The following is a 57671-nucleotide window of genomic DNA, read 5'->3' as shown; positions in this document are numbered from 1 at the left end:
CGATTTTCGGTCGACATGAAGGAAGCGAAGAAGCAAACGAAGGAGACGCCGTTTGAAGGAAGCTATACATCGCCGGACGGCATGACGATCCGCTTGAAACGATTGACTCAAATGGTTCAGGGCGTCCGGCTGGAGCTGGAGACGGAGTTAAGTGAGGAAGCGTTGTCCCGTTCTCCGGGTGAGATGTGGCAAAAACAAATGTTGAAATTCCATTTTGAGGATGCCGGCGGGAACGAAATCCATAGCGTCAATACGAGGAAATTCCCTCGTATGTACAGTTTAATGAGTCATTCGAAAATTCCGGGGAATAGGCCGGGTCTGATGCACTGGAGTTTCACCTTTAAATATTTGCCGTCCGATCAGCCATATTGGTTCGTCTTAGACGGCTATTCGATTGCGGAGAAGGATGGAACCTCTGTCGAATTCGAGCCGGCTAAGCTGTTAGATCAACCGGTTATGTTCCAATCGCTCGGGGATGAAATCGTCTTGAGGAAATTTACGGTCGAGTCGCCTCCCGACACGAACGGAAATGTAGCCGAAGGCGTTTTGCATGTAGACGGCCTTCTTCGCAACGAGAACAGTTTTAATGAATATATAGTGCTCGATGCAGAGGGCAAGGAGTACTCCATTACAAATATCGGTACTTGGAGCGGGACCGGATTAGGTTGGAAAGATAGTCAGATTACGTTATCCGACGGCCGGCTCCAATTCCGAATGGCTCAGCTGCAAACGATACCGGACAAGCTTATCTTGAAGCGCTCGGTCGTGGACAGGCTGTACAGCAATGTGGATTGGACGGTGCCCGGCCCGGTTCTGCGGAAATAGCGCTGCCGGTGTATGACGGATCGGAAATAAACCAAAAAGCTGCCGGTCCTTAAGGATCAGCGGCTTCTTGGTTGTACAGCCTCGTTCATTCACCCTTCGCAAGATTTGCGCGTAATTAAGGTCGACTCGAACATTTGGGTGACGGGGCCCGTTATTTTGTGCGACATCAGATCGACCATCAGGTTAACGCAAGCTTGAGCCATCTCTTCAACCGGCAGATGGATGGTGGACAGAGGCGGAATGCTGAAGCCGGAGACCGCATCGTCGTCATGCCCGACAATCTCCACCTGCTCCGGTACGGCCAGCTTCAGCTCATGCAGCGCGTACAAGGCGCCGACCGCCATCTGATCGCTGATGCAGAAGACGGCCGTCGGCCGGTCCTCTCCGCTGAAGACAGCCGTGGCGGTCTCGTAGCCGCCGAGCTCGGAGAAGCTGCCGTAGCGGACGTATTCGTCCTTGAGCTCGAGCCCGTGCTCGCGGCACGTGTCGACGAAGCCGCTCATCCGAAGCCGGATCGCGGTGGAGGAAATGTCGGGGACGAGCAGTCCGACCTTCCGGTGACCGCGCCTCGCGAACAGATTCGCCACCTTCTGGCCGCTCAAGTAGTTATCTACGTTGACGGAGCAATATTTGCCGGAGCCGCGCTGATACAGGACGAGCGGAAGCTGGATGTCGGCCTGCTCCAAGTACTGTTCATCGTCCTCGGTTGGAAGTGCGATAATGGCCCCATTGAACCTCGTTCCTGTGATGAGGCTTTTCTGGTCGTAAAGCTGCGAGCCGACATAGGGCTGAATCAATATTTCGTATTCGCGGTCCAACTGGTGGATCGCGTTCTGGATTCCTTTCAAGTAGCGGCCGATCAGCTGTGAACGCGGGTCCATCGTCCAGAACAAGGCGATGATCGGGGCGACGGTCTCCCCGCTGCTGCGCAGCCGCTTCGCCGATATGTTGGGCCGGTAATCGAGCTGGCGGGCCGCCTCGAATACCCGCTCCTGGGTAGACGGGGAGATCCGGTATTGCTCCCCTTTCCCGTTTAAGACTAAGGATGCGGTACCTGGCGATACTTTCGCGTATGCGGCAATTTCTTTAATGCTGGCCATCCGTACACCTCACTGCTCTCTGGATCAGGCTTTAGACCGGCGAACGCCGTGCCTCATCCTGTGCTGCTCCTAGTATAGCGCATGAGAACAGCCCGAAGTCAACCTGTATTAAAGCCCCGACGGTTCCCCGACGGTTGAAAGAGGTTTGCCCGCAAGAAGGGGGCTACTCCCGGAAGCGGATAATCCGGATGCGTAGAAAAGCGCGCCACAACCCCTTAGAAAATTTACCTCAATGTAATTTTTCTGCCAGTAACCATTGAGAAAAGGATACCGAACTCACAAAAAAATGGTTGATAAGCGGAAATAGATATGATTTAATAAAATCATTAAAACGATTTAGCAAAACGTTTTAGCAAAATGCAAGCATTGTGGGGGGGATCCGTTTTGGGTTTTGAAGTAAGATTGCAGGAGCACTTGTTTGAAGATGAAGTACCGTTCGAAAGCTGTCACGCGTCGACCTTGATCGTTCTGCCGAACGGCCACATTTTGGCCGCTTGGTTCGGGGGAACCCGCGAAGGAGCTGACGATGTGGCGATTTGGCTGTCGCGGCGGGACGAAGACGGCTGGAGGGAGCCGGTCAAGATTGCGGACGAAGCGTCCGAGCCGCATTGGAATCCGGTGCTGTTCCGGGACGGCGAGGGCAAAGTGTGGCTGTTCTACAAAGTGGGGAAGGAAATCCGAAGCTGGAGAACGATGTATCGGGTATCCGCAGACGACGGTTACACCTGGAGTGATACCGCCATTCTGGTCGCCGGAGATTCCGGCGGAAGAGGCCCCGTTAAGAACAAGCCGATCATCCTGCAGGACGGCACCTGGGTGGCTCCGGCTTCGATCGAGCTGGATACGTGGGAAGCGTTCGCCGATTTGTCGTACGATAACGGGATAACGTGGACGACCGGCAACAAAATTACGCTGCCTCAAGCACAAGCCGCTGCCGGAAGCGATGTGGTCCCCACGGTTACGGCTGCTGAAGCCGATACTCCCGTTCCGCCTGTGCCGGCCGCGTCATTTCAAGGGATTGGCGTCATCCAGCCGACAGTGTGGGAGTCCGAACCGGGCCAAGTCCATATGCTGCTGCGCAGCACGATCGGCCTGACGTGCCGCAGCGACTCCGAGGATAACGGGAAGACGTGGGCGGACGCTTATGCGACCGATCTGCCAAACAACAACAGCGGCCTCGATCTGGTCCGGCTGGACAGCGGCGTGCTGGCTGTCGTCTACAATCCGGTCGGGCAGAACTGGGGGAAACGGACGCCGATCGTCATCAGCTTGTCCCGAGACAACGGCTCGACCTGGGGAGAAACGTTCGTCCTGGAAGATGCCCCGGGCGAATATTCGTACCCGGCGATCGTTGCAGCGGGTGACGAGGTGTATGTGACCTATACGTGGAAAAGAAAGAGAATTGCGTTCTGGAGGCTGGCTGTAACAAGCTGAATTCCCTGAGGTTTCCACTATCGGAAGGTAAGCGCTTTGCCAGCAACAATGAAGGGATAAGGAAGGTGAGGTTTTTGGATAACGAACGCTCCATCCCATGGAAGCTGGAACAATTATATCTTTCCCCCCGGGTATATCCGTCCGGGAGGAATAGCCCGGAAGGCATTTATTCGATCCTTTATGAGGGACTGCCCTACAAGGGGAAGGCTACTCGAGTATTTGCCTGTTACGGATTGCCGGAGACGGACGGCAAAACGAAAATCCCGGCTGTCGTACTCGTCCATGGAGGAGGCGGCACCGCTTATGAAGAGTGGGTCGCCCTATGGACGAAGCGCGGTTATGCCGCCATCGCCATAGATCTGGAAGGACACGTCCCAGACGGGGTCCCCGGACTCCATAAGTGGTACAGCCATTCGCTGCCGGGCCCGGAGCGCGAAGGAATTTACTTGGATTGCGACTTGCCGGTTGAAGATCAATGGATGTACCACGCGGTTGCCGATGTGATATTGTCCCATTCGATGCTGCGCGACATTCCGCAGGTGGACCCGGAGCGGATCGGGATAACCGGCATATCGTGGGGCGGAATCGTCACCTCGCTGGTGGCCGGAATTGATAAACGGCTTGCGTTCGCCATCCCCGTATACGGCTGCGGTTTTCTATATGAACTCAACAATCTGTGGGGCCGCCGATTCGCAGAGATGGAGGAGGCGACCTTCGCAGCAGTGATCCGGCAAACCGAACCGTCGGCCTACTTCTCCGAGGTGAAAATCCCGATGCTGTGGGTGAACTGGCTGTACGATCCGTATTTTGATGTCCGCATCTTCGGAAAGTCTTATGTTCATGCCAAAAACGGTATCGAGCAATCCGGCTTATTGATGGTTCACGACCTCGGCCATTCGCATCCGTCCGGCTGGAAGTCCGCTGAGATCTATGCGTTTGCAGACTCTATCGTACGCGGAGGGGAGCCTCTGATTCGCTTGGGAGAAACAACCGCTGTGGATGAAAGTACCGTTAACGTTTCCTATCAAGGTGCGGAAGCATCGAAAGCGCTGTTGTACTATACGAACTATGAAGGAGACTGGCATGCCTGCAAATGGCAGACCGCCGAGTGCGAGCTCGATCACGCGAACCGGATCGTTATCGCCGAACTTCCGCAGCAAGCCAGCGCCTATTTCATTAACGTTTGTGATCATAACGGTTATCAAGCAAGTACCGTAGTGGAAGTCAGGTTGATTTCATAACAAAGTCATATAACGGCCTGGAAGTAAGCGCTTACTGGCGCTATAAACAATATCGAAAAGGGGAAGATCTCCATGATACAAGCAAAAATGGGGAAACGGACAGCAATAGCGGCCACCTCTCTCCTAACATCGATCGCGCTGCTCGCGGGCTGCGGCGCAAAGCAGCAGGCGGAGGAACAGGAGCCGAAGCAAGCCGAGAGCCCCAAACCGGTTACGATAACCGTATTTAATCCGAGCAACTACTCCGACTATTTATGGGGAAATTTGTGGGTGGAGCCGATCAAGAAGAAGTACCCGCATATAACGCTTGTGAATATGAAAAATGAAAAAGGAAACAGCCTGGCTGAACGAGTAATGGCGAACAACGTACCGGACATTATTCAGGGACAGGGAGTAAAAGCAACGTTTGAGTATAGCGAGCTGGGCCTTCTCGAAGATTTGACGCCTTTGATCCAAAAACACAAAATTGATCTGAATCAGGTTGAGCCCGCCTTTATGAACAGCTTGAAGAAGGACCCGAACGACAGTGCGGTGTACGGCTTGCCGGTAACCCAAAACAATGCTGCGCTGTTTTATAACAAATCGCTGTTCGATAAATTCGGCGTTCCGTATCCGAAGGACGGCATGACCTGGGACGAGATCTACGAGCTGGCCCGCAAAATGACGCGAACCGAAGCCGAAGTGAAGTACCGGGGGCTGGATTTTCATATGGAGTCCTTGTTCAACAACAATCAGATGTCGCTTCCGTTCATCGACAATAAGACGGATAAAGCGATTGTGCAGACGGACGGATGGAAAACGTTTTTTACATCGCTCAAGAAGTTTTACGACATCGAGGGCAACAACCCGGGGGCGCTGCCGAACGTATTTAACCCGTTCCTGAAAGATCAGACGGTTGCGATGTTCGTCGTATCCAACATTTTCAGTCCGTTGATCGAAGCGTCGCAAGCGGGTCTGAACTGGGATCTGGTAACGATGCCGACGTATTCCACCGGGGCCAAAACCGGAATACAACCGGCCGTCGTAGGCTTGTTCGTTTCGAGCAAAAGCCAGCACAAGGACGAAGCGCTCCAGGTCATCGCGCATTTGATGTCAAGCGAAGTGCAGACGCAGCGGTCGAAGATCGGAGAGCCTTCCGTCCTGAAAAATGCCGACATCCAGAAGACTTTCGGCTCGGAGATGCCTCATTCCAAAGGACGGAGCTTCGCCTCGTTCGTCTCGAGCACTCCCGCTCCGATGTCGAATTCGGTTACCAAGTACGACGCCGTCGCCATCACGGAGATGGTGCGCAAATTCAAGGAATTCGCCTTTAACGGGAAAGACGTCAATACGGCACTTAGGGAAGCGGAAGAAAACATCAATAAAGCGATTGACGCCCAGAAAAAGAAATAACACAGGTTAGCCGGAACAGGGAGTTGCGAGGAGTACCGGTCCGGATGAAGCAGGCTGGCTGATCGGAGACGGCGTGTTTTTGATCCGGCCGGTGTCGACATACAAGTAAACATTTCATTACTTGGAGGAGATCCTGTATGAACAACATCCGCTCAACCGTTGAAGAAAACGATTCGGTAACTCAGGGGGAAGAAACGGCGGGCCAGCCTGAGCATGTCCATGCCGCAGCAGCCAAAACCCTCAGCAGAAGAACGCTGCTGACGACACTCGGCGCGGCCGGTGCGGCGATCGTCTCGGGAGGGGTGCTCCATCAGATGAACGGAAGCTCCAGCGTTACGGCGGCCGTCTACGGGAGCGAAGAGACGGATGCGGATACTGTGGCGTACCGGTATGCGAGCGGCCAGCCGGCCCGGACTGTAGGCGTCAAATTGCGTGAATCCGTCAGCGTCAAAGACTTCGGAGCGGCCGGAGACGGCGTGACGGATGACACAGCGGCGTTTCAAGCGGCGGCGGGCAGCCTGGTGAAAGGCGGGATTTTGACGATCCCGCCAGGCACGTATTTGATCAGCGATACGGTGCAGTTTGCGCAAGGGGCGATTATACAGGGAGCCGGCTTACACAGCGTCGTCATCAACATGACCCATTCAACGAAGTTTGGGATCAATTTGTTTACGCCCACGACGAGACAGGAATATTTCCGGGTGAGCGGATTTACGCTGAATGCCAAGTACGGGATTACGAACAGATGGAGCGTGGGAGCCGATTATACGAATACGACGAATCCGTCGCGGTCCGTTCAGATCACCGATGTCAAATTTCTGGGGACGTACGATGCGGCGCTAGATCCCGCTGCGCAATCCGCCATTGTCCCGGCCAGGGACGAATTGGAGGCGCTCGGAGTCGGGCTGCATCTGGTCATGGTGTACGGGGCGGAGGTGAAGAGCTGCCTCTTCGAGCGGTGCGGCATCGCCTTCGAGAATATCGGCTGCACGTTGTCCAAGGCGGAGCGGAACCGGTTTTACCGGAACGCCAGACATATTCATGACGAGAGGGTGCCATGGTACAATTCCTCCTTCGGCATGGGAGCGGACAACGTCTACGAGCAAAACGACCTGCTCGATGCGACGCGGATCGGCGGAGTGACCTTGTGGCGCTCTTACGGGGCGGAGCTGCGGCACAATTACAGCGAGCATCTGGAGCGGGGCGGCGTGCTGGCGGCACCCGAGATGTATTATTGCTACAACCCCGACTCGTGCAAAATTCATCTGAATCACCTCAACGTCTCTCTCGCCGTAAGCAAGCAGCGTCCCGCGATCAAGATGCTGTTCGATGGAGAGACGATCGGCCGGGCCAGCGGCAACATAGTTCAGGGCAACGCTCCGACTCCATTCAACGGCGTGCTCGGCAATTGGCTGGAGATCGTGACGACGAAGTGGGACCGCCGTTATCCGTGGCACACGCAGTTGCACTACGAGGAGCTGTTCCCGGTCCGGCGCCAGCCGTATGTCTTATACGGCGCACAGCCGGAGTTAAACGTGCTGGCATTCGACAACGTGTTCCCGCATATGAACATTACCGGGACGCTTGCGGATAAGCCGCTGCCTTTCGTGGAAAATACGGGCTATAAGTCGTGGCATCTGGCGAGCGGGGAGAACAAAAACTTCCGTTTCCGGCTGTATGTCCCGAACAGCAAGCTGTCCGGCTCCTTCCAGCTTCAGATTACGGCGGAAGGCAACTCCGCCACCGACGGAGGGAACGGCAGGGCGTATGCGACCGTCAAGGATCAGGCGGGAGGAATTCTATTCAACGATTATGCGTTTACGAATGTAAGCGCTTTGACGACCAAGGAGATCGAGCTGACTGTGACGAATCCGGAGTCGCTGCAGCTGTTCGACATCGATTTGACGAATCTTTCTTTCAGTAAAATATACCGCGTCGCGATCGTAGCGTTGTAAGCGGACAGAGGGCATCCGCTGTATGCCAGAACGATCAAAGGCTGAGCCATAAGGGTCCGCCTGACAGGGGGACGTCCTCATATTCGAGCGAAAGGACCTCAAACTCCACGAAGTAACGCGGAGGCTGAGGTCCGTTTTTTTGAGGGGAAATTCGTTCAGCCGCTCGGCCAGCAGCACGGAGCGCGCTCACCGTCTCCCTCCGCCGCCCCCTTCCTGCAGAGCGAGACGGCGGAACTCGCCAGGCGTAAGCCCGCATATCCGCTTGAACATCCGGATAAACGAGTTGACGTTCTGGTAGCCGACCCGGCCGGCGATATCCTGGATGAGCGTGTCGGTTTCGCTTAGCATCTCCTTGGCTCGCTGCATGCGCAGCCCGTTTACATAATCGCTGAACGTCTGGCCCGTTTTCTCGTGGAAGTAGGTGGACAAGTAGCCGCGGGACAAGTTCAGCTTATCCGCCACCAGCTCCAGCGACAGATCCTCCCCGTAATGGCTGGCTACATAGTCCAGCACGAAGTCGCGGATCGGGTCGCGTTCCGCCTTGCGCCCCTGCACGAGAGCCGCCGCCTCTGACGTCAATCTCCGCACGAACGTTTCGTACTCCTCCCGGCTCCAGCACGACTTCAGATGGAGGAAGGGCGATTGCCCCCCGAACAGGCCGCTAATATCGTATTGATGCTCCAGCAGCGCCTTGAAGGTCGCCGCCACCGCTTCTTTGCCGAATTCGCCGTACCGTCTGGCGCTGGCGCCCGATGTATCCAGCTGGTCCAACACCTCGAGCAGCAGCTCGGCGGGTTTGTCTTCGCGTCCGGCCAGCAGCTGTGCGGAGTACTCCTGCTCCTTGGCAAAGGTCAGCAGGCTTGCCGGCTCGCCGAGCGCCGCCTCCGTTACGATCCGGGTGTCGCGGCCCAGCGGCCGGGAGGCGATCAACGATTGCGCTTCCTCATACGCGCCGGTCAGCTCCTCCGGGCTGTATACGGCCGGCCGGAACGCGATCGTGACGATGCAATATTCGTTGTCGCGGTCGAGCACCTGCTTCAGCAGCAGCAGCGTATCCATGACCGTCTGAGGCTCCTCCCGGGCGAACAGCAGGGAGATAACCTGCTCCTTTTCCATCTGCAGCGTCACCGAATCCGGAAACCGTTCGCCGAGCTGCAGGTTTACATATTCTTTCAGGCAATACGCCGTCTTCTCCTGATCGTCCCCGGACAGCCGTTCGAACCGCTCCGTGAACGAAAGCTGGAATACGAGGAAGTAATAAGGCTTGTCGGTTTCGATCAGGTCGCGCAGATCGGTCCAGCTGCGGATGTTTTTAATTTTGCTCATATACCCGTAACTTTTCAGCAGCTTGTTTTTCTTGGTGAGATCTTGCCGGAACCGTACGTTCGCATGCACGATATCCGCGATGCTGCGCCCGAGCCAGTCGAACTCGCGTATGCTGCTTGTGAGCTTGCTCGGCTGACCGGCTGTCTGCAGCAGACGGATCATCCCTTGAATCGGATTGTAAAACTTCATGCTGAGCAGGATGGAGATCAGCACGCTGAGCACGACGGCGGCCGCCATAATCGCCAGCAGCATCAGATTCAGCCGCTGCACCTGGGAAGCGATGCGCACGTTCGGGATGACATTCACGTAGGTCAGGCCGGAATCCGTCCCTTTTTTGTAAAAATAATAGTAGTCGTCCCGGGTTATATATCCTTCGGGGTCCGGAAAGGCGAGACCGTCCGGCAGCGAAGCAGCTAATCCCGTCCCGCCGGCCTCAGGGGCGCCTTCGGCTGCGGACCGAAACAGCAGGCCGCCCTGGCTGTCGAGTATATAAAACGAATCTTCCCCGTTGTAGTGAAGCGACCGGAACAAGCTGCGCGCGTCCAACAGGGCGGCTACGAGATATTCGCTGTTGAACTTGTTTTTCATCACGACGGGCATCAGCTCGCCCTTGAAGCTCTCGGACTTGTTGTATTTGTACTCCCGGAAGCCGGCGGCGGGGAAGACGCGGAACGTATACTCCTCGGAAAACTGTCTCTGCCAGAACACCGGGCCGTAAGGCTCGCTTACGTAAAACTTCGTGAACATATTGACCGTGTTCGTCGTGCTCTCCTTCTCGATCACGAAGGAGTGGTCGCGAAACAGCAGGAACATGTTCTCCAGATTCAGCATCGGATTCGCGAGCAGGGCGTTCATCTCCGTCTTCATCTCCGCGGCGGCGTAATAATTCGGCTGATCTCCCCCGTTCAGGCTCGAGTTGAACCGGTCGTTGAAGTAAAAGCGGAGCATCGCGCTTTCGACGAGTTGCAGCTGTTTCTCGTACCCGTTGACCGTATTTTTCATATTCAGCGTATTGTGGTCGATAATCTGCTTTTGAATATTGGTCTGAAAAAAAGTGAACGACAGCACGTTGAAGGAAAGCAGCAGCACGATGACAAGCAGAAAGCCGCCGAGCAGCTGAACGAACAGAGACTTCCGGTGTTCCGCAAATATTCGCCGTACCTTGTTCATTCGATCGTCCCCTCCGATCCTTCATCTACAATCGGTCCGCTTATCTACATTTCGTCAGATTCGATAATAGCGCTTACATAATGACGCATTGCGGATAGGCAAATATGGCTCCGACGCTGTAACGTCGAGATAAGCTCATTGTAGCAACGAGTACAACCACTAGGCAAGGAGCAATCCATACGCAAAGGAGGAAGGGGCGTGAACGCGAACCGGATGACGGGCAATTTGCCGCACGGTACGCCGGCATCGGCATCGGCTGCTCCGGCCAGTCGCGTGACATTGCGCAGGCGGTTTAGGGAAAGCCGGTTTTTGCTGCTGCTCGTGCTGCCGTGTATCGTTTACTTTATCATCTTTCATTATGTTCCCATGTTCGGCATCGCGATTTCGTTCCAGAAGTACAACTTATTTAAAGGGATTTGGCAAAGCGAGTGGGTCGGCTTTCATTATTACGAAATGTTTTTCAGCAATCCGGACTTTTTCAAGCTGCTACGCAATACGTTTTTGCTTGGGCTGTACCGGATCGTTTTCGGTTTCCCGGCGCCGATTCTGCTGGCGCTGCTGCTGAACGAGCTGAAAAACGCGGTATTCAAACGATTTGTCCAATCGGTCAGCTATTTGCCGCATTTTATCTCCAACGTCATTGTCGCGAGTATGATCGTCGTCTTTCTGTCGCCGTCCGGAGGGCTTGTCAACCGGCTGATCGAGCTGATCGGGTTCGAGCCGGTCAATTGGCTGATGTCCCCCGACTGGTTCCGGACGATATTCACGGCTTCCGGCATCTGGCAAGGCGTCGGCTGGGCGTCGATCATTTATTTGGCGGCGCTGACCTCGATCGATCCGCATCTGTACGAAGCGGCGGAGATGGACGGAGCCGGGCGTTTCGCCAAAATGGCGCACATCTCGCTGCCCGGCATGATGCAGACGGTGGCGATCCTGCTTATTTTGGAGATCGGGCATATTCTCGGGGTCGGATTCGAGAAAGTGTTCCTGCTGTACAATCCGGCCACGTACGAGACGGCGGATATTATCAGCACGTACGTGTACCGGGTCGGGCTCGTGCAGGGCAACTACAGCTACGCGGCGGCGATCGACGTATTTACCGGCGTGGTCAATCTCGTCTTTCTGGTGAGCGCCAACTACGCAAGCCGCAAATTAGGAGAGAACAGCCTTTGGTAGGAGCGTTGGTTCGATCCGTTAAGATGTGAGTATGAACCCAACATCCGATCCAACGATGCGATCCACCCCAGGCCAAAAAAAGGAGATCAGGCGGCATGAGAAGAAAGTTAACCGTATTTGACGCCGTCAACGTGCTGCTGATGCTGCTCGTGATGATCGTCACCGTATATCCGTTCGTGTATATGATCGCCGTCTCGTTCAGCGATCAAGTATCGGTCATGAAAGGAAGCGTCTATCTATGGCCGAAAGGGTTCAATACAGACATGTACCGGATCGTCCTGACCGACCCGCGCATATGGAACGGCTACCTCAACACCGTGCTGTATACCGTTGTCGGAACGACCGTATCGCTTTCACTGACCTCGATGGCGGCTTATGCGTTATCCAAAAAGAAGATGCTGTTTCACGGACCGATCACGGTGCTGATCGTCGTCACGATGTTTTTCGGCGGCGGGATGATTCCGACGTTTCTCGTCGTGAAGGCGGTTGGTCTGGTCGATACGTTCTGGGCGATGATCGTTCCGGGCGCGATCAGCGCGTGGTATCTGATCATGATGCGGACCTTTTTCGCCGGTCTGCCGCAGGAGCTGGAGGAAGCGGGCAAAATCGACGGGCTGAACGACGTCGGCTTGTTCGTCCGCATTGCGCTTCCGCTGTCCAAGGCGGTGCTCGCCACGATCGGCCTGTTTTATGCGGTCGGCATCTGGAACAACTTCTACACGGCGCTGATCTATTTGCGCAATCCGGATCTGGTGCCGCTGCAAGTCATTTTGCGCAATATCGTGCTGGCGGGACAGACGAATCTGGACGGATCGTTTACGCTAGGCAAAGATCAGCAGATCGTCGAGGAATCGCTGAAATACGCGACAATTTTGGTCGGCACGCTGCCGATTCTGCTTACGTACCCGTTTCTGCAAAAATATTTCGTCAAAGGCGTCACGGTAGGTTCTCTGAAAGGATAATCGAGGTAACCGAGGGGAGGATAGGCGCTGATCGCCCGGAAGTTGGCGGACGGCGGCGGCGCCGCTTAGGATGAAAAAGGGGATGGCAGCTTTTACGGTGACGACGATGCTTGCAGGGCTACTGGCCGCATGTGGGGGAGATGGAGGCGGCGCGGGAGGCGCGCAGACGGGAGAGGCTGCGGGCGAAGGCGGCGGCACGAGCAAGCCGGCGGCGAAGACGTCGCTGACGATGCTGGTCGGGGCCCAGTCGAACTGGACGTATGCCAAAGATAAGCCGATCTGGAAGGCGATCGAAGAGAAGACGAACGTCGAGATTACCGGCACGGTGCCTCCGGGCGACAACTACAACGAGGCGGTCAACTTGACGATCGCGACGGGCAATATGCCGGACCTGATGTTTATGAGCAGTTTTGTAACCGCTAACAAGTACGGACAGCAGGGAGCTTTGGCGAACATCATGGATTATGTCGACAGCATGCCGAATTTCAAAAGCTGGTTGGCGAAGTACCCGGAGCTGAAGGAGCGGTATACGTCCTCGGAAGGGAAAATGTTCATGTTCCCGAACGAAGGCTTCGGGCAGGGCGAGCGGATCAGCTGGATGTACCGCGACGATATTTTCAAAAAGCACAATCTGATCCTTCCGAACAGCTACGACGAGTTGTACGAGACGCTGAAAAAGCTGAAGCAGCTTTACCCGGACAGCTATCCGTTCGTGACACGGGGGGCGTTCGGCACGATTTCCCGGATGGCTCCGCAGTTTAATACGTACAACGACATCTATTACGATTTCGACAAGAAGGAGTGGAGGTACGGACCGGTCGAGGACAACTATAAGAAGCTCGTCGTATTCCTGAACCGGCTGTACAAGGAAGGGCTGATGCCGCCTGACTGGCTGACCGTCAAAGGCAAGCAGTTCGACGATTTTATCGCCAACAACAAGTCGTTCGTCTTCCTGGACTATATGGTGATGGACTATTACAATGTGCCGCTGCGTAAAGACAATCCGCAGTTCTCGATGCTGTTCATGCCGCCTCCCGCGGGTTTTGCCGGGGCGAACCGGCACAATATCAACATCAATACGGTTGATGCGGGCATGACGGTCGCCTCCACCTCGAAGAAGATCAAGGAAGCAATGAAGTATATGGATTTCTTCTACTCGGAGGCGGGACGCGAGCTGTCCAGCTGGGGGATCAAGGGCGTAACGTACGAGGAGGCAAACGGCAAGAAAAAATACCTCGACGCGTTCAAGACGATGTCCGACCTGCGTGAGAAGCCGGGGCTGCTCAACTACGGGACGTACACGTGGATCGACTATAGCGCCTTGCTAACGCTGACTTCCAAAGAAACAACCGACGCTTACGCGGCCATCGGCAAGTACGATTCGAAGCTGCAGCCGAAGCCGCCGTTCTCCGAGAAGGAGAACGACGTGCTGACGACGATCGGCCAATCGGTGCTGAAGCACCGGGAGGAGAACATCACGAAGTTTATTCTCGGAGACAAAGGAATGGACCAATGGGACGCCTACGTCGGCGAGGCGAAAAAGCTCGGTCTCGACCAGGTAATCAGGGTGTATAAGGATGCGTACGACCGGGTGTTGAAGGCAAAGTGATCCGGGAGTAGGCGCAAGAGCGTAAAGTGTGAGTAAAGCACGGCCTGGCCCGTCCCCGTAGGGGGCGGGTTATTGGCCTTGTGCCGCATGCTGCATGCTGTGTGTGAGCTAAGCTTAGCCGCGCAAGCCGTTGTAACGGCTATTGAAGCAAAGCGCCTGTGGCGCGAAGCCGCTGGAGGAGTAGAGTTGGTTGGCTCCGGAGCTGCTGGAGCTGTTGAGTTGCCTGTGCTTGGGGGATGTTGTTATAGAGTAGAGTTGTCTGATTTGCTTGAGTGGAAGGGGCGGTTGGTCTCCAGAGTTGTTTGAGCAGTAGAGTTGCCTGTGCAGTAGATTCGCTTGAGTGAAGGGCGATTTTCGAGAAAATAAGAGCTAGTAGAAGCTCTTAATCTGTCTGGCGAAGAGGAAAGTGCAAAAATAAGATGTGCAAATAGCTTTTATTTACTCAAATTCTCTCAGTACTTGCTCCAACCTGCTCCAACCTGCTTCAACCCTGCACCCAAGTGGAGACTCGTCTGCGGTTGAGGTACAATGGTGCTAGGATTAAAGGAGGATGGCACCATGATCAGACAAGCTACAGTGGAAGACGCAGCGCAAGTGATGCCGCTGCTGCACAACGCGATCGGGACGATTGCGAATACGCTCGCGGGAACGCCGGACGATGCCGAGGCGATGCAGATATTGACCGAGTTTTATAAGCAGCCGGGCAACCGGATCAGCTATGAAAATGTGATTGTAGAGGAACGGGACGGAAAGGTGGCGGGCATACTGGTCGCCTACGACGGTACCCGGGCCGAAGAGCTGGACCAGCCGCTGATCGACCGGATCGTCCGCGAGTCGGGCAGGACCGGTTACACGATAACGAAGGAAGCGCAGCCGAATGAATATTATTTGGATTCGCTGTCCGTGGACGAGTCGTTTCAAGGGATGGGGATCGGAAAGTCGCTCATCCGCGCCTTCGAGGACAAAGCGGCGAAAGACGGATACCCGCGGGTATCTTTGATCGTCGAGCAGGATAACGAGCGGGCTTATGCGTTGTACCGGAAAAGCGGCTATACCGAAGACGGCCGTCTTCAAGTAAGCGGCAAGCCGTTCATTCGTATGGTAAAACCGGTTTAGCTGTATAACCTGCAGCCCGCCGCCGGGAGAGCGAACCAGGGAGGAATGAGCTGCGTGAGAGGGAATAGCGGACAGTCCCGCAATGTGAAGGTCGTCTTGGACGTCGACGATCCGGCGGAAGCCGGGCGGTTTTATGAGGAAGTGCTCGGATGGGAGAGGGCGGGGACGAACCGGGAAGAAGGTGGGGGCGAGCTGCTGCGGATGCCTGGCGGTGAGCTAGCGCTGCTGCTGCAGCGGCCGGACGGAGCGAAGGGCGATAAAGTCGAAACGCTCGGTACGACGGCAGCGGCAAACTCTGGCCCGGCCCCGAATCGGCCAGCCCCCGGCGATCGTGTGTACGTTCTGGTGCCGGACGGTGCCGACATGCTGGACGCGGTCAAGTGCCGGGCGGAAGCTGCGGGAGCGCCCGTGAGGGACGAAACGGAGCCATTCTGCTGGCGGACGCTGACGGTGACGACGCCGGAAGGGTACCGGTTGGCGTTCTGGAAGGAGCTGGAGGCGGCGCCCGGCGATATTGCCGCTGCGTATGCGTCAGGGCCGGAGCGGCTGGAGGCGGCCTTGGCCGGGTTGGACGAGTCCGCCCTGGACTGGGCTTTGGCGGCGGGCAAGTGGAGCATCCGGCAGCAGGTGCTGCATCTCGTCGACCTGGAGCTGGCTTCCGTACATAAACTCAAATATATCGCGGGCAGCACGGAGCCGGACCGTGTCTATACGGGCAACCGATTCACCCAGGACGAGTGGGCTGAAGCGATGCGATATGCAGACAGGCCGGTCGTCGTCGAGATGGCGCTGTTCCGTCTGCTGCGAGAGCATGTGCTGCTGCTCTATCGTCACATTCCCGGGATCATGGAACGGAGTGTGCGGGTCGGCGGGGGAAGGCACGAGTCAGCGATCCGACTGATGAAGTCGATGGCCGGTCATGCCAATACGCATATACGCCGCATCCTGGAAATACGAGAGCTGTTTGGCCGGTAGTTTATTCGAGTCCCCGTCTGCTGGCCAGACGGGGGCTATTTTGCGCTTTGTTGCTCGAATTCATGAGCTAGCGATTCCATGTATTTCAGCAATTCCATAGATGATGCTTGGTAAGCATACCAAGTGTTCAGGCTTACGATTCATGCAAATAAGAATGACAGTTAAAAGTAAAGCGGCATTTGGATAATAGCATGTAAAAGAAAATACGAAAAGGATGATATGCTATTGTAAGCGCTGCCAGTTAGAGTATGAATTTGTCGACTGCAGGCAACGATGAGTAACCCTGAATTACAAAATGAAAAAAGGGACTTCGAGCAAGGTAATCAGAGGAGGAGATCATGTTGCAAAGACAAAAACGTTGGAAGGCGATTTCTTCGGCAACCGCAATTGCCATCTTGTTGGCCGGGTGCGGGGAGGCTAAGTGGGATGATACAGGTGCGTCCGTTTCGTCCGACATCACGAAAGAAAAGTTGGAATTGGTGTTCTTTTCGAATAGCCAGGATTCGGTGGAAAGCTTCGATGAACGATATGGAAATTCCATCCGTAAAAAATTTCCAAACTTCACGATCACATATTTACAAAAAAACAAGTCGAACTCGTTTCAAAACTTGATTGCCGCCGGGCAGCCTATCGACATTTACTGGGATTCAGTCGGTTTCTTCGTGGGGGGGATCCAGGAATCGGGTTTGCAATATGACATGACGGAATTGATCAAAAAAAACAAAGTCGATTTGAATCGTTTCGATGAAAACGATCTCAATGCGATGAAACAAATGTCCGGAGGCAAGCTTTACGGTTTGCCGGTCGTGACGAATACATTATCGTTTTTTTACAACAAAGACTTATTCGACAAATTCGGGGTTACTTATCCGAAGGACGGTATGATGTGGGATGAAGCTCTGGAATTGAACAAGAAGCTCACTCGATATGAGGGCCAAGTTCAGTATATGGGTCTTGCTGTCTCCTACGGTCACATTATTCGGTTAAATCCGTTCTCCTTGCCTATGGTCGACCCGGCTTCAAACAAGATCGCCGTGAACGATGAGAAGTGGAAAACAATCTATAACAACGTGTTTGTACGCCCTGCGGAAGCGCCTGGATACAGGGAAGAAGTAGTAATGAAGAACGCATATCCCCAAACCAACGAATTTGTAAAAACGAAAAATCTGGCCATGTATGGTTTCCTTACCTCGCTAGTATTTACACAGGATGTATCGTCGCTGAACTGGGATATGATCTCGTTCCCGAGATTCAAGGAAGCGCCTGATCTGGGGCCGCAAAATTACCCGACCTATTTCTCCGTTACATCGACTAGCAAACATAAGGAGGCTGCGATGGAGGTCATCAAATTTTTGACTTCCGATGAAAATCAAATGGAGCTGTCGAAACTGGGCAATATGCCGGTGGTAAATAAAGAATCGATCCGGAATGCGTTCGGGCAGGCGACTCGGCATGCGGACAAAAACCTGAAGTCGGTTTATTACGGAAAGAGCTCGCCGATTATGCCCAAGACGATTTATGATGATGCCGTATTTTCCACTTACGGAAAATACTATCGCGATCTTGCGGCCGGGAAGACCGACATCAATACGGCATTCCGCAATATGGAGGAGGAAGGCAATAAGAAGATCGAAGATCTGAAGACGAAGCTGCAGAAATAACTCATTTTTATATCGCTGCAGCAGGGTGTTTCTCCGGATGCTTTCATGTGCAAGGTGCTGATGTACTGATTTGATCCGCCGACGAGGCAGATTAATTCAGTACATCAGACAACTATTCAGCTGACTGGATCGCGCGTTAGGTTTGCAATAGGCGATGAGCGCTGAACGAAATGCTTCTCCATAATGACGGACGTCCGCGGCATCCGTGTCTCATTGGACGGTCGCTATTATGAGATCCGGGTCAGCCATCCTTTGGGAAACGTTATTTACCAGTCCGCGAAACTGATTTGGAGTATAACCGAACTCTTGCTTGAACAGCCTGCTAAAATGCGAGATATGCTTGTACCCGATTTCAAAACAGACTTCGGATACGGTTGTCTGTTCGTCCATAATCAACAAAACCTTCGCCTTATTCAGTCTAAACTTATTCAAGTATGAGAAAATGGTCGTGCCCGTTACTTCTTTAAAAATTCTACATAAATACGTTTTATTTAAGTACAGTTCACTCTCGATATGATCCATATTCAGGTCTTCCGTATAATTTTGTTCCAGATAGGAGAGTAATCGCTGAACATGAAACTCTTTTTCTGCCAGCCTCCTCATCTCTTGATCCGAAGCGCGGCATAACGGTTTAAGGAAATATAACAGATCGAGCAACGATAGGAGAAGACGATTGTACGAATTGTCATCCTGTTGTCTGGATAAATGATCCATTTTTTTAAGCAGCATTTCCACTTCTGCCCGAGCTTCGCTTTTCAAATGGATAATATGGTCTCCTGATTTGTCGAATGGATCGAACGTGCTCGCAAAAATAGACTGGTTCAGCTTTACTCGCAAATAGGACGGATCGAAGTGAATTACAGTTCGACAATATTCTTCAGGACCTGTTTTGGAAGTATGGAGCGTCTTGCCATTCATTAGAATAAGGTCGCCGGGCTGCAGAATATGAATGTGATTGCCGATTATGTAGGTTCCCTTTCCTTGATGGAAGTAGAGAATTTCGTATTCATTATGAACGTGGAACTGCATCTGGTACGGTCTGCAATCATTGTAAGTCATGCGCAGTGGTAAATAGAGTTTTTTCTTCTTGTACACAAAGAAGAACCTCCTCTCGATTCGTACATAGTTGAATCCAGTATACACCAGGATCCAGAAGAGGGAATACGGTTGTTCCAAAAAAGGAAGGCGGTGCTCCATGCATAAGAGGGGACAGGAAGGTCGGATCCAATGGAAGGAAGGGAACCTCACTCGAAGAGTATTGTTGAAATCAGCCGGAATCGCAGGAGCGTTCTCTTTATTTGGCGCTGTAGTAGGAGTTTCCGCCATGAAGAACGAATCTCCAACTGATAATGGCAATGGCAGCCGAAGCCATATTCACAACAATATCGTTGAACATTATGCGGTTGATCTGACGCCGGGTTCGGACGGGGATTTAAAATTCGTTGCATCCCATCACCAGGGATCCTATCCGTTTTATGGCTGGTACAAATTCGTCTCCAATGCCGGCAAGGGAAGCCATAATGGGGGGACTGTCATATCGCCCTCGGTACCGTTCAACAATAATTTGGAAGATTATTTGAACGGTATTGGAGAAACGGATGCGGCCGGCGAGGGGTGCTGGATTTTACAGCATGACGGTATGGTGTTCCCTGCGTATTTTGGGGCTTACCATAATGGAATCCGGCCTAGCAAATCGACTTCTCCGGCCAATGGCAACGACGACACGATTGCCGTAAAAGCAACGTGCAGTTATTTGCAATCCGCAGCCTTCCAACCGAATCTGTATGTGACATTCAGCGGCGGATTTACATTCGCATTGCCTGCAAATACATTTACGGTAGTGTCAGGCGATAATCCGCTCGGAACGACGAGACCCCGGTCGACAGCATCGGGAGATCCCGGAACGTATGCCAGGCAAAACTGGTTCGTCGACGGGCAAATGTCTTCGTTTTTATGGAATATCCATTCGGCTGACGACCGATTTATCGAGTCTCATGAAACGTTCACTAGGCAGAAATATAGCCGTTTTACGGTCGTGCCATGCAATATGGGCGTGGACAAAGGTGTTTTTTACTCCAATATCGCGAATCCGGGTCGCAATGCAACAACGATCCATGAATTCGATTTCGTTCAAATCGAACCGGTCGGACTGGATTCCGAGCTGTTGAAAACAATCGGCTTAAAACGACTTTTCCAATACTTCGGAACGAATCTCGGGGACCGCTTGTACACTAACGCTTGCGAATTTCGCCAATTTAAGGAAGGATTATATACGGAAAATCTGGAAGCTGTTTCGCAGAGATTCATCCAAACCTCGTTTGTCAATTACGTTGATCATGCGATATTTTTCCATATTCGCAAACACGGGAGCGGTTTTTCCGTATCCGGATGTGAATTATTGGCGAAAGGCGACAATCAAACGATACTAAAGACGGATCGGCTAGATGGAGAGGATAACGGGGTAGCAGGTGCAACATCTCAATTCGAGATTTTGCCATCACGCTTAGAAACGACATCAAACAAGAAAATAACCATCGTTGATGCTGATTTTGGCATCATCGATATTTACAATCTCATTCAAACGGCTGGCGGACTTCCCGATCCGGCATCCTACGCCTTCATTCAACGAGGAAACGCAATTATAAACGTCTATAACTGTCATATTCATGGAGGGATAAAAGTTGCTTACCGCGACAATACAAACCGAACGGTAAAACGTAAATACTCCGTCAAGTTGGACGGATGCATGTTTACCAGAGACTTATCGGATATGCTGGCATACGAAAGGGCCGATGGCATCACGGTTCCATACGGAAGCCATCGGGAGGAACAATTCGATCCCGTCCCGCCTGTTATCGTCAAGAACACGAATTCGACTTCCGTTTCATGGCAAGGACTTCCGAATAGCAATAAATTCGTATTCGACAGAAATTACTTCACCGATTTTGATTTATCCGCCTTAGGGCACAGCCAGATCAAAATCGGGAAATGGCGGAAATCATCCGGCATGAGCTATCTGAATAACGAAACGCATTGCATCATGCCGGTCATGACGCAAATATTCAGCATTATCGTGACGACAAAAAAATCATCCTATGGTTTTGTAAGATTTATACTCGGTGATACGTTTGTCGATGTGGATACGAACACTGCAGATCACGTGAATCGAGAGCTCTTAGTCGGTCAACTTTTGACAACGAACGGTACGTCTATTGCCGGCAGGACTCTTCGAACGGAAGTATACGATACAGCAGGGAATGTAGTGTCCTCGCCATCACAAGCAGGGACAGCGATAATCGGATACCGAGAAGAAATGCTATGAAACAGGAATATAAGAGGAATCAGAGCGGACACGCGCGTACAACACCCAAAACCTCCGTCCCCGCCTTATAAAACGCGGGAGACGGAGGTTTTTTAAAACGAGAAGCCCGACAGCGGTTAGCGGCAGGCCGCCGCAGGAACGCCCTGCGAATGGCTGTACAGCTCCTCATAATAACCTTTGCTCTCCAGCAGCTGCTCGTGCGTGCCTTCCTCGACGATCGCGCCTTGCCGCATGACGATGATCCGGTCGGCCTGCATGATCGTGGACAGCCGGTGTGCGATGACAAGCGTCGTTCTGCCCTTGGATACGATATGAAGCGCCGCCTGGACCAATTGCTCGGTATGGGAATCGAGATTGGCGGTCGCCTCATCGAGGATGAGCAGGCTCGGCTTGAACACGACGATGCGCGCAAACGAGATCAGTTGCCGCTCGCCCGCAGACAAGCCGCTCCCCCGCTCGGACAGCATCGTGTCGTAGCCGTCCTTGAGGCGGGTGATGAGCGGGTCGGCTCCTACGAACCGGCAGGCTTCCACCACCTCCTCGCGGGTGATCCGCTCATCGAACAGCCGCACGTTGTCCACGATCGATCCCGAATACAGAAACGGCTCCTGCTGCACAAGTCCGACGATTCGGTGAAGGGAAGCCTGCGGGATGTCGCGGACGTCCGTCCCGTCGATTTTAACGCTCCCCTGCTGCACGTCGTAAAACCTGCACAACAGACTCATCAGCGAGCTTTTGCCGGCGCCGGTTGCGCCTACGATGCCGATCATCTCGCCGGGGCGGATATGCAGATCGAGGCCGGACAAGATCGGGACGCCTTCCACATAACCGAAATGGATGTTGTCGTAGTCGATTCTCCCTTGAACCGACTCCGCCGCAAGCGGCTTCGGACGTTCCGGGTCCTGCACCGCCGGCTTGATCGAGAACAGCCGCCACAGCCGGTCCATCGAGACCGTCGTCGCCTGCAGCGTATTCCACTGCTGCGTAATCGAGTTGATCGGCTGGAAAAACTGCCGGATATACGTAATAAACGCGTACAGCACCCCGAATTCCATTGTCCGCTCGAAGACGGCCATACCGCCGATCCAGACGATGAAGGCAACGGACATGTTGCCGAGAATATCGAACGAACGATTGAAGAACACGTTTGTCTGAACTTCGCGGACGTTGGCTTTAAAATACTTTTTGTTTTGCCCGTCAAACGATTGCTGCTGTTCCTTTTGCTGATGAAACGCCTGAATGAGATTCATGCCGGCGAGATTTTCCGCGGTGAAGGCGATCAGTCTCGACAGCTGCGTGCGCGCGATCTGGTAAATTTTGCGCATATACGAACGGAACCCGATGGCGATGCCCGCGATGATCGGCAGCAAAAGCATACTGTAGCCGGCCAGCACCGGGTCGAGATGGAACATGAGCGCAATGATGAACAGCAGCGTCATACCGTCGCGCATCAGGCTTAAGAACACCTGCGTGAAAAACTGGTTCAGCGTCTCCGTATCGCTCGACACATGGGTGACGAGGCTTCCGTTCGGGAACCGGTCGAAAAACGACATCGACAGCTTCGATATATGCTCGAACAGTTCCTTGCGGATGCGGGCGACGATGTTTTGCCCGACATATTGCAGCATATTGTTTTGCAAATACGTAAAGACGAGGCCCATAATGACGAAAAACAAATAAATGCCGCAGATGACCAGCAGCATGCCGAAGTCGTTTTTGCCGGCCATCAGGTTGTCGTCGATCGCGATTTTGACCAGATAAGGCTGGAGCAGGTCGGCCGCGATGGCCAGCAGCGTACAGAGGAAAATGAGCGCGAACCGCAGCCGGAACGGCTTGGCGTACGCCAGCATGGCGCGGAAGGCGGCCCGCCGGTCTTCCTTGCTGGCGTTATAAGGGCTGGCGGTTTCTTCCGCCGGCTTGCTCGGGTCAGCCTTTTCCTTCGGCATAGCGCGTTCCCTCCTCCTGGATGGCATACAAAGAAGCGTACAGACCGTTCTGCTTCATCAACTGCTCGTGCGTTCCCCGCTGGACGATCGTTCCTTTGTCGAGAACGACGATTTCGTCCGCATGCTTGATTGCGCTAATCCGATGCGCGATGATAATCGTCGTCTTGCCGCGGCGCTGCGAGTGGAGGTTGTCGATAATATTCGTCTCCGTCACGGCGTCGACCGCGCTGACGCTGTCGTCGAGGATCAGAATCGGCGCGTCCTTCAGGAAGCCGCGGGCGAGACTCGTTCTCTGCCGCTGGCCGCCCGACAGTGTAATGCCCCGTTCGCCGAGCTTCGTCTCGAACCCGTCGGGGAAATCGGCGATATTGTCGTAGATTTGCGCCTGCCTTGCCGACCGCTCGACCGGCTCCATCCCCGAGCTCCGGTCGGAGAAGGCGATATTGTCGCGGATCGAAGTGCTGAACAGGAAGCCGTCCTGGGGGACGTACGCGATAAACGTGCGCAGGCTTTCCAGCGTAGCGCCGCGAATATCGAGGCCGCCGATCGAGATCGTTCCGTGCGGAGGCTCGTATACCCGGAGGAGCAGCTTGACGAGCGTCGTTTTGCCGCTTCCGGTCTTGCCGATGATCCCGAGCGTCTTGCCATGCGGTACGGTCAGACTGATGTTACGCAGCGCTTCCTGGCCGGCTCCCGGGTACGAGAACGACAAGCCGCGAATCCGAAGTTCCGGCGAGGCGGCGTCCAGCGCTTTCGCATCGGGGCTTTCCTGAATGTCCGGCTGCACGGCGAGCATGTTGTTCAGCCTCTCCAGCGAAGCGCGCGAACGCTGCATCGTGTTGATGACGTTGCCGATCTGCTGGAGCGGGTTCACGATCATCCGCAGGTACAGCGTCAGCGAGACGAAGCTGCCGATCGTAATCGAGCCTTGAATCGTCAAATACCCGCCGTAGGCGATCGCGATGATCAGCGACAAACCGCCTAGAAACGGAAGCAGCGCCTGGAACATCGACGACAGGCGGACGAGCCGGAGCTGATTGTCGACGATCGTGTCGACCGTACGCCCGAACCGGGCGCGCATGATCGGCTCGACGGCGAACTTTTTGGTCACGCGGATGCCGCCGAACTGCTCCTCGGCCGTTTCCGTCATTTTGGCCAGCGATTCCTGCACCTTAAGCGACCGGCCGCGAACCCGGGGGCCGAACAGGACGACGACCCATGGAATGAACAGCAGCGGGATCATGCAGACGAGGATGAGATATACCGGGATCGAGCTCAGCGTCATCATCACAAGGACGGAGACGATCAGGATGACGGCGTTCGTCGTCTGGTTGACGCCCATCGAGATTGATTCCCTGACGGAGGTGACGTCGTTCATGACGTAGCTGAGCAGCTTGCCGACTCCGTGCTTCGAATAGTAGTGCTCGCTCAACGTGGTGAATCTGGTGAACAGCTTGCCGCGCGCCACGAACTCGAATTTTCTCCCGAGCCGCATAATGATGTACTGCCCGAGTCCGGCGAGGAGACCAAATGCGATCCCGATGAACAGCAGCTTCAGGCTGGCATCGACAATCGCCTCGCGGCTAATGCCTCCCGCCTGCAGCGTATCGGTGAATTGTCCGAGGACGCGCGGGTAAAAAGCTTGCACAACGTTCGCCACGGTGATGGACAAGATCGCGAAAGCGTATACATACCAGTGCGATCGTAAATAGGAATAGAGCACGCGTGGAGATTGCAACCTGGACCACTTCCCGTATCGGATTTCGTTTCAAAAGTTCATTATACTGGCGTATGCATAAACTTTCATCCGCCTCTAAGGGCGCAAGACGCGATATTACGAGTTGTGCGGCTGTATTCAACCGGTATTCGACACCCAGCCAACAATTTCTATCGAATTCGGCACTTACCTGCATCCTCGGATGAATTCGGGAACAATCCGCTCTTTGACGCGGGATTTTGAAGTGTTCGGAAGCCCCGAGCCGATGCGGCGCGGCGCAAGAAGCGGCGTCCGGTCCGTTTATATAGAAGATAGAGGCGAGAAGCCTTGCCGTATTCAAATAAACGGCAGGGCTTTTATTTTCGGTGGAATCGTAAGCTAGTCAAAGAGACGACCGTTTCCTTGGTGCAAAATGTTTGTTTTTGAGCATTGATCGATCATATGGTTTCGGGTAAGATTGAATGTGTGTGATTTTGTCGTTTTATAAACTAGCCCTGAAAGGAAGGGATCGCTTATGCAAACACAGTCAAAGGTTAAATTGGGAGTAATTGGACTTGGCGGAAGAGGAAGAGGTTTGCTCAAAAACCTTCTGGTTATGGACGATGTCGAAATACCGGCCGTCTGCGACCCTTACGAGGACCGTCTGCAGAAGGCTCTGGACATCGTAGCGGAAACGGGAAGACCGAAGGCGGAAGGGTATTCGGACTACAAGCAGCTGCTTGCCCGTGACGACATACAAGGCGTTATTATCGCCACAACCTGGATTACGCATGCCGAGATCGCAATCGCGGCTATGAAAGCCGGCAAATACGCGGGGATCGAGGTCGGCGGAGCCGCTTCGCTCGAAGAGTGCTGGGAGCTGGTCCGGACTTCGGAACAGACCGGGATGCCATGCATGCTGCTGGAAAACTGCTGCTACGGCCGGGAAGAGCTGGCTGTTCTCAACATGGTTAAGCAAGGACTGTTCGGCGAGCTGATTCATTGCCAGTGCGGCTACGAGCATGACCTGCGCGACGAGGTGGCGCTCGGCGAACAGAACCGCCATAACCGCTACCGCAACTACCTGCACCGTAACGGCGAGCTGTATCCGATCCACGGACTCGGCCCGGTGTCCAAAGTGTTGAATATTAACCGCGGCAACCGTCTGATGACCTTGACCTCGATGTCTTCGAAAGCGCGCGGCATCCGCCAGTGGGCGACGGACAAGTTCGGAGAAAACGATCCGCTTGCTAAAACGGAGTTCGCCCAAGGCGATATCGTCACGACGATGATCAAATGCGCCGGCGGCGAAACGATCTCGGTCATTCACGATACGACGCTGCCGCGTCCGTATTCCCGGGCGGGCCGGGTGCAAGGGACGAAAGGGCTGTGGACGGAGGACAACAACTCGATTCATATCGAGGGCAGAAGTCCGCACCACAAGTGGGAATCGTTCGATGGCTACCGCGAAGAATACGAGCATCCGATCTGGAAGCAGTTTTTGCGCGACGGGGTCAAAGGCGGCCACGGCGGCATGGACCATCTCGTGCTGCGCGCCTTCGCCGAAAGCGTCAAAAATGGAACGGACACGCCGATCGACGTCTACGACACGGCGGTGTGGATGGCAATTACCGTGCTTTCCGAGGATTCGATTGCGCTGGGCAGCGCCCCGGTTAGCATCCCCGACTTTACGAAGGGCAAATGGATCAACCGAACGCCGGGTCCGGTGGGTAAATATAGGCTGGATCAAGTAGACGAGTCGTTGTTTAACGACTGATCGGACTTTCTTTTCATTAATAACGAAAGGCTGTACCCGAAGCCGCTGTGAGCGGCAGGAGGTACAGCCTTTGTTTTTGGAAGCCGGGAGCTTCCGCGCTAACCGGCACATAGCCGGCGAAGGTCCGGGTAATCGGTAAGGCGATTATTTGGGCTTGTATTTCGTTCGGGCGACTAAAAAGCTGGGAGCGTTCATATTTAATTGCTCGCCGGTCGCCGCTGTAGCGCCAAAGTCGTGCCCTCCGGCAGCCAGCGCCTGGTCAAAAAAAGCAATTTCGGTTAACTAAAGGCCAATCCGGGCTAAATCCAAACCTCGCCAAATCCGGTACAGTGGAGGTGGACGAATACTCGCGAGATCGCGGAGGAGGATAACCAGATGCAGCCGTTTCACGGACTGGGTATGGGACTTGGACAACTGTCCAGGTTGTCGAAGGCGAAGACAAGATCGATCAGCGCGGAAAATGGTACGGGCGAAAAAGGAAAAGCCGGCATGGCGACGGAAGGAACCGGGAAGGAGGCCGCCCGCGATCTCGGGTTAGGGTGGAAAGTGTCGCCTTCGATCCGCATCCCGGCCGGTTCGACCTTCACGCTGGCGGATATCCGGGAGTCTGGCGCGATCCAGCATATCTGGATGACCTGCTTCCCGGCGGCTTGGCGGTCGATGATCTTGCGCATGTATTGGGACGGGGAGGAGCAGCCTTCGGTGGAAGCGCCGGTCGGCGACTTTTTCTGCAACGGCTGGTGCGAACGCAGCAACGTCAATTCGCTGCCGGTGGCGGTTAATCCGGCGGGAGGAATGAATTGCTACTGGGAGATGCCGTTCCGGAAGTCGGCGACGATCACGATGGAGAATCGGAGCGATAAGGAGCAGGTGCTCTATTTCCAGATCGACTATACGCTGACCGAGGTGCCGGACGATGCTGCGTACTTCCATGCGCGGTGGCGCCGCAGCAACCCGCTTCCGTATAAAGACGTTCATACGCTGCTGGACGGCGTGCGCGGGCACGGGCATTACGTCGGCACGTATCTTGCCTGGCAATCGAACAACAACGGCTGGTTCGGCGAAGGGGAGATCAAGTTTTATATGGACGGCGATACCGATTTCCCGACGATCTGCGGCACGGGGACGGAGGATTATTTCGGCGGCGCGTGGAACTGGGAACAGCCCAAGGGCGAATACGGCACGTATTCGACTCCTTTTCTCGGCATGCACCAGGTCGTCAAGCCGGACGGCTTGTACCGCAGCCAGCAGCGGTTCGGCATGTACCGCTGGCATGTGATGGACCCGATCCGGTTCGAGGAGGAACTGCGGGTCACGATTCAGGCGCTGGGCTGGCGGTCGGAGGGCCGGTATTTGCCGCTGCAGGACGATATCGCCTCGACGGCTTACTGGTACCAGGCGGAGCCGCACGTCCCTTGGGAACCGCTGCCTTCGAAGGATGAGCTGGAAGTGATATAAAGGTTAGAGAGCGGGCGGCGTGCCATCCAGGCCATCAAGTATCGGTAAAGCGCCAGGCGTACGGGAGCCTGGCGTTTTTGCATGTTTCAATCAAACATTTTGTATCTAGGCATCCGGCGGATCGTGTAGTAGAGTAGAACATGAACACGCAGGCGGACCGCTATCGCCGACTGCACGATACCGCCCTATACAGGTGCAGGAGAAGGGGAATGGACCAGTTATGACCATGGTAAAGTATTGCGCCAGCTGCGGAAGCAACCTGGAAGTAAGAGTGATCGACGGCGAAGAACGGCAGGCTTGCCCGAATTGTTCATTTGTGCACTGGGGTTCTTATAGCGTCGGAGTCGGAGCGCTGGTCGTGCGCGACGGGAAGATGCTGCTCGTCCGCCGGGCGCAGGAGCCGGGCAAAGGCTACTGGACCAATCCGGGCGGCTACATCGAGCAGCACGAGCCGATCCACAGCACGATCGAGCGCGAGGTGAAGGAGGAGGCGGGCGTGGAAGCCCGGACCATAGGCATCGTCGCCGTGCGCGATCAGCCCCGGGATATTCATAACGTCTACATCGCCTTCGAGATGGAATACGTGAGCGGGGAGCCTGTGCCGGACCAGTTCGAGGTCGATGGAGCCGGATTTTTCAGTCCGGAGGAGATCGCCGGAATGAACGTCGCTCCATTTACAAAATGGCTTGCGGATATCGCCTTTAATGGTCAGACCGGCGGGCTGGAGAAAGATGACGAGAACGAGCCGCAATTCCGTCATGCCGGGCTGTTCAAGGTGCCGACGCGGACAAGCCGTTAATAACGCGTGTAAAAACGGCAGGCTGCGGTTAATCGTGAAGGCACGATTGGCGCAGCCTGCTCGTCATATCAGGTCCCAGCAGCCCGACTGGTCGTCCAGCGCGCGCAGCTTCACGGAGCGGGCGTATTCGGTCGGCGTCATGTTCGTTATTTTCTTAAACTGCCGCGAGAAATAATGGATGCTGCTGTATCCGAGCATCTCGGCGATTTCCGTGTAATTGTGCCGTTCGTCGCGGATGAGCACCTTCGCCCGTTCGATCTTCAACTGGTTGAACGTCTCCAGCACGCCTTGCCCCGTCTGCTGCTTCAGGGCGGTTTTCAGATTCGTCCGGCTGATCTGGAATTTCCGGCACAGCTCCTCGACCGTCAAATCCTCGGACATGTTCGCTTTCATATATTCCACGATATCCGTAGCGATCTCCAGCTCTTTATTTTCCTTCACAGCCGATACCGGCTTCAGCTTCTCCGGAGCGTGAGGCACCTGCTTGCGGCGGATCAGATGAATAAGCAGATTTTCCAGATGGTTGCGGATCAGCTGCTCGCTTCCGAACGGAGCGCCTTCGCGCCGATTCAGCTTGCGCATGCGCGGCGAATCGATCGGCGGATCGAACGATTCCAGGCCGGCCTTCACGAGGCTGGAGAAGATGCTCCGTTCCTTCTCGTCGAGGCGGAACACCCGGCTGTCGGCGAAGTAGTCCATGGCGGGGCTGTCGCATTCGAATGTAAGAATGATGACATTCGGCGTCGATTTTAACGCAGCGCCTCCGCGGTGGAATTCGTTCGGGCCGTAGAAGACGAGGTCGCCCTGCTCCAGATGAAAAGGAGCCCCGTCTACCGTAACGTCCCACTCCCCTTTGTCCACATACACGATTTCCCAGAAGTCGTGCCGCTCTCCTTCGAAGAAGTAGTCTTTCGGCATTTCCCTGTAAAAAAAAGTGATCAGTCTCCGTACCGCCAAATCCTCGCGCAGTTCGAACTTCACGTAACTCAAGCGGCTCTTCTCCTTTCGAGACAAATCCAAGGGACTATCGATGAATCTCTGATAATATCTTATAGCGAAATGGTAGGGTTGACAAATAAAATGGAAAAAAAATCGTGGTTCCTCGGCGAAATTCGTGTTAATATGTTAAAAAGAAACATATGAATGTTTGATATAAACATTTGTTTCACTCCAAATTCACATCTCGTTTCCTATAATAAGGAAAAGAGACGCATCTTAGACTAGCCTGACGGATTGTTCGATAGAACCGACTACCATTAATAGGAGGAGTCCGTATGGGATTGCTGCGTTTTGTTGTCGTTGGAACAGGGTGGGTAGCTGGAGAGTATTTGAAAGCGATTTCGTCGAGATCCGATGCAGAAGTGGCGACTGTGGTCAGCCGGAACACGGAGCATGCGAAAGCCAAGCTTGCGTCTATGGGCATTCAGGCACGCGTGACCGACAATTTCGAGGAAGCGGTCAAAGATTCGAGCGTCGACGCGGTCGTGCTCTGCTCCACGCCGGATTCGAGACCGGAGCAGGCGGTGATCGCCGCCCGTTACGGCAAGCACCTCGTGCTGGAGAAGCCGCTTGCGATGGACCGTGCCGGCTTATGGAGCATGGCGGAGGCGATCGAGAAAAATCCGGTGAGGACGGCGGTCAGCTTCGTGCTCCGATGGAACCCGTCGTTTACGAACACGAAATCGCTTATCGACGACGATGCGATCGGTCGCGTCTACATGGCGCAAGTTGATTATTGGCATCATGTCGGTCCGAAATATGTGCAATACAAGTGGAGCAAGACGAAGGCGCAAGGCGGCAGCAGCATGCTGTCGGCGGGCTGCCATGCCGTCGACGCCGTCCGTTTCTTCGCAGGGGACATTACCGAGGTGACGGCTTACGGCTGCCGCACATGGGCGGATTCGGAGTACGAGTTCGACCCGAACGCGATTGCCATACTCAAGCTGAAGAACGGGGGCATCGGCAAAGTATCGTCGTCGCTCGAGTGCAAGACGCCGTACAAGTTCAACGTCCATCTGCTCGGCGAGAAGGGGGCGATTATGAACAACCAGCTGTTCACTCACAAGCTGCCCGGACAAACCGATTACGCCACGATCCCTACAATTTTGCCGGACAGCGGAGACGTCTCGCACCATCCGTTCACCGATGAGATCGACGATTTCGTGCAGGCGGTTCGCAACAATACGGCTACGAAATGCGAATTTGCCGACGCCTACAAGTCGATGGAAGTCAGCTTTGCGATCGACGAGTCGATCGAGACCGGCAAAAGCGTCATATTGCCATTGGCAAGATAACTATATACGGTAGGAAAGGCTGGAGAGAATCCATGAGTGTAAAAATCGGAATGATCGGCGCGGGCGGCATTGCCCGGAGCCACTTGAGCAAGCTGCAAAAAATCGAGCAGGCCACCATCGTCAGCATCTATGACGTGAACCGGGAAAGCGCCGTACAAGCGGCCGAGTCGGTTGGGGCCAGCGCGGCGGACGACGTCGATTCGCTGCTCAATTCGAACGAGATCGATGCCGTTTTTATTTGCACGCCTCAATTCGCCAGAGACGATCTGGAGGAGCGGGCGGCGAGAAAAGGGATTCACGTCTTCGTGGAAAAACCGCTCGGGCTTGATCTGGAGACGGTGCAGCGCAAGGAGAAGGCGATTGCCGAATCGGGCATTATTCATTCCGTCGGTTACTGTTTGCGATACTTTGATACGGTGCTTAAGGCCAAGGAATATTTGCAAGGACGGACGATCCATCTCGTGCAGGCGCAGCGCTTCGGCACGACGCATCCGGCGCTCTGGTGGAGAACGCAGAGCATGTCCGGCGGCCATCTGGCCGACGCCGTTACGCATCAGGTCGATATGGTGCGGTTTCTGGCCGGCGACTACCGGGACGTGACCGCCCAGTTCGGCAGCAATTCGATTGCGGGCGTATTCCCCGACGCTACGATTGCGGACGCCGGCGCCGTCACGTTCTCGCTGAAGAACGGTGCGGTCGGGACGATTACCGAGTCGTGTGTATCGCCGCATCACGGCGGATCGGAAGTTAAGTTTTTCGGCCCCGACTTCTTCGTTCATTTGACCGGGAACGGGAAAACGTTAACGATCGTCGATAAGGAAGACAAGGTGACGCTTACGTCGACGCAAGATCCGAGCCTCGAGCAGGATAAAGCGTTCATCGAGGCCGTTGCAACCGGCTCGCGCGAGCCGATTTTGTGCGGCTACGCGGACGGCATGCAGACGCTGGCGTTTTCGCTGGCGGCCCATCGCGCTGCGGAGTTGGGCTCGAAGGTGACGCTGTAACGCTGCCTCGCGTATCCGGTGCGGCGCGCCTAATAGAAGAACCATCCGGCCCGTTTGTTAGTAACGGGAGGGATGGTTCTTTGTTTTTAATGATTCAGAGCCCCGTCCAGTCGCATCAGCTCTTATCTCCAACGACTCCCGACTCTGTCCAACCTTTGGCGCACATCCAGTCACATTCGGCGTAATAAGGGATGTTCATTACCATGCACACACCTCTAGGCACACACCACTAGGTATACATCACCCGGCAAACACCGGGCGTATATCACCCGCCGGATGTCGCCCGCCAGAGCGCCGCCGCCACCTTTATCGATTGTCGACTTTCTCCGGGTACAGGTCATGGTTCAGCAGCCGGTGCTCCGCCATATGCTCATACTTCGTGCCGGGGCGTCCCCAGTTGCAGTACGGGTCGATGGAGATGCCGCCTCTTGGCGTGAATTTGCCCCATACCTCGATATACCTCGGCCCCATCAACGCGATCAGGTCGTTCATGATGATGTTGATGCAATCTTCGTGGAAATCGCCGTGATTGCGGAAGCTGAACAAATACAGCTTTAGCGACTTGCTCTCCACCATGCGGAGGTCCGGGATGTAGGAGATATACAGTGTCGCGAAATCCGGCTGGCCGGTCATCGGACACAGGCTCGTAAATTCGGGACAGTTGAATTTGACGAAATAGTCGCGCCCCGGATGTTTGTTATCGAAGGCTTCCAAAATATTGGGCGAGTAGCCGAACCGGTAGTCGGTTCCCCGATTGCCGAGCTGTGTGATGCCCTGAAGTTCGTCTTCCGTTCTTCCTGCCATGCGTACGCCTCCTCAAACCCCTTTTTTGTTGCCCCATACCCAGGTGTGAAGCTGGGGAAGCACATGAACTTGCTTGAGCCCGTTATGTTCCATTACCCGTTCGATCAGCCAGCGGTACCGTTCCAGCAAATACGGAAGGAGCCGTTCCGGCTCGGCTTCCCTCAACCGGTCGTTGCCCGCCTGCACATAAAACGGAATATGCGGATACCGTTCATGCACGCCCGCCGCATAGTGCAAGTCCTCGTCGTCGAATACGACGATTTTCAAACTGAAGTGCCGCTGCTTCTCCGTTAATTTGGCGATGATGTCATCCAGCACCTTCCAATCGGTCTCCATGCGGGAGCTGGGCGGCTTCGGCGAAATCGTCAAATCGTCGATGTCCCAAAACCAGTCCTGCCACCTGCTGCCCTGGGTTTCCAGCGCCACATGGATTCCGCGTTCGCGGAGCAGTCCGATCAGCCCGGCGAGCTGGGGCAGCAGGGCGGGATTGCCGCCGGAGATCGTCACATGTCCGAACGTTTCGCCGCCGATCCGCCGAAGCTCCTCGCCAATTTCGTGCGGAGTCATCGGACGAATATCCGCCTTGCCGCTCCCGTCCCAAGTAAAGGCTGAGTCGCACCAGGCGCAGCTGTAGTCGCATCCAGCCGTGCGGACGAACATCGTCTTGCGCCCGATTACGCTGCCCTCGCCCTGGACCGTGGGACCGAAGATTTCGATAACGGGAATGCGCCTTCCATCCGTTCTATCCGGGCTTTTATTCATGGGCGGACACCGCTTTCGGCCGATAGATGCAGTAGCTGGTCGGGGTTTCCCGCAAGTACACCTGGAGGCAGCGGGCGTCATTGCCCATCCCGTCCAAATAACGCTGCACGATCTCGCAAATGGTGCGCGCGACGACCTCCGTCGTCGGAAACCGGTTCGAATCGTCGCTGCTAAAGCTCTCAGCGTCCTCGTTCAGCACGGAATGATCGAACCTGTCGTGAATAAGCTGCTTCAACTTGGAGAAATTGACCAGGAAGCCGGCCGGATCAAGCGTATCTCCGGCTACCGTAATGTTCGCGAAATACGTATGGCCGTGCAGCTTCCGGCATCGCCCCGCTTCATCCGTCGGAATGTAGTGCGCTGCCGCAAACTGCATATCTTTATTCAATTCGTACGTATAGGAATGAATCGCTGCGGGATAAACCTGCTGCATCATCGGGAGGCGCCCTCCCGTCCTTGCTTGGTCAAAAATTCGGTCAGCCCGTTTCTGCGCAGCGTACAAGCCGGACACTCCCCGCAGCCGTCGGCCACGATGCCGTTGTAGCACGTCAGCGTCCGCTGTCTGACATACTCCAGGACGCCGAGCCGGTCGGCCAGCTCCCAGGTCTGCGCTTTGTTCAGCCACATAAGCGGGGTTTCGATTACAAACGGATAGTCCATGGCCAGATGAAGCGTTACGCCGAGCGATTTGATAAAAACGTCCCGGCAATCCGGATAACCGCTAAAGTCGGTTTCGCACACGCCGGTCACGATATGCATCGCTCCGATCTGCTTGGCGAGGATGGCGGCGAACGAAAGAAACAGCAAATTGCGCCCGTCCACGAACGTGGTCGGCAGCGAGCCTTCCTTCTGCTCGATGGCGATATCGTCCCGGGTCAGCGCATTCGGGGCCAACTGACCGAGCAGACTCATATCGAGCACATGATGTCTGACGTTTTGCTCTTTCGCGATCGCGGCGGCAACTTCTACCTCCAGCTTGTGCCGCTGGCCGTAATCGAACGTGACGGCTTCCACCTCGCCAAACCGCTCCAACGCCCAGAACAGGCAGGTCGTACTGTCTTGTCCGCCGCTGAATACGACGACGGCTTTCGATTGATTCATTCGGGCATCTCCCTCTCTGATTCGAGAAGAACGAGATCCGTGCAAATTTCCCTGAACTAAAGAAACGGCGCGAACACGGCAAAGCCGATTCGCACCGAACGCAAAAAACGACGATACCTGAACGGGGCCATCGTTTCCGGATAGTTTTTTATAGAGGGAGTTCGCGAACCTCTCCCGGGGCTCCCGCCGCTTGCGGCAGAACATCCGACCGGAATTCTTCTTTAGTTTTTCTCACGTACTATAGCACAGAAGCGTGAGGAAGGGAATAGGGGGCTTATGGATGGCGGTTCCGGTTCGCTTGCATAAAATCCTTCCTGCGTGGAAGCAAGGGGTTAAGACGCCCGAAATCCCCCTGCAAACAAACAGACGCCTCCATCCCCCGCATACCCGCGGTTTTGGAAGCGTCTTTGCCTATCATCAGGACCGGTCCGTCAGCCGATAGTCGGTCTGGAACTGCCCTTTGCAGGTTTTGCGGCCGCACAGGCCGCTAGGCACGGGGCTGCTTCGCGTCTTACTCCGCCTCCGCCCACTGTTTCAGCGTCAAGTAGTCCGGTTTACCGCTCCCCAGTACCGGAAGCTTGTCGACGAACCGGAGCTGGGACGGAAGCAGCAGCGGCGAGCCGCCAAGCGCCCGGGCTTTCTCCTTCAGCGTGCCGATCGTCAGATCCGGCGACGTGTGGAACAGCACGATCCGCTCGCCTTTGCGCGAATCAGGGACGCTGACGGCGGCGGCCGCCAGATCGGGGAAGCAGGAGGCGACCATCTCCTCGACGGCGCCCAGCGACACCATCTCTCCGGCGATTTTGGCGAACCGTTTGCGGCGGGACAAGACGGTCACGTAACCGTCCGCATCGATATCGACGACATCGCCGCAGTCGTACCAGTCCGGACAAGGGACGAATCCTTGGCCGTGCAGCAAATATCCTTTCATCACGTTCGGGCCGCGAACGTGAAGGTTGCCGCCGTCAATGCCCGGAATTTTCTCCAGCAGGCACTCGATTCCAGGCAGCAGGCGTCCGACCGATCCTCGCTTGAACGCCATCGGCGTATTCAGCGCCAGCACCGGCGCGGTTTCGGTCGTGCCGTAGCCCTCGAGGATACGGATGCCGAATTTGTCGTACCACAGCTGGCGGACGTCGTCCTTCAGCTTCTCCGCACCGGCTACCACATACCGCAGCGAGTAGAAATCGTACGGATGCGCGGCTTTGCCGTAAGCGGCAAGAAACGTCGAAGTGCCGAACAGGATCGTCGAATTGCTCGTGTACACCAGCTCCGGGATCACTTTGTAGTGGAGCGGGCTCGGGTACAGAAACAGCTTTATTCCGCTGAGCAGCGGCAGCATCGTACCTGCCGTCAAGCCGAACGAGTGAAACATCGGCATGGCGTTGAATACTTTATCTTTCGACGTAAAGTCGATGACCGAGCGGGCCTGCTGAATGTTGGCGAACAGATTGCGATGGCTAAGCACGACACCCTTCGGCTTGCTTTCACTGCCCGATGTGAACAGGATGACCTCGTTCGGTCCGGGAGCGGCTTTTGCACGGAAAATGTAATCGGCCAGCCCGCGCAGCTTGTCGCCCTTCGTAACGGTACTTCTCACGTCTTCCAGGTACAAGACGGTGAAGCGTTCCTCGAACAGCTCGATCAGCGGCTGGAGCTTCGCTTTTTCCACGAATTGACGCGACGTCAGCACCGTCCGGACTGACGCGGTCTCGCACGCTTCCGCCAGCTGCTGGGGGCCGTTCGAGAAATTCAGGATGGCCGGCGTTTTGCCGATCCGGATCAGCGAGAACAATGCGACGACGTGTCCGCAAGCGTTCGGCATCAGAAGCGCTACGTTCGGTTCGTCCTTCAGCAAGGGGACCAGCTTGCGCCCCAGCACATGAGAAGCGAGCAGCAGCTTCTTGTAGCTGAGCTGCTGGGTGGCGTCCTCGCAGGCCGGAAACCCGCTGCCATGCCTTGCGGCCGCCGCTGTCAGTTCGTCGAACAAATTCACTTCCGGCTTCATCCGGCTGTCGAACAGCTCCTGCTGCAGCAGCCGGCCGATTTGCCCGGCAGCCTGCTCCTTTTGGATTTTGACCGAACGTTCGGGATCGGAAGCGATCCGATACGCTTTGCCGACGGTGATGGCGACCGGAGGGAGCAGGCGGCGTTTGATCAACCCTTTCATATACGACATGTTGGACTGCTCCAGTCCGTTTATGGCGACAGGGTGAATCGGGACCCCCGTTTTCAAGGCGATATACCCGACGCCTCCGTACATCTTCATCAGTCCGCCCGTAGTCGTAATCCGGCCTTCCGGAAAAACGACGAGAGGCGAGCCTTTTTGCACCACTTTGATCATATGGCGGACCGAGTACGGATTGAGCGGATCAACCGTAACGATCTTGCAAAACCGCAGCAGCGGGGCGAACCGTTTGGCAATCTGCGTATTCACGACGAACACGACATCGCGGGGCAAAGCGAGCATTAAAAATACGCCGTCCAGAAGCGAGACGTGGTTTGGCAGAAGCAGCGCGGGTTGCGAGGAATCCAACTGCTCCAGTCCGCGGAATCGTACCCGGAACAGACGGAACAGGACGAAACGAAGTAAAGTGAATGCCACCTTCACGGTGATCATCTCCTCCAATATGGCGGCGGTTGCGCCGCTTTCCAGGTTGGGTCTTTTTATGACCTGGTCTTAATCTTATTGTACGTGAATTTAGTCAATTGGAAAGTACTAGATTCGAGTAGTACCGGGAATGTATGTTCGCAAAGCATGTCCGGCGATAAGAAAATGGAGGATGTGGAGGAGGATGTGGAAATCGAAAATTTGCATATTCAATCTGGGAAAGTAAGGGCGAAGTTCAAGAGTAAACGATAATTTGTATGAGTGTATGAGTGTATTTCGTATAATAAAATTTAATTGCTAATAGTGAATAAAGAATTTACAATTAAACTACCGGCAAAACAGGGAGGGGCAGCGGCCGGGGTGCGAATCCGTAACGAAAAGAATTGGAAGGAAGCGGGATTCAAGGCGGAATACACGATTAAAGTCAAAGGGCGGAACTTTACTTTTTTCAGGGGGATGGATATGAACCACGTACCGGTGTACAAACAGAAGCAAGTGCTGATCGGCAACGACAGCGGGGCGGAATCACAACGTTATTACGCCTTTCCTTCGATACTCGAATCGGGTGACGGGAACATCATTATCGCCTACAAAAACGGGACCCAACATGCGCTTGAAGCGGGCGCTCCCTTGGAGGTGCTGACTTTTGACCCGGTGCAGAAGGAAGTCGTATCCGTGTATACGGTTGACGAGACTCCCGGACGGATCAACCAAAATCCGGAGCTTCTGCGGATGCCGGACGGAACCGTCTACATGTATGTAGATGCGCAGCGCGGCGGTACGAAAGAGAGGCTTGGGCTGCATGTATACCGATCGACAGATGAAGGCGCCTCTTTTCATAGCGATCCAGTTTTTCCCCAAGTCGGAGACTTCGTGTTCGGCTACTCGTTCGACGACGCTGTAACATCGGACGGAGCAGCTGTGATGCTCGCGATGTCGTTCCCGGAACTTCCGGGTGCGGTAAGAGCCGTGCACGCCATACGATCGGCAGACGCGTCAATGTACTGGCAGTGGATCAGGTCTGGAAGGGGACCGAACAGTCCCGGACGATCGTTTTCAGCAACGGCGGCAGCTGCGGGTTCGCGTTTGAAGAAGGCAAGCGCTATATGGTATATACGTATGATAAAAACGGAGAATCTTACACCAATTTTTGCAGCCGAACCGTGGAACTATCGCAGGCAGCGGAGGATATCAAGGCGTTAGGTTAAGGACGCGAAATAGAAAAACAACCTCGCCTTGAAGCCGCCGAAGCAGAAATGGACGGAAACCCGGGACAACGATACAGGATGAAGTGTGTGGTCGATTTGCTATCTGTCGCAGCTTTTGCACTACTCTTATGGGCTGTGGAATGGAGGAGGCAAAGGCTGTGAGACAAGACTTACAGTTTTCTTGCTTTGATTACAAACGTTACAGGGAGCATCTTTGCTTTTTTGGCAAAATCGCTGTTATCGCCGCGTACTTGCATGATCTCATCATCCGATTCCTCGATCATTTGCTCAATGACAAATCCCGCTTTTGCCAACGCATTCACATAGGTGGATAGTTTACGGTCCGATAAGGTCAGCGCACCATCATCCAGAGAAACCGAATACCAGGATTCATCGAAATAACACTTTTTGAAAGTAAGCCTATTATTTTCTGCAACAACGCATTTATGTATCGGGTGAGACCAGCTGAAAATAAATACGCCGTCTTTTTTAAGGTAAGAAGCGATCCGGCAAAAGGTGCCTTCAAGGTCGGTCGTCCAGCCTATGGCATAAATCGAATAAACAACGTCAAAATAATCGACCGGTATGCCGCATTCTTCTTCCATGGGAGAACAGATCAGTTTGGCTGACAGACCGCATGCTTCCAAATGCTGTTTTGCCTTTTCGATTTGTTTTTCCGACAGATCCACGGCCCATAGTTCAGACGCCTTGCGTTCCCCCTGATATTGCAAAGATTGACCGTTACCACAACCAATCTCCAACATCTTTTTCCCGGAGACATCGCCAAAGAGCCGGTATTTTTCCTCTGAGACAAATGCTCCATATAAAGGCAGCACGATTGCTCCCAAGAAGTCGTTTCCATGGGTATCCCAGTAGAAGCTGTTGGTTGTATAAACCGAAGTTTTGTCCATGTCGACCGAGCTGGCGCGGCCAACCTCGCCAGCGCCTATCACGTTTGTTTTATGAACGGAATTGTTGTCCATGCCGCCGCCTCCCCAATATACATTCTCCCTGCGCGTTTAACCCCAAATACTATACCGTTTTTCGTTGAACAATTCCAATCTGTCTACAATCAGCCGTCCGGCGTTGTTTTGAGCTCGCAGATATGACCGCCCCCGTGAAAAAATCAACAACCAGCAGCACCGTACGGAGCAGCGGCAAAAAAGCAGCTACCCTGACAGCGTATGTCAGGGTAGGGAAGGGAATCAGGCGCGCCTTATACGCCCGCTGCTTATGTTCATGTATGCCGTTCGAAACTTACACTGTGCGGAAATTACCCCTTCAACACGCCGGTCCGCTTGCCAACCGCGACGATCTTTTCCACCGCAAACGACAAGTCGTCCTTCGAATGGGCGGCGGTCACGATACAGCGAACGCGGCCTTTGTCCATCGCCACCGTCGGGTACACGATGCCCTGGGCGTAGATCCCTTCCTCCATCAGCTGCCGCGAGAAATCTGCCGTCTTGTCCGGCTGGCCGATCAGGACAGGGATAATCGGCGTCTCGCTACCGCCGGTATCGAAGCCTTCCTCCTGCAGGCGCGTCCGGAAAAAGGTCGCGTTGTCCCACAGCCGGTCGATCAGCGGCTGGCTTTTGCGCAGCAGCCGGATCGCGGCGAGACAGGCGGCGGCAACTGCCGGCGGATGCGAGGTGCTGAACAGAAACGGACGTCCTTTATGAATGAGGTAACGTTTCAGCACATCGGCTCCGGCCACGTACCCGCCGACGACTCCGACCGCTTTGGACAAGGTGCCGACTTGAACGTGAACACGCCCATGCAGATTGAAATGGTCGGTCGAGCCTTTGCCGTTACGGCCGAGCACGCCGCTCGCATGCGCATCGTCCACGTATACGTAGGCGCCGTAAGCTTCCGCCAGATCCACGATAGCGGGCAGCGGGGCGATATCGCCGTCCATGCTGAATACGCCGTCGGTCACGATAAACGTGCGCTTGCGGCCTCCGTTTTCCTTCAGCAGTTGCTCAAGCCGGTCCATATCTTTGTGCGGATAAATCGCCCGGGCCGCTTTGGTCAGCCGGATGCCGTCGATAATGCTGGCATGGTTCAGCTCGTCGCTGATGACAAGTTCGTCCGGACCGAGCAGGGAGGACAATGCGCCCTGGTTCGTTGTAAAGCCCGACTGGAATACAAGCGCCGCTTCCGTTCCTTTAAAATCGGCGAGCTCGCGTTCCAGCTCGTCGTGGATGTCCAGCGTTCCGGTAATCGTCCGGACCGATCCGCTTCCAGCGCCATACCGGTTAATCGCTTCGATCGCCGCCGCTTGAATGTCGGGATGCCCGGTGAAGCCTAAGTAATTGTTGGATGACAGCTGAAGCAGCTTGCGTCCGCCCGTCTCCATCCACGGCCCCGATGCGCTGGTCCATACGGTCGGCAGCCGATACATGCCTTCCTTGCGGAGCCGCTCCAGCTCTTCGTTTAGATAATCAAATGTCGATGTCGGCATAGGTGGAATCTCCCCTCGTCATAGAAATCGGTTAGGCGTGCATAAAGATCACTTTGCCGCAGTTGCCGCTGCGTACGAGCTCAAACGCTTCCTCGTACTGCTCCAGGCGGAACCGGTGCGTGATAAGTGGTGACAAGTCGAGCCTGCCGCTTTCCAGCAGCCCCTTGACCTGGTACCAGGTCGTATACATCCGGCGGCCGGTGATGCCGTCCAGCCGCAGCCCTTTGAAGATAATGTTCCGGGCCAAATCCAGCTCCACGCCGGACGCCGGAATGCCGAGCAGGGAGACCCGGCCGGCATTGGCCGTACCTTCCAGCCCTTGACGGATGGCGTCGGGATGGCCGGACATTTCCAGCAGCACCTCGACGCCGTCGCCCCCGGTTAACGCTTTCAACTGGTCCGCAAGCGATTCCGTGCGGCTGTTCACGACGTGATCCGCCCCCATCGTTTTCGCCATTTGGAGCCGGAAGTCGTTGATATCCGCCGCGATGACTTGAGACGCCCCGCACGCTTTGGCTACAGCCACCGCCATCAATCCGATGGGCCCCGCTCCTACGACGGCTACGCTTTTACCGGAAATATCGCCGACCATTACCGATTGCACTGCGTTCCCTAACGGATCTTGCAGACAAGCCAGCTCAAAGGGCAGGCGCGGATCGTTAAGTACGATGTTGGACGCGGGTACGACCGCATATTCCGCGAAGCAGCCCGGAATCGTAATGCCGAAGCTGCGCGTATGCGGACAGACGTGCGCATTCCCGCTGCGGCAGGCGCGGCATACGCCGCACACGACATGGCCTTCGGCCGATACGTGGTCGCCCGGCTTTACGCTCGACACGTTCTCGCCGACGGCTTCCACGATCCCGGCAAATTCATGGCCGATCACATTCGGCGTCGCGACAGCGCTTTCCGCCCAAGCATCCCATTTGTAAATATGAAGGTCCGTTCCGCATATGGAAGACGATCGGACTTTAATCAATACTTCGTCCGGACCCGCCGTCGGAATCGGAACCTGCTTCAAGCTTAACCCGGAGGCGCGATTCTCCTTCACTAATGCCTGCATAGTTGCCCCCATGTCCATTCCTCCACATAATCATATAATATAACGCATCTTTGTATGCTATAGTATACATGGTTCAGGTTTGGCAAGCAATGATCTTTTCAATATATTAATTATTTTGTACAATATAATATACGATTATTCTGGGAAAAAGGAGACCGTATCCAATGGACCATATTCCGATTAAAGTAGGCAAAAACTTGAAATCGATCCGCAAGTCGCGGGATCTCAGTCTGGATAAATTGGCGGAGCTGACCGGAGTGAGCAAAGCGATGCTGGCCCAGGTGGAGCGGGGCGACTCCAACCCGACGATCTCCCTGCTGTGGAAAATCGCCAACGGCCTGCGTATCTCGGTGACGACACTAATTGCAGAAGAGACATCGCAGGTAACGCTGGTCCGTTTCGCCGAATTGGAGCCGATTACGGAGGAAGCGGAAGGGTACAAGGCGTATCCGCTGTTTCCGTTTGATGCGAAAACGCATTTCGAAGTATATACCGTTACCGTCGAACCGGGCTGCAGCCATCAATCCGAGCCTCACCAGGAAGGCGTGGAGGAATTCGTCATCGTGACGCAGGGGGCGCTGGATTTGCATATCGGGGATGAAGTGTATGCGGTCGAGCAGGGAGATGCCGTCCGGTTTAATGCGGACCAGGGACATATTTACGTCAATCGGTCGGACCGTCCAGCCTGGCTTCAGGTGATTATTCGTTATCCATTCTGATAAGGAGAAGCCGTTTTTTCCCATCTGCTGCAACTTTACAACGACATCCATCGTCTCTATGAGTACCAGAATCATCCAAATGGAAGAGGAGAAGAGAATGGAATCGTATCGGTTGAAAAATTGCAATCGATGGCTTATGCTTCTTGCGGCTTTGCTGTTAAGCGGGGCTGTTGCCGGGTGCGGCAGCGAATCTGCGGCTACGTCTGCGGTTCCCGAGCCAGCCCCAGTCCATCAACCGATGGAGGGGATACCGGCTCCAGCCCAGATCGATCGGACGAAGGTGGCCAAACTGGCTGAGATTCAAAAAAAGCTGTCCAGTCATTTCGACGAGCTGCACAAAACGTACTCGATTCAGGTACTGCTTATCGGCTCTGGAGCGGAAGAGGTGATGATGACGATCCGAAGTGTCAACGATGTGGAGAAGAAAATCACGGAAGAGGAGGTAGAACGGATCCGGCAATCATTGTTTGCCTATGCCGGCGAAACGTTTCCGCTTAAGCTAGAAGTCCGCCATTGCTGCACCGGTTCAGGGGACGTGACGGGAAAAATTAAAAAAATCGAGAATGAGCGCGTGCTTATTGTGGACGAAACGAAAAAAAACGGCAATACCGACGATCCCGTTGCGGTATGGGTCACCTTAACCGAGGATGGCATCGTCACCAAAAAGGGGAGCGGCGAGAAGCTGTCGTTCGACAAGCTGGCCGAAGGCCAACAAGTGAAGGCCTGGTCGACCGGCATAATGCTACAGTCGTATCCCGGGAAAACGTCGGCAGTTAAAATAGAGATTACGGATTCATGATGAGACGGGAAAGCATAGAAAGCAGGGAAAATTGGGAAAGCTGGGAAAGCTGCTGGGAAAGCTGGAAAGCCCATAAAAGCCATACAAGCGATTAAAATCAGGAGCGGCAGCAGTAGTTCTGTGAAGCAAAATCGGGTTGGAATCTAGACCCATGCAGTCCCACCGGAACAGGGGCAAGTTCAATTCATTGATGTAAACGTAATTCATATATGATCGTGTTACTGAACATGCATTCTTCATATTAAAATGACGAGTACAGCATAATGCTGTACTTTTTTTGCCGTTTTCGCTATGATCATTTTAGAGGCTTCGATTAAAATGATCCGGTGAAGGATGTAAGCATAATGAGCGGGAAGACAAGTCAGCGTTTATTCCGGGTCCGTTTGGACCGGATGGTCGATCAGTTGAGACACGAGATAGTTAGCGGACAGTATGCGCCGGGCGATTTCCTGCCATCCGAGTCGGATTTGGCGGAGACGTTCGGGATGAGCAACAAGTCGGTGCGTCAAGGATTATCGATTCTGGTGGAGGAAGAGCTGATCCGTAAAATCCCCCGGGTCGGCAACCAGGTTACCGAAGCAGTCCATCAGTCGGTCGTAACCGTTACGCTTGGCGTCAACAGCAGCCTGGAGCGGGATATGGCTTTATCCCGGCTGCTGGAGGCGTTTCAGCGCAAATATCGTTCGATCCGGGTGCAGCCGATTACGATTCCGGGAAAGTCCCGTCTGTTTATCGAAGAGTATGTCGACCATGGGCTGGTTGACGCATTTATAATCAACAACCAATATTTTCAGGACATAACGGATAGCGGCAAAGTGCAACTGCTGGAACCGCTGGGGGCCGAGCCGGGGCATTACCGTTTCCTGAACGAGACGTTTACGGCGGACGGCGTCCAATATGCGCAGCCGCTGTTGTTCGGGCCGATCGTGCTGTGTTACAACAAAGAACATTTCCGCGAAGCCGGACTTTCCGAACCGGACAGCAGTTGGACATGGGACGATTGTCTGGAGCATGCGCGGCAGCTCACCAGGCCGGGAGAGCGGTACGGGTTCGTGTTTTATGAGCTGTCGGCCAACCGGTGGCCGGCCTTTTTGCTGCAAAGCGGCATGAAGCTCGGGCTAAATCGCGACGGCCGATGCGACATAAGCGGCACGCCGATGCTGGACAGCATCCGTTTGTATGACCGGATTATACATGACGCGGAGCTGTTTCCGAAGGTTATGTCGGAAAGCAACGACGATATTGAACGGCTGTTTATGACAGGCAAAGTTTCGATGATTTTGACCAGCTACACGAGCTTGAACGAATTGAAGCATTCCGGGCTTTGCTACGATATTTCGTCGCTGCCTTACTTGCAGGAGCCCCGGACACTGGCGGTATCGATGGGCGCCTGTATCCGGAAGGGCTCGGATAAAAAGCAGGCAGCCCGGTTGCTCGTCGATTTTCTGGGTTCCCCGGAGGGGCAGCTCCTCATCCGCAGCGAAACGCTCAGTATCCCGTCCCTGAAGTCTGCTGCAGAAACGAAGGTGGAGGACGAACGGAACAGGCCGTCCCGGTTCGACTTGTTCCGCGACATTCTGCCGTCTATGCGAACGCACCGCGACCTGAACTTGACGAGCGAAGGATTCGTCGTGTTCTGGGGGCTGTTGAAGCAGTACTGGTCGCGATTTATCGATGAGGAAACGTTATGCCGGCTTGTAAGCGAGCAATTAAGCGCTCATATCCGGAAGGAATAGGCGGGAGAGGCAGAGGAGAGGCAGAAGTACGGCGGATGCGGCGGAATTGTACCGGCTGGCGCTGCTGCTCCGTCCGATTCGCCCGCTGCATGAACCGACATGCCAAATAAACCGTTCAACTTGGAGCGGCAGTCGAGCAACTGCCGTCATCCAGGTTGAACGGTTTTTGTTGAAACTGTCCGTTGTCCGGATTAGCTCTGCGCGGCCACCAACTCGCCGTCCGTATCGCCGGTCGGGTCGCCGTTTTTCATACGCAGCCGTCCCGAGCTGTCCACCCACAACCGATAGGTGCCAAGCCGCAGTCCGCCTGCATCTAGCGTCGTCCAGTCGGATTGGAACGTCATATGTTTTTTCGGAACGATCGAGGTTGCCGCTTCCAGCGCCAACGTTCCTTCGGCAGTCACTTTTCCCGTCGCTCCCGGTATTCGAACGCCTCCGCTAACTTTAAACTGTCCGAAAAAGTCGGAGATGACGACGTTATTCGTCCCGGTATTCGTTACGCCGCCGCCGCGTCCTCCCGCCGATATGTCGACCACGCACTTTTCCGATTTCGTTGTAAGCTCGATCGGTCCTGCGGTATGATCGAGAACCCGGCAGCCGAGCGCATCGTCGATCCACAGCTTTTTCTGGTCGCCGACCCCGTCCAGGTTCGTTCCCGAGAAGGTGCAGTAAATCGAGCGCTTTGTCCCGGAAGCAGTCAGGATCACACCACCCAGGCCGCAGCTTTCCGCTTGCAAGTCGTAGCTTTTGAGTGCAAAGCATCCCCGGGCCTCCAGCCCGTACCGGCCGAAGAAGGCGATCTCCACAGCAAACAGCTTCACTTCCTCGTTGTTCTCGATATAGACGGCGGAACCGTTCGTTTTCTCGGTGCCCGCCGTATGGTTCCAGCCGAACAGCTTCGCCCGCGACAAGACGCCTTCGTTGCCGCTGATGATCTCGATACCGTTGGCGGACGATCCCGGCGCAAGCGGGATGAAGAAAACGTCGTCGATCAGCCACATGTCGCACTGGAGAGTCTTGACCAGCGCCGCGCCCATATACTGGCCGCTCAGACCGCTCGCGATTACCGGATTCCGGCACCGCTGGAAGACGACCCCTTTGACCGCAAGTCCCCGCCCGTCGAAGGCCATATCGCAGCAGGACACGTCGCTTAGGTAAGTAGCCGGATTGTAGAAGCGGAAGTACGCCTCGCCGGTAAAAGAGCCCCCGTTGCAAATCCGCGTCATCAGGCGGTGGCCCCGAAGGTGGATGCCCCAGCCGGACAGCACGACTTCCCGGTCGAGCCGGATGCTGCCCCGGGGAAACAGGAGCGTGGCGCCTACGTTCGTCTGGTACGATTGGCCGGTCGGGTTTTGGTTGAACGAGAGAGCGTAGGCGGCCGCTTGCATAATGACATCATACGAATCGGTCTGGCCGGTCGGATCGATTCCGAACTCCTCCAGGGGGATTTCCGCTTTCACGGGCCGTACCCAGCATCCCGTTCCGGAAGGAGCGGTTTCGCCGATACCGTTCAGAAACCCGGACAGATTGGAGAAATCCGGCAGCAGGGGAACAGTTGGACTAATGACGGCCCCGCCGTTATGATCGGCTCTCGGACGAGCGGCATCCCAGTAAAAAGGGCCGCCGCCTATCGTATGGCCGGGTCTGTAACCGATCAGTTGCACGCACTCGCCGTCCGTGCCGCCTTCCAGTCCGACCAGGTCGAGCATACTCGACAGGGAGCATATTGGCGTATCACACGCCGCGTTGCCATTTTCGTGTCCATTCGCATTACCATTTCCGTGTCCATTCCCTCTGCCGCTCCCCTTGCTGTTCCCATCGCTGCCGCCGCCGTACACCTGGTTCTGGACGGAACCTTCGCCGAATGGCGCCCCGGATACGATTCCGGCTGTGGCAAAGGTCGCGCCGACCGCTCCGATCCCGAGTCTGGCAAGCATTTGTCTCCGGCTGATCGCTTCTCTGTTCATTTTCCAGCACCGCCTTTTTAGAGAGTTAAGGGTGGGTTCGATTACTTGCCGGCCGCCGCCTGAATTTTTTTGTTCGTTTGCTCCTCCGCATCGCGCAGCGCCGAATTGGCGTCTTTCTCGCCGACGATAACCGACAGCATCGCATTCGTCATTTCCGCCTGACCCGTTATATTATAAGGGCTGTACGGCATCGGAGCGGCCGTTTGCTGGTTGACGACGCCCTTGAAGTTTTTGCCTTTCCAGTCGCTTACGTTTTGTCCGTAGGCTCCTTTGATCTCGGCGCTCGTCACAGGCGCGAGGAAAGCTTGATCGGCACTCCGTTCTTTCAAAATCTCGTCAGACACGAGCTGGGTAATCGCCTGAAACGCCTCCTTGCGGTGCTCGCTTGTGGCGGACAGGCCCACGTATACCGGATAAGGCTGGGAGCCGATATTTTTAAGCCCTTTCATCTCCGGCAAGCTGACCAGATCCCAGTTCAGACCGCTTTTGTTCGCCAGAGAAGCTCCGTTGTTAAACGCGATATGCATGGCCGCCGTTTTTTCGTTGTAAAACAAGTTCGATTGATCGTTCACGGCGAGTTGTTTCTTGGTCGGGTTGTAGCCTGGCAACGTATAGAAGGGAACGAGCACGTCGAGAAACGTTTTCCACTGATCCTTCTGCAGTGCCGCCGCGTTTGTTTTCGGATCGACGAAGCCGAGCGAGAACTGGTTGACCGCAATGAGGTTGGAGGGAGCGCCGGCCAAGCCCCGGTACATCACGCCTCCGTCTTCGCGGGTAAGCCGTTTGGCCGTGTCGAGCAGTTCCTCCCAGGTCATGCCGTCCTTCGGATAGGAGACCCCGAACCGGTCGAAGATGTCTTTGTTGTAATATAGGGCGAGGCGCAAATCGTAAAATGGAAGCGCTGACAATTTGCCGTCGCTCATCCCGGTAATTGCGTCCAGATACGATTTCTCGAACCGGTTCAGGTCGTACTTGGCCGAAGCGACCAGGTCTGCCATATCGCCGAACAGCTCGTATTGCTTCATGCTGCTGAGTACGTTATACGAGCCGAGTATCAGATCCACCTTCGTATTGGTAGCCATAAACTGGTCGATACCCTTGTCGTTATTAATGATTTCCAAGGAAAAGTGCGGGTATTTCCGTTTGATCGGTTCCTCATAGTTGGCCTTTAATTCTTCAAGCGGCATGCTCGATTTGGACGCCAGAAATAATTTCAGCGCCACAGGCTCCACCTTGCCGGAGACGTCCGGCGCCGGTTCCGCCGGTTTACTCCCGCAGCCGGCGGCAGCTAGAGCAGTCATGCCGGCCAATAACGATACGCACACGATTGTGCTGCCGTTCATGTGAAAACCTCCTTTTTGGTTTTTGTAGTGTAAATGTAATTCCCATTTCATTCTACATCGCCAATTCCGGGACTGTCAACAGGATTACGAGTACATTATGAATGGGTGAGGGAAAAGCCCCCCAACTCCGGCACCAAGTTCACCTTTGATTTGGAGAAACTCGGGCTGCTGAAGGATACTTCGCCGCTGATCAAAAGCAGGAAATTCGACGTAAACCAAATTGATCCGGTGGCGATGGAAGGATTGAAGGTTTATTTCGAGAAAGATACAATATACGGTTTGCCGATCACGATTCCAATACGTCGATCTACTACAGCAAAGACATCTTCTACAAATTCGCGGTACCCTATCCGATAAGACGGCATGACGATCGATGAAACGTATGAACCCGCAAAACGGTTGACTTGGTTCGATAACGGCGTTTCCTGTCGGACGAATTACAGCTGCAGCTTGAGGAGAACCTCCGGTTCTAAAATACGCGAACATCAAGAAGCAATTCGGAGCGGACCGCAACTATTTGAAAGGTAAAAACGTAGGAGCGTTTATGGCCAACGATATTGCGCCTTCCCCGAAATCCGTCTCCAAATACGATTTGATCACTGCATAGGAAGTAGAAGCTGCGTTCCGCGATGTCATCCATGCAAAAACCGACCTAATCACGGCACTTCGAACCGCGGAAGAAAATCACGAACAAAAAATAGCCGCAGAGCAGCGGAAATAAGCCGTTCGCCGCGTGGCAAGTAAGCGCTTAATCGGAGATTGGAGGATGGAAGATGACAATGGAAGAGAAAGACTTGGCATTGGTGGCACAAGCTGTAATGCCGGTTACGGACGACCGTTACAAGACCCGCAGCTGGCAGGGCATCCCCGGCATCGAATGCGCCGGCAACGGAAGGTTGTGGTCGACCTTTTACAGCGGAGGGGTTGAGGAAGGGCCAGACAATTATGTCGCGCTTGTCACGAGCGGGGACGGAGGCCGGACTTGGACGGATATCCGCTATGTAGTTGATCCGCCGGGACAGGTGAGGGCATACGACCCTTGTTTATGGCACGACCCGTCGGGGCGGCTGTGGCTGTTCTGGGCGCAAAGCTACGGCTGGTACGACGGGCGCTGCGGCGTATTCGCGGCGACCTGCGACAACAGCGGCGACGAAGAGGCGATATGGAGCGAGCCTCGGCGCATCGCGGATGGTATTATGATGAACAAGCCGACCGTACTCGCGAGCGGCGAATGGCTGATGCCGATCGCAGTATGGGCTTGCAAGAGCTCCGACCTGAACCATATGCCCGAAGAACGGTTCTCCAACGTACACCGTTCGACCGATCAGGGCGCGACGTTCCACAAGCTCGGCTTCGCGGATATTCCGACCCGCGGCTTCGACGAGCATATGATCGTGGAACGAGGCGACGGTAGCTTGTGGATGCTTGTTCGTACGTTGTACGGCATCGGACAGTCGGAATCCCGCGACCGGGGGCGCACCTGGACGCCGGGGGAACCTTCCGCGCTCAGCGGACCCGACTCCCGGTTTTTTATTCGCCGGTTGCGCTCCGGCAGCCTGCTGCTCGTCAACCATTACGAATCGGGGAATAAACGCAGCCATCTGACGGCGATGCTCTCCGATGACGACGGCCGGAGCTGGACCGGCAACCTGCTGCTTGACGAACGGAATCGCGTCAGTTATCCGGACGGCGTACAGGCCGAAGACGGACGAATCTACCTGATCTACGATCGTGATCGCAGCAATGAGAAAGAAATTCTAATGGCGGTGTTTACGGAAGAGGACATCAGAAGAGGGGAGATCCCTTCGGAAGGGGCGGCACTGAGGCAGATTGTCAATAAAGCTTGAACGCCGCGGCATGAGCGGTTATAAACGTAACCGGAGAGTGAACGGACAAAACGATCAGCACAAAAGAAACGATTACTTGGATGAGGCACTCCCTTGACGGGAGATACGGGGATATGATATTTTGTACGATAATGAAATTGCAACCCGAACCAGCCTTATATGTGCGAGTTCAAAAAGTCCGGTTTTCAGCACCGAGAAGATGGGATGAAGCAAGGAAATGAGGAGCGGAAAGTAGTGGGAGCTTTTGTGAGCACCGGAAGTTCCGACTGAATTCCATATTCGATGTCGAGTACGCTTCCTGATCGGCTTCGTGATCAAAGTGGACTTTTTGAATAACCTCTATACGAAGAGACGCGATGAAGAGGAACAGTAATCAGCCGACCGGATCGCAGAGAGCCTACTGGGGTGAGACGTAGGCATCCGGAATTGATGAAAGAAGCCTCCGAGTACCGGGCCGAAAGCAAGCGGAGTACGTCCGGCGGGAGTTCCCGTTACAGAATCGATGTCGGCGCCATGCAGCGATGCAGCAGGGCAGCCGTACTTTAAGCGGGTCGTTTTACGGCCAAATTAGGTGGTACCGCGGAAGCCAAAGCCTTTCGTCCTTATGAGGATGAGGGCTTTTTTGTTTTTCATTTCAACTATCGCGAAAGGATGAACCTGGATGACGACTTTAAACGAGCTCGCCGATTTGTTGTTTCCGAACGTTACCCGAACTCCCGAGGATGTGCTTGCGTTATATCCGCCGAGAAGTTTGCCGCAGGGCGCGAAAGTGACGAGGTTCGCCCCGAGCCCGACCGGTTTTCTGACGATCGGGGGGCTGTACGCCACGATGATCTCGGAGCGGCTGGCGCGAAGCAGTGGCGGCGTCTTTTACTTGCGGATCGAAGATACGGACAAGAAGCGCGAGGTCGAGGGCAGCATGGCCGATATGATCGAGTCGTTGGCCGCGTTCGGTATCGCGATCGATGAAGGGCCTGCCGCCTCCGGCGAGGAGATCGGCGCGTACGGCCCGTACCGCCAAAGCTCGAGAGTGCCGCTGTACCACGTATGGGTGAAGCAGCTGGTCCGGCAAGGACTCGCGTACCCTTGCTTCTGCACGGAGGAGGAGCTTCAGACGATCCGCGACAAGCAGCAGGAGCAGAAAGTGACGCCCGGTTATTACGGCGAATGGGCCGTTCACCGCTTCCTGACTCCGGAGCAGGCGAAGGAGGAGCTGGCGGCGGGCAAGCCGTATGTGATCCGGCTGAAATCGCCGGGATCGCCCGCGAACCGGGTCAGCTACATGGATCTGGTCAAAGGCCCGATCGAGATGCCCGAGAACGATCACGATATCGTTCTGCTGAAATCGGACGGTATCCCGACGTATCATTTCGCCCATGCGATTGATGACCGGCTGATGGGGACGACCCACGTTTTCCGCGGAGATGAATGGTTGTCCTCGGTGCCGATTCATCTGCAGCTGTTCGAGGTGCTGGGATTCCCGCGGCCGGAATACGGCCATATCGCGCCGATCATGAAGATGGACGGAACGTCGAAGCGGAAGTTCAGCAAGCGCAAAGACCGGGACGCTACGGCTAATTATTACCGGAGCCAAGGATATCCGAGTCTGGCGATTAATGAATATTTCATGACGCTGATCAATTCACACTACGAGCAGTGGCGGATGGACCACCCGGCGGAGCCGTACACCCGGTTTGCGATCGATACGAACAAAATGAACGCCAGCGGCGCTTTGTTCGACATGGATAAGCTGAACGATATTAGCAAGGATGCGATCGCGAAATTAAGTGCGGAGTCCGTCTACGCAGAGACGTCGGGTTGGGCGGAAGTGTACGACCCGGAACTGTACGGCTGGCTGGGCGAGAATAAGGATTACGCGCTGAACATCTTCCGCATCGGAAGAACGCTGGAGAAGCCGCGCAAAGATATGGCCAAGTGGGGAGACGTAAGAAGCTCTGTCGCGTTTTTCCACGACGGCTGGTTTGAAGGCGCAACGTCCGGCGGATACCCGCTGCCGCCGTCGGTCGATGATATGACCGCGAAAGGAATCGCAGGGGAGTTTCTGAACCGTTACGATCCGCGGGACGACCGGAACGCCTGGTTCGGCAAGGTGAAGGAGATCGCCGAGGCATTTGGCTTCGCCCAAGATACGAAAGCGTATAAGAAACATCCGGAAGCTTACAAAGGGAGTGTCGGAGATGTCGCCGCTGTCCTGCGATCGGCCTTGTCGGGCAGGCTGAACGCCCCGGATCTGTACGATGTGATGAACGTGATGGGAGAGGAGCGGGTGCGCGGCAGACTGAGCCGGTTTGTGCAGGGCTAAGACGGGCCGGGAATGGTTTTCCTGTGGATCGGAGGACCTCCTCCCGCCAATGCCGCCGATTTGCTTTTTCGCTGTCTTGAGGCACATGTGGTATGATTTTACTAACGGATTGCGGGTATGCTGCTCGAAGCCGATTCGTCCATTACCTCCGCAAAGCGCGGCGTTAGCGGACGTCATCTATGCAGTGCAGACGGCGGGAATGGAGCTGTTCTCGGATATTGTGACGCAGCAGCTGCTGTGCAGATAGATTTTGCAAGACATGAAGAGGAGAAGGGGAGAGTATACAATGCCGCCAATTGTACAAGGGTTGATCAAGCTGGCCCTCGTTGCGGTCGTCATTTTCGCCGCGTTTAAGTATCACATCGGTGCGGGGATCGGGGTGCTCGTGCTGCTGCTCGCGTTCTGGATCTACAAGAGCCGTTCCGCGATCTATGCGCAGCAGGGCAATGTAGCGTATATGAAGGGCGATATGAAGACGGCGCTCGCCAAGCTGGAGAAAGCGTACCAGACCAAGCCGTTCCATCCCCAGCATATCGCCGGCTACGGCTTCCTGCTGGCGAAGGCGGGAGAGACGGAGCAAGCGGAGCAGGTGTTAAACGAGGTGTTGTCCGGCCAGCTTTCGAACGAGATCCGGCTGCAGGCTCAAGTGAACCTGGCGACCGTGTACTGGCTGCAGGGCAAGCGGGACGAAGCGCACAACCTGCTGGCGACTGTGTACGAAAACTATAAAAACACGACGGTATACGGAAATTTGGGTTATTTCAAGCTGCTGCGCGGCGAGCTGGACGATGCGCTCCGCTTCAACCGGGAGGCGTACGAGTACAACGACGGCGATGTGACGATCCTCGATAATTTGGCGCAAACGTATTATTTGCTCGGCCGGTTCGAGGAAGCGGCCGAGATGTACGCGAAAGCGGTGGATAAGTCTCCGAAGCATGCGGAGTCGTACTACTATTATGCGCTGACGCTCCAGGAGCTGGGACGTCTTGAGGAGGCCGCCGAGCAGATCGGCTATGCGAAGCATAAGGAGCTCGCGCTGATTACGACGGTAACGAAGGAGCAGATCGAAAATTTGGCGCAACAGCTGGAGCAAGAGGTAGAGCCGGAGTCGGAGTCAGGGGCGGAACCTGACCGGGACGACGACCGATAAGAGCGCCGCAGACGGATGGCCGCTATGGAACCTGGAACGCACCACCCTGCATGGGGGGCGAGCCTTTCTATAGCGGCCTTGCCGCGTTCTGACGGCGGTCGGCCGCCTGCCAGGAGTAGAAGCTGTACCGATTTTTGCCGAGCTCCTTCGATACGTAAAGCGCCGTATCGGCCCGCTTGCATAACGTCTCGACGTCGATGCCGTCATGGGGGGCCAGCGATATCCCGATACTGACCGAGATGCTCGCCTTCTCAAGCTGCGAGTGCCGCTTGATCGGTCCCCGAACCGCTTCAATCAGCTGCACCGCCGCATGTTCCGCTTCCTCCTTGCTAGCCGAAGGCATGAGGATGACGAACTCGTCGCCGCCGAGCCGCACGGCGGCATCTCCTTTGCGAAGGACGGAGCGGATGCTGTGGGCGACCCGCTTCAGCAGCAGATCGCCGGTATCGTGACCGTGATCGTCGTTAACCGATTTGAAATTATCCAGGTCGATCATAAGCAGGGCGAGCGTATCTCTGTTATCCGCCAGCATCGATACCAGCAGCTCCTCGAAAGCCGCGCGGTTGTGCAGGCCGGTCAAGCTGTCGTGAAAGGCGAGATGCATCGGCCTGGCCACCCATTTGGAGATAATGAGGGCCAGAACGACTGTTACGAACAGGACTGCGATCAGTTGAACGATGAACGTCCTCCGGTTTTCCTGCAGGAAAGCTTGCAAGTCTTTGTCGTTGTATATGATTTCGAGCACTTTCGTCTGCGTGGAACCGCTGTCGTACTTGGAGTCGTAGTTCACATAGCGGTAGATCGCCGGCAGCCCGTACCAGTCGCCGCGAAATTCGCCCGTTTGTCCGGTTGTGAACGTTTTCTCGAACGCATCCCTTCGCGGGCCAGACAGCTTGCTTGCGTCGGCCAGCTCGCCCAAAGCGTGGCCGCCCATATTCAGCACATTGATCTCGTAAAAAGAGTCGTCCTGGGCTACGAGCTCGTCGATCGCCTGGAAGAAGTTGAAATGCTGGTAGATCATACTGTCCTGCAGCGTGTAGCCGAGCTGAAATATAACCTTTTTGTCGGGTGACGCCATGTAACTGTATTTTTTCAAAATGCCGGTGTTTTGCTCGATATCGATTCCGTCATGATAAAATTCCCCAGTGCTCCGCCGCTCCTTCAAAATGGCGGCCAGCTTGCCGCAGCAAGCTTTAAAGTCCAGCCCGACTTCGTCCCGCAGGCTGCTGTAGGCGATTACATCATTCTCATCGATGATGTGGATGTCGTAGGAAAGCTCTTTCTTCAGCGCTTCCAGATCCCAGTCGCTTACAGTCGGAGCGTTCTCATATTTGTTCAGCAAATAAACGGTGCTGTCCCGCATCTTGGCGGCTATATTCTCGCCGAGCACATAATACGCTTTCTCCATCGATTCCAGTGCGTACTTGACGGTTTGCTCGCTTTTCCGGACTTGCTCCGCCTTGCCCAGACGGGCTTGTTCTTTCAGACGATAATGATCCATCAGGGCGATCGCGACGGACAGCGCCATCGCGAAAATGATCATTGCAATCGTCAATTTCATCCTAAACCGAGAATTCACAGAAATACCTCCGTCACAAGCCCAGATGTCGCGCGTCGAATAAGGATATATATTCCACATGAGTTCACAATTACCTCTACGCCCGGATGCTGAAATTCGGGGAAACTGCCCGAAAATTACTGCGCTCGAATTAGGGTTGACTTCCTGGATTGCATCGTTCAGCGGTTCTGCCTGTAGAGCGAAAAAAAGCGTTCCGAGCCGCCATCGAGGCGGTCCGGGACGCTTATTCGTTACAGCAGCTTCGTCGTCCATGATTCGCAGTTCCAAACCTCGGTCGCGACGTCGCGGTAAAATTCCGGTTCGTGAGAGATCAGCAGGATGGTTCCTTTGTAAGCTTGCAGCGCGCGCTTCAACTCATCCTTGGCATCGACATCGAGATGGTTCGTCGGCTCGTCGAGCACGAGCAGGTTCGTTTCTTTGTTGATCAGCTTGCATAGGCGGACTTTAGCTTTCTCGCCGCCGCTCAGCACGTCGATCCGGCTCTCGATATGTTTCGTCGTCAGACCGCATTTGGCGAGCGCCGCGCGGACTTCGAATTGCGAGAGTGAAGGAAATTCGTTCCATACTTCGTCGATGCAGGTCGTGCTGCCCGATCCCTTCATCTCCTGCTCGAAGTAGCCGATATACAGATGCTCTCCTAGCTCCACCGATCCGCCAAGCGGCTGGATCTCGCCGAGAATGCTGCGCAGCAGCGTCGTTTTCCCGATGCCGTTCGAGCCGACGAGGGCGATCTTCTGGCCGCGTTCCACGCGCAGATCCAGCGGCCGTGACAACGGTTCGTCATAGCCGATGACTAGACCTTTCGTCTCGACGACCAGTTTGCCGGACGCTCTGGCGTCCTTGAAGCGGAATTCCGGCTTCGGCTTCTCCTTGGCGAGCTCGATGACGTCCATCTTGTCCAGCTTCTTCTGGCGCGACATCGCCATGTTGCGGGTCGATACCCGGGCTTTGTTGCGGGCTACGAAGTCTTTCAGATCGGCGATCTCCTGCTGCTGCTTTTTGTAGGCCGACTCCAACTGCAATTGCTTCGCTTCGTGCTGCTGCTGGAAGACGTAGTAATCGCCGACGTAACGGCTGAGCTCCTGATTTTCCATATGGTAGATCAGGTTAATGACGCTGTTCAGGAACGGAATGTCGTGAGAGATTAGAATAAAGGCGTTCTCGTATTCTTGCAAATACCGCTTTAACCATTCGATATGCTGCTCGTCCAAATAGTTCGTAGGCTCGTCGAGCAGCAAGATGTCCGGCTTTTCGAGCAACAGCTTCGCGAGCAGCACTTTGGTCCGTTGCCCGCCGCTGAGGTCGTGAACGTCTTTCTCCAGACCGATATCCTCCAGACCGAGGCCGCGGGCAATCTCTTCGACCTTCGCGTCGATCATATAAAAATCGTGATTGGTGAGCGCGTCCTGGATCGTGCCGACATCCTCAAGCATCTTCTCGAGCTCCTCAGGTGTCGCTTCGCCCATCTTTTCGTACATGCCGTTCATTTCCGCTTCCATCTCGAACAAGTAGGCGAAGGCCGTCTTGAGCACATCCCGGATGGTGAGCCCTTTTTGAAGCACGGAGTGCTGGTCCAAGTAACCGACGCGGACCCGCTTGGCCCATTCGACCTTGCCTTGATCCGGCTGCAGATTCCCGGTAATAATATTCATGAATGTCGATTTGCCTTCGCCGTTAGCGCCGATCAATCCGATATGTTCGCCCTTGAGCAGCCGGAACGACACGTCGCGGAAGATGGCGCGGTCGCCGAAGCCGTGGCTTAAATTTTTGACGGTCAGTATACTCATTGTGCACCTTTTTCATTAGAGTAGTAGGGGATGGCGGGTCATTCATCGTGGCAAATACATCGATTATAAGCTTTTCTTTTAGAGTAAGAAAGTCTTATGTTTTCAGCGAAGCTGACACTTTCTGCTCGCAAGAAAAGCTACCTCTTACGCAGGGTCATTCATCGTGGCAAATA

The 57671-nt window shown here is 54.9% G+C and carries 43 protein-coding genes, 1 riboswitch and 1 other annotated feature (1 of these 45 running past the window's edge); of the genes, 25 read left to right on the top strand and 18 right to left on the bottom strand.

Annotation, left to right across the window (positions count from 1 at the left end):
• Window positions 1-825: the 3' portion of a DUF4179 domain-containing protein gene (locus PV433_RS23615; RefSeq protein WP_332074492.1), read on the top strand. The gene continues 669 nt to the left of window position 1, outside the view; only the last 825 of its 1494 coding nucleotides appear in the window; the start codon falls outside the window, past its left edge; it ends in the stop codon at window positions 823-825.
• Window positions 826-914: 89 nt separating this feature from the next.
• Here PV433_RS23615 and PV433_RS23610 read toward each other — a convergent pair whose 3' ends face one another.
• A complete protein-coding gene (locus PV433_RS23610; protein ID WP_332074491.1) occupies window positions 915-1925 on the bottom strand; it encodes a LacI family DNA-binding transcriptional regulator in 1011 nt (336 codons plus the stop codon).
• 384 nt (window positions 1926-2309) lie between these two features.
• Here PV433_RS23610 and PV433_RS23605 point away from each other — a divergent pair, with 384 nt between their 5' ends.
• From PV433_RS23605 to PV433_RS23590, 4 genes are all read left to right on the top strand, one after another.
• Entirely contained in the window at window positions 2310-3359 is a 1050-nt protein-coding gene (locus tag PV433_RS23605) for a sialidase family protein (protein WP_332074490.1), read from the top strand.
• Between the two features lie 74 nt (window positions 3360-3433).
• On the top strand, window positions 3434-4600 hold the full coding sequence (locus PV433_RS23600) for an alpha/beta hydrolase family protein (protein WP_332074489.1): 1167 nt from the start codon (window positions 3434-3436) through the stop codon (window positions 4598-4600).
• Window positions 4601-4672: 72 nt separating this feature from the next.
• A complete protein-coding gene (locus PV433_RS23595) occupies window positions 4673-5992 on the top strand; it encodes an ABC transporter substrate-binding protein (RefSeq protein ID WP_332074488.1) in 1320 nt (439 codons plus the stop codon).
• 137 nt (window positions 5993-6129) lie between these two features.
• Window positions 6130-7947, top strand: coding sequence for a glycosyl hydrolase family 28-related protein (locus tag PV433_RS23590; RefSeq protein WP_332074487.1), 1818 nt, complete (start codon window positions 6130-6132; stop codon window positions 7945-7947).
• Window positions 7948-8133: 186 nt separating this feature from the next.
• Here PV433_RS23590 and PV433_RS23585 read toward each other — a convergent pair whose 3' ends face one another.
• Complete coding sequence (locus tag PV433_RS23585; RefSeq protein ID WP_332074486.1) at window positions 8134-10443, bottom strand: helix-turn-helix domain-containing protein; 2310 nt, start codon at window positions 10441-10443, stop codon at window positions 8134-8136.
• Between the two features lie 198 nt (window positions 10444-10641).
• On the opposite strand from PV433_RS23585, the gene PV433_RS23580 reads away from it, so the two are divergent.
• From PV433_RS23580 to PV433_RS23555, 6 genes are all read left to right on the top strand, one after another.
• Window positions 10642-11619 carry an ABC transporter permease gene (locus PV433_RS23580; RefSeq protein ID WP_332074485.1) on the top strand — a complete coding sequence of 326 codons (978 nt, stop codon included), beginning with the start codon at window positions 10642-10644 and terminating at the stop codon, window positions 11617-11619.
• 95 nt (window positions 11620-11714) lie between these two features.
• Window positions 11715-12581, top strand: coding sequence for a carbohydrate ABC transporter permease (locus PV433_RS23575; RefSeq protein ID WP_332074484.1), 867 nt, complete (start codon window positions 11715-11717; stop codon window positions 12579-12581).
• An 82-nt stretch (window positions 12582-12663) separates the two neighbouring features.
• Window positions 12664-14190 carry an extracellular solute-binding protein gene (locus PV433_RS23570; RefSeq protein WP_332074483.1) on the top strand — a complete coding sequence of 509 codons (1527 nt, stop codon included), beginning with the start codon at window positions 12664-12666 and terminating at the stop codon, window positions 14188-14190.
• Window positions 14191-14748: 558 nt separating this feature from the next.
• Window positions 14749-15306: a GNAT family N-acetyltransferase gene (locus PV433_RS23565; RefSeq protein WP_332074482.1), complete on the top strand. Its 558-nt coding sequence runs from the start codon at window positions 14749-14751 to the stop codon at window positions 15304-15306.
• 54 nt (window positions 15307-15360) lie between these two features.
• Window positions 15361-16281, top strand: a complete 921-nt coding sequence (locus PV433_RS23560) for a DinB family protein (RefSeq protein ID WP_332074481.1) — start codon at window positions 15361-15363, stop codon at window positions 16279-16281.
• A 338-nt stretch (window positions 16282-16619) separates the two neighbouring features.
• Window positions 16620-17942: an ABC transporter substrate-binding protein gene (locus tag PV433_RS23555; RefSeq protein WP_332074480.1), complete on the top strand. Its 1323-nt coding sequence runs from the start codon at window positions 16620-16622 to the stop codon at window positions 17940-17942.
• A gap of 210 nt (window positions 17943-18152) precedes the next feature.
• On the opposite strand, the gene PV433_RS23550 is transcribed toward PV433_RS23555, so the two are convergent.
• Window positions 18153-19037: a helix-turn-helix domain-containing protein gene (locus PV433_RS23550; protein WP_332074479.1), complete on the bottom strand. Its 885-nt coding sequence runs from the start codon at window positions 19035-19037 to the stop codon at window positions 18153-18155.
• Between the two features lie 229 nt (window positions 19038-19266).
• Between PV433_RS23550 and PV433_RS23545 the strand changes: the two genes are divergently transcribed.
• A complete protein-coding gene (locus PV433_RS23545; RefSeq protein ID WP_332074478.1) occupies window positions 19267-21264 on the top strand; it encodes a hypothetical protein in 1998 nt (665 codons plus the stop codon).
• A gap of 116 nt (window positions 21265-21380) precedes the next feature.
• Here PV433_RS23545 and PV433_RS23540 read toward each other — a convergent pair whose 3' ends face one another.
• Both PV433_RS23540 and PV433_RS23535 read right to left on the bottom strand, forming a co-directional pair.
• On the bottom strand, window positions 21381-23210 hold the full coding sequence (locus PV433_RS23540) for an ABC transporter ATP-binding protein (protein WP_332074477.1): 1830 nt from the start codon (window positions 23208-23210) through the stop codon (window positions 21381-21383).
• The gene (locus PV433_RS23535) at window positions 23191-24948 is read right to left on the bottom strand and encodes an ABC transporter ATP-binding protein (protein WP_332074476.1); all 1758 of its coding nucleotides are present in this window, start codon (window positions 24946-24948) and stop codon (window positions 23191-23193) included. The genes PV433_RS23540 and PV433_RS23535 overlap by 20 nt, the downstream gene beginning before the upstream one ends.
• Before the next feature lie 493 nt (window positions 24949-25441).
• On the opposite strand from PV433_RS23535, the gene PV433_RS23530 reads away from it, so the two are divergent.
• The 3 genes from PV433_RS23530 to PV433_RS23520 all read left to right on the top strand — a co-directional run bounded on the left by PV433_RS23530 (window position 25442) and on the right by PV433_RS23520 (window position 28940).
• Window positions 25442-26683, top strand: a complete 1242-nt coding sequence (locus PV433_RS23530) for a Gfo/Idh/MocA family protein (RefSeq protein WP_332074475.1) — start codon at window positions 25442-25444, stop codon at window positions 26681-26683.
• A gap of 375 nt (window positions 26684-27058) precedes the next feature.
• On the top strand, window positions 27059-28141 hold the full coding sequence (locus tag PV433_RS23525; protein ID WP_332074474.1) for a glycoside hydrolase family 172 protein: 1083 nt from the start codon (window positions 27059-27061) through the stop codon (window positions 28139-28141).
• A gap of 220 nt (window positions 28142-28361) precedes the next feature.
• Window positions 28362-28940, top strand: a complete 579-nt coding sequence (locus PV433_RS23520; RefSeq protein ID WP_332074473.1) for an NUDIX hydrolase — start codon at window positions 28362-28364, stop codon at window positions 28938-28940.
• A gap of 63 nt (window positions 28941-29003) precedes the next feature.
• On the opposite strand, the gene PV433_RS23515 is transcribed toward PV433_RS23520, so the two are convergent.
• Window positions 29004-29921 (bottom strand): AraC family transcriptional regulator, encoded by a 918-nt coding sequence (locus tag PV433_RS23515; RefSeq protein WP_332074773.1) that lies wholly within the window; start codon window positions 29919-29921, stop codon window positions 29004-29006.
• 293 nt (window positions 29922-30214) lie between these two features.
• Here PV433_RS23515 and PV433_RS23510 point away from each other — a divergent pair, with 293 nt between their 5' ends.
• Entirely contained in the window at window positions 30215-31234 is a 1020-nt protein-coding gene (locus PV433_RS23510; RefSeq protein WP_332074472.1) for a Gfo/Idh/MocA family protein, read from the top strand.
• Window positions 31235-31266: 32 nt separating this feature from the next.
• The gene (locus tag PV433_RS23505; protein WP_332074471.1) at window positions 31267-32238 is read left to right on the top strand and encodes a Gfo/Idh/MocA family protein; all 972 of its coding nucleotides are present in this window, start codon (window positions 31267-31269) and stop codon (window positions 32236-32238) included.
• 306 nt (window positions 32239-32544) lie between these two features.
• On the opposite strand, the gene queF is transcribed toward PV433_RS23505, so the two are convergent.
• From queF to PV433_RS23480, 5 genes are all read right to left on the bottom strand, one after another.
• On the bottom strand, window positions 32545-33042 hold the full coding sequence (queF, locus tag PV433_RS23500) for a preQ(1) synthase (RefSeq protein ID WP_332074470.1): 498 nt from the start codon (window positions 33040-33042) through the stop codon (window positions 32545-32547).
• A gap of 12 nt (window positions 33043-33054) precedes the next feature.
• Window positions 33055-33804, bottom strand: a complete 750-nt coding sequence (queE, locus tag PV433_RS23495) for a 7-carboxy-7-deazaguanine synthase QueE (RefSeq protein ID WP_332074469.1) — start codon at window positions 33802-33804, stop codon at window positions 33055-33057.
• A complete protein-coding gene (locus tag PV433_RS23490; protein ID WP_332074468.1) occupies window positions 33797-34240 on the bottom strand; it encodes a 6-pyruvoyl trahydropterin synthase family protein in 444 nt (147 codons plus the stop codon). Before PV433_RS23490 ends, queE begins: the two co-directional genes overlap by 8 nt.
• The gene (queC, locus tag PV433_RS23485) at window positions 34237-34905 is read right to left on the bottom strand and encodes a 7-cyano-7-deazaguanine synthase QueC (RefSeq protein WP_332074467.1); all 669 of its coding nucleotides are present in this window, start codon (window positions 34903-34905) and stop codon (window positions 34237-34239) included. The genes PV433_RS23490 and queC overlap by 4 nt, the downstream gene beginning before the upstream one ends.
• Before the next feature lie 134 nt (window positions 34906-35039).
• Window positions 35040-35083, bottom strand: a riboswitch (PreQ1 riboswitch).
• A 333-nt stretch (window positions 35084-35416) separates the two neighbouring features.
• Window positions 35417-37516 (bottom strand): AMP-binding protein, encoded by a 2100-nt coding sequence (locus PV433_RS23480; RefSeq protein ID WP_442951568.1) that lies wholly within the window; start codon window positions 37514-37516, stop codon window positions 35417-35419.
• Window positions 37517-37978: 462 nt separating this feature from the next.
• Here PV433_RS23480 and PV433_RS23475 point away from each other — a divergent pair, with 462 nt between their 5' ends.
• On the top strand, window positions 37979-38719 hold the full coding sequence (locus PV433_RS23475; protein WP_332074465.1) for a hypothetical protein: 741 nt from the start codon (window positions 37979-37981) through the stop codon (window positions 38717-38719).
• A 175-nt stretch (window positions 38720-38894) separates the two neighbouring features.
• Here PV433_RS23475 and PV433_RS23470 read toward each other — a convergent pair whose 3' ends face one another.
• The 3 genes from PV433_RS23470 to tdh all read right to left on the bottom strand — a co-directional run bounded on the left by PV433_RS23470 (window position 38895) and on the right by tdh (window position 42260).
• Window positions 38895-39707 carry a class I SAM-dependent methyltransferase gene (locus PV433_RS23470; RefSeq protein ID WP_332074464.1) on the bottom strand — a complete coding sequence of 271 codons (813 nt, stop codon included), beginning with the start codon at window positions 39705-39707 and terminating at the stop codon, window positions 38895-38897.
• Between the two features lie 290 nt (window positions 39708-39997).
• Complete coding sequence (locus PV433_RS23465; RefSeq protein ID WP_332074463.1) at window positions 39998-41185, bottom strand: glycine C-acetyltransferase; 1188 nt, start codon at window positions 41183-41185, stop codon at window positions 39998-40000.
• Window positions 41186-41216: 31 nt separating this feature from the next.
• Window positions 41217-42260, bottom strand: a complete 1044-nt coding sequence (gene tdh, locus PV433_RS23460; RefSeq protein ID WP_332074462.1) for an L-threonine 3-dehydrogenase — start codon at window positions 42258-42260, stop codon at window positions 41217-41219.
• 152 nt (window positions 42261-42412) lie between these two features.
• Here tdh and PV433_RS23455 point away from each other — a divergent pair, with 152 nt between their 5' ends.
• The 3 genes from PV433_RS23455 to PV433_RS23445 all read left to right on the top strand — a co-directional run bounded on the left by PV433_RS23455 (window position 42413) and on the right by PV433_RS23445 (window position 45502).
• Window positions 42413-42967: a helix-turn-helix domain-containing protein gene (locus PV433_RS23455; protein ID WP_332074461.1), complete on the top strand. Its 555-nt coding sequence runs from the start codon at window positions 42413-42415 to the stop codon at window positions 42965-42967.
• A 97-nt stretch (window positions 42968-43064) separates the two neighbouring features.
• On the top strand, window positions 43065-43766 hold the full coding sequence (locus tag PV433_RS23450) for a DUF3221 domain-containing protein (protein ID WP_332074460.1): 702 nt from the start codon (window positions 43065-43067) through the stop codon (window positions 43764-43766).
• A gap of 344 nt (window positions 43767-44110) precedes the next feature.
• Complete coding sequence (locus PV433_RS23445; protein ID WP_332074459.1) at window positions 44111-45502, top strand: extracellular solute-binding protein; 1392 nt, start codon at window positions 44111-44113, stop codon at window positions 45500-45502.
• A gap of 191 nt (window positions 45503-45693) precedes the next feature.
• On the opposite strand, the gene PV433_RS23440 is transcribed toward PV433_RS23445, so the two are convergent.
• Entirely contained in the window at window positions 45694-47469 is a 1776-nt protein-coding gene (locus PV433_RS23440) for a hypothetical protein (RefSeq protein WP_332074458.1), read from the bottom strand.
• A 41-nt stretch (window positions 47470-47510) separates the two neighbouring features.
• Window positions 47511-48812 carry an ABC transporter substrate-binding protein gene (locus PV433_RS23435; protein ID WP_332074457.1) on the bottom strand — a complete coding sequence of 434 codons (1302 nt, stop codon included), beginning with the start codon at window positions 48810-48812 and terminating at the stop codon, window positions 47511-47513.
• 773 nt (window positions 48813-49585) lie between these two features.
• On the opposite strand from PV433_RS23435, the gene PV433_RS23430 reads away from it, so the two are divergent.
• From PV433_RS23430 to PV433_RS23415, 4 genes are all read left to right on the top strand, one after another.
• A complete protein-coding gene (locus PV433_RS23430; protein WP_332074456.1) occupies window positions 49586-50659 on the top strand; it encodes a sialidase family protein in 1074 nt (357 codons plus the stop codon).
• Between the two features lie 347 nt (window positions 50660-51006).
• Window positions 51007-51266, top strand: a binding site (T-box leader).
• A gap of 54 nt (window positions 51267-51320) precedes the next feature.
• Complete coding sequence (locus tag PV433_RS23425) at window positions 51321-52982, top strand: glutamate--tRNA ligase (protein ID WP_332074455.1); 1662 nt, start codon at window positions 51321-51323, stop codon at window positions 52980-52982.
• Window positions 52983-53031: 49 nt separating this feature from the next.
• Window positions 53032-53229, top strand: a complete 198-nt coding sequence (locus PV433_RS23420; RefSeq protein WP_332074454.1) for a hypothetical protein — start codon at window positions 53032-53034, stop codon at window positions 53227-53229.
• Window positions 53230-53268: 39 nt separating this feature from the next.
• Entirely contained in the window at window positions 53269-54132 is an 864-nt protein-coding gene (locus PV433_RS23415) for a tetratricopeptide repeat protein (RefSeq protein WP_332074453.1), read from the top strand.
• Window positions 54133-54199: 67 nt separating this feature from the next.
• On the opposite strand, the gene PV433_RS23410 is transcribed toward PV433_RS23415, so the two are convergent.
• Complete coding sequence (locus PV433_RS23410) at window positions 54200-55711, bottom strand: GGDEF domain-containing protein (RefSeq protein WP_332074452.1); 1512 nt, start codon at window positions 55709-55711, stop codon at window positions 54200-54202.
• A 230-nt stretch (window positions 55712-55941) separates the two neighbouring features.
• Window positions 55942-57498, bottom strand: a complete 1557-nt coding sequence (locus PV433_RS23405) for an ABC-F family ATP-binding cassette domain-containing protein (RefSeq protein WP_332074451.1) — start codon at window positions 57496-57498, stop codon at window positions 55942-55944.
• Between the last annotated feature and the right edge of the window lie 173 nt (window positions 57499-57671).

The sequence above is a fragment of the Paenibacillus sp. GYB004 genome (assembly GCF_036577605.1).
Lineage (GTDB): Bacteria > Bacillota > Bacilli > Paenibacillales > NBRC-103111 > Paenibacillus_AB > Paenibacillus_AB oceani.
The sequence above is the reverse complement of the archived record's forward strand: the minus strand, read 5'-3'. Positions and strand labels throughout refer to the sequence as shown.

What these genes read in the sequence shown, in the direction of transcription:
- queC (WP_332074467.1), bottom strand. Translation starts at nt 34,905, where the DNA reads ATGAATCAATCGAAAGCCGTCGTCGTATTCAGCGGCGGACAAGACAGT.
- PV433_RS23435 (WP_332074457.1), bottom strand. Translation starts at nt 48,812, where the DNA reads ATGAACGGCAGCACAATCGTGTGCGTATCGTTATTGGCCGGCATGACT.
- PV433_RS23425 (WP_332074455.1), top strand. Translation starts at nt 51,321, where the DNA reads ATGACGACTTTAAACGAGCTCGCCGATTTGTTGTTTCCGAACGTTACC.
- PV433_RS23545 (WP_332074478.1), top strand. Translation starts at nt 19,267, where the DNA reads ATGAAGAACGAATCTCCAACTGATAATGGCAATGGCAGCCGAAGCCAT.
- PV433_RS23450 (WP_332074460.1), top strand. Translation starts at nt 43,065, where the DNA reads ATGGAATCGTATCGGTTGAAAAATTGCAATCGATGGCTTATGCTTCTT.
- tdh (WP_332074462.1), bottom strand. Translation starts at nt 42,260, where the DNA reads ATGGGGGCAACTATGCAGGCATTAGTGAAGGAGAATCGCGCCTCCGGG.
- PV433_RS23445 (WP_332074459.1), top strand. Translation starts at nt 44,111, where the DNA reads ATGAGCGGGAAGACAAGTCAGCGTTTATTCCGGGTCCGTTTGGACCGG.
- PV433_RS23590 (WP_332074487.1), top strand. Translation starts at nt 6,130, where the DNA reads ATGAACAACATCCGCTCAACCGTTGAAGAAAACGATTCGGTAACTCAG.
- PV433_RS23440 (WP_332074458.1), bottom strand. Translation starts at nt 47,469, where the DNA reads ATGAACAGAGAAGCGATCAGCCGGAGACAAATGCTTGCCAGACTCGGG.
- PV433_RS23510 (WP_332074472.1), top strand. Translation starts at nt 30,215, where the DNA reads ATGGGATTGCTGCGTTTTGTTGTCGTTGGAACAGGGTGGGTAGCTGGA.
- PV433_RS23565 (WP_332074482.1), top strand. Translation starts at nt 14,749, where the DNA reads ATGATCAGACAAGCTACAGTGGAAGACGCAGCGCAAGTGATGCCGCTG.
- PV433_RS23415 (WP_332074453.1), top strand. Translation starts at nt 53,269, where the DNA reads ATGCCGCCAATTGTACAAGGGTTGATCAAGCTGGCCCTCGTTGCGGTC.
- PV433_RS23610 (WP_332074491.1), bottom strand. Translation starts at nt 1,925, where the DNA reads ATGGCCAGCATTAAAGAAATTGCCGCATACGCGAAAGTATCGCCAGGT.
- PV433_RS23505 (WP_332074471.1), top strand. Translation starts at nt 31,267, where the DNA reads ATGAGTGTAAAAATCGGAATGATCGGCGCGGGCGGCATTGCCCGGAGC.
- PV433_RS23595 (WP_332074488.1), top strand. Translation starts at nt 4,673, where the DNA reads ATGATACAAGCAAAAATGGGGAAACGGACAGCAATAGCGGCCACCTCT.
- PV433_RS23530 (WP_332074475.1), top strand. Translation starts at nt 25,442, where the DNA reads ATGCAAACACAGTCAAAGGTTAAATTGGGAGTAATTGGACTTGGCGGA.
- PV433_RS23475 (WP_332074465.1), top strand. Translation starts at nt 37,979, where the DNA reads ATGAACCACGTACCGGTGTACAAACAGAAGCAAGTGCTGATCGGCAAC.
- PV433_RS23555 (WP_332074480.1), top strand. Translation starts at nt 16,620, where the DNA reads ATGTTGCAAAGACAAAAACGTTGGAAGGCGATTTCTTCGGCAACCGCA.
- PV433_RS23540 (WP_332074477.1), bottom strand. Translation starts at nt 23,210, where the DNA reads ATGCCGAAGGAAAAGGCTGACCCGAGCAAGCCGGCGGAAGAAACCGCC.
- PV433_RS23455 (WP_332074461.1), top strand. Translation starts at nt 42,413, where the DNA reads ATGGACCATATTCCGATTAAAGTAGGCAAAAACTTGAAATCGATCCGC.
- queF (WP_332074470.1), bottom strand. Translation starts at nt 33,042, where the DNA reads ATGGCAGGAAGAACGGAAGACGAACTTCAGGGCATCACACAGCTCGGC.
- PV433_RS23570 (WP_332074483.1), top strand. Translation starts at nt 12,664, where the DNA reads ATGGCAGCTTTTACGGTGACGACGATGCTTGCAGGGCTACTGGCCGCA.
- PV433_RS23585 (WP_332074486.1), bottom strand. Translation starts at nt 10,443, where the DNA reads ATGAACAAGGTACGGCGAATATTTGCGGAACACCGGAAGTCTCTGTTC.
- PV433_RS23405 (WP_332074451.1), bottom strand. Translation starts at nt 57,498, where the DNA reads ATGAGTATACTGACCGTCAAAAATTTAAGCCACGGCTTCGGCGACCGC.
- PV433_RS23465 (WP_332074463.1), bottom strand. Translation starts at nt 41,185, where the DNA reads ATGCCGACATCGACATTTGATTATCTAAACGAAGAGCTGGAGCGGCTC.
- PV433_RS23470 (WP_332074464.1), bottom strand. Translation starts at nt 39,707, where the DNA reads ATGGACAACAATTCCGTTCATAAAACAAACGTGATAGGCGCTGGCGAG.
- PV433_RS23575 (WP_332074484.1), top strand. Translation starts at nt 11,715, where the DNA reads ATGAGAAGAAAGTTAACCGTATTTGACGCCGTCAACGTGCTGCTGATG.
- PV433_RS23430 (WP_332074456.1), top strand. Translation starts at nt 49,586, where the DNA reads ATGACAATGGAAGAGAAAGACTTGGCATTGGTGGCACAAGCTGTAATG.
- PV433_RS23490 (WP_332074468.1), bottom strand. Translation starts at nt 34,240, where the DNA reads ATGATGCAGCAGGTTTATCCCGCAGCGATTCATTCCTATACGTACGAA.
- PV433_RS23520 (WP_332074473.1), top strand. Translation starts at nt 28,362, where the DNA reads ATGACCATGGTAAAGTATTGCGCCAGCTGCGGAAGCAACCTGGAAGTA.
- PV433_RS23420 (WP_332074454.1), top strand. Translation starts at nt 53,032, where the DNA reads ATGCCGCCGATTTGCTTTTTCGCTGTCTTGAGGCACATGTGGTATGAT.
- PV433_RS23525 (WP_332074474.1), top strand. Translation starts at nt 27,059, where the DNA reads ATGCAGCCGTTTCACGGACTGGGTATGGGACTTGGACAACTGTCCAGG.
- queE (WP_332074469.1), bottom strand. Translation starts at nt 33,804, where the DNA reads ATGAATAAAAGCCCGGATAGAACGGATGGAAGGCGCATTCCCGTTATC.